Source organism: Rhodococcus sp. BP22 (assembly GCF_014281965.1).
Lineage (GTDB): Bacteria > Actinomycetota > Actinomycetes > Mycobacteriales > Mycobacteriaceae > Rhodococcoides.
On record NZ_JACFTB010000004.1, the window covers coordinates 57,672 to 115,342 of the forward strand.

General features: G+C 62.1%; 48 protein-coding genes, 2 tRNA genes and 2 pseudogenes (2 of these 52 cut by a window edge). 39 read left to right on the forward strand and 13 right to left on the reverse strand.

Annotated features, from left to right (window positions below; translation table 11 throughout):
- A protein-coding gene (locus H2510_RS09865) for a mechanosensitive ion channel family protein (RefSeq protein ID WP_186628469.1) crosses the window boundary here: on the reverse strand, positions 1–860 show its 5' portion. It extends 19 nt beyond the left edge of the window; only the first 860 of its 879 coding nucleotides appear in the window; its start codon is at positions 858–860; the stop codon falls past the left edge of the window.
- Positions 861–1,147: 287 nt separating this feature from the next.
- On the opposite strand from H2510_RS09865, the gene H2510_RS09870 reads away from it, so the two are divergent.
- The 3 genes from H2510_RS09870 to H2510_RS09880 all read left to right on the forward strand — a co-directional run bounded on the left by H2510_RS09870 (position 1,148) and on the right by H2510_RS09880 (position 2,602).
- The gene (locus H2510_RS09870) at positions 1,148–1,810 is read left to right on the forward strand and encodes an HNH endonuclease (RefSeq protein ID WP_186628193.1); all 663 of its coding nucleotides are present in this window, start codon (positions 1,148–1,150) and stop codon (positions 1,808–1,810) included.
- A 62-nt stretch (positions 1,811–1,872) separates the two neighbouring features.
- Complete coding sequence (locus tag H2510_RS09875) at positions 1,873–2,124, forward strand: hypothetical protein (protein WP_088944734.1); 252 nt, start codon at positions 1,873–1,875, stop codon at positions 2,122–2,124.
- Positions 2,111–2,602 carry a DUF5130 family protein gene (locus H2510_RS09880; RefSeq protein ID WP_186628194.1) on the forward strand — a complete coding sequence of 164 codons (492 nt, stop codon included), beginning with the start codon at positions 2,111–2,113 and terminating at the stop codon, positions 2,600–2,602. The genes H2510_RS09875 and H2510_RS09880 overlap by 14 nt, the downstream gene beginning before the upstream one ends.
- Positions 2,603–2,702: 100 nt before the next feature.
- On the opposite strand, the gene pepN is transcribed toward H2510_RS09880, so the two are convergent.
- Positions 2,703–5,276: an aminopeptidase N gene (pepN, locus tag H2510_RS09885; RefSeq protein ID WP_186628195.1), complete on the reverse strand. Its 2,574-nt coding sequence runs from the start codon at positions 5,274–5,276 to the stop codon at positions 2,703–2,705.
- Between the two features lie 154 nt (positions 5,277–5,430).
- Here pepN and H2510_RS09890 point away from each other — a divergent pair, with 154 nt between their 5' ends.
- Positions 5,431–6,048 (forward strand): DsbA family protein, encoded by a 618-nt coding sequence (locus H2510_RS09890; RefSeq protein ID WP_186628196.1) that lies wholly within the window; start codon positions 5,431–5,433, stop codon positions 6,046–6,048.
- A gap of 53 nt (positions 6,049–6,101) precedes the next feature.
- Here H2510_RS09890 and H2510_RS09895 read toward each other — a convergent pair whose 3' ends face one another.
- A complete protein-coding gene (locus tag H2510_RS09895; RefSeq protein WP_186628197.1) occupies positions 6,102–6,773 on the reverse strand; it encodes a DUF429 domain-containing protein in 672 nt (223 codons plus the stop codon).
- Positions 6,774–6,795: 22 nt separating this feature from the next.
- Here H2510_RS09895 and H2510_RS09900 point away from each other — a divergent pair, with 22 nt between their 5' ends.
- The 3 genes from H2510_RS09900 to H2510_RS09910 all read left to right on the forward strand — a co-directional run bounded on the left by H2510_RS09900 (position 6,796) and on the right by H2510_RS09910 (position 8,957).
- A complete protein-coding gene (locus tag H2510_RS09900) occupies positions 6,796–7,299 on the forward strand; it encodes a ribose-5-phosphate isomerase (protein ID WP_186628198.1) in 504 nt (167 codons plus the stop codon).
- Between the two features lie 2 nt (positions 7,300–7,301).
- Complete coding sequence (locus tag H2510_RS09905) at positions 7,302–8,099, forward strand: Fpg/Nei family DNA glycosylase (protein WP_186628199.1); 798 nt, start codon at positions 7,302–7,304, stop codon at positions 8,097–8,099.
- Between the two features lie 105 nt (positions 8,100–8,204).
- Entirely contained in the window at positions 8,205–8,957 is a 753-nt protein-coding gene (locus tag H2510_RS09910; protein WP_186628200.1) for a maleylpyruvate isomerase N-terminal domain-containing protein, read from the forward strand.
- 66 nt (positions 8,958–9,023) lie between these two features.
- Here the strand turns inward: H2510_RS09910 and H2510_RS09915 are convergent.
- Positions 9,024–9,097: transfer RNA gene (locus H2510_RS09915), tRNA-Gly, on the reverse strand.
- 224 nt (positions 9,098–9,321) lie between these two features.
- Between H2510_RS09915 and H2510_RS09920 the strand changes: the two genes are divergently transcribed.
- The 5 genes from H2510_RS09920 to clpX all read left to right on the forward strand — a co-directional run bounded on the left by H2510_RS09920 (position 9,322) and on the right by clpX (position 13,921).
- Positions 9,322–9,395 (forward strand) — tRNA-Pro (locus tag H2510_RS09920).
- 145 nt (positions 9,396–9,540) lie between these two features.
- On the forward strand, positions 9,541–10,917 hold the full coding sequence (tig, locus tag H2510_RS09925) for a trigger factor (protein WP_186628201.1): 1,377 nt from the start codon (positions 9,541–9,543) through the stop codon (positions 10,915–10,917).
- Positions 10,918–10,998: 81 nt separating this feature from the next.
- The gene (locus tag H2510_RS09930) at positions 10,999–11,649 is read left to right on the forward strand and encodes an ATP-dependent Clp protease proteolytic subunit (protein ID WP_084344654.1); all 651 of its coding nucleotides are present in this window, start codon (positions 10,999–11,001) and stop codon (positions 11,647–11,649) included.
- A 48-nt stretch (positions 11,650–11,697) separates the two neighbouring features.
- Positions 11,698–12,339: an ATP-dependent Clp protease proteolytic subunit gene (locus H2510_RS09935; RefSeq protein ID WP_084344656.1), complete on the forward strand. Its 642-nt coding sequence runs from the start codon at positions 11,698–11,700 to the stop codon at positions 12,337–12,339.
- 301 nt (positions 12,340–12,640) lie between these two features.
- On the forward strand, positions 12,641–13,921 hold the full coding sequence (gene clpX / locus H2510_RS09940; RefSeq protein WP_084344834.1) for an ATP-dependent Clp protease ATP-binding subunit ClpX: 1,281 nt from the start codon (positions 12,641–12,643) through the stop codon (positions 13,919–13,921).
- A gap of 75 nt (positions 13,922–13,996) precedes the next feature.
- On the opposite strand, the gene fdhD is transcribed toward clpX, so the two are convergent.
- The gene (gene fdhD, locus H2510_RS09945) at positions 13,997–14,821 is read right to left on the reverse strand and encodes a formate dehydrogenase accessory sulfurtransferase FdhD (RefSeq protein ID WP_186628202.1); all 825 of its coding nucleotides are present in this window, start codon (positions 14,819–14,821) and stop codon (positions 13,997–13,999) included.
- A 65-nt stretch (positions 14,822–14,886) separates the two neighbouring features.
- A complete protein-coding gene (malQ, locus tag H2510_RS09950; protein WP_186628203.1) occupies positions 14,887–17,019 on the reverse strand; it encodes a 4-alpha-glucanotransferase in 2,133 nt (710 codons plus the stop codon).
- Between the two features lie 294 nt (positions 17,020–17,313).
- Between malQ and H2510_RS09955 the strand changes: the two genes are divergently transcribed.
- The 12 genes from H2510_RS09955 (at position 17,314) to proB (ending at position 33,209) form a co-directional block, all read left to right on the forward strand.
- Complete coding sequence (locus tag H2510_RS09955; RefSeq protein ID WP_136171826.1) at positions 17,314–17,736, forward strand: ATP-binding protein; 423 nt, start codon at positions 17,314–17,316, stop codon at positions 17,734–17,736.
- Entirely contained in the window at positions 17,736–18,521 is a 786-nt protein-coding gene (locus H2510_RS09960; protein WP_084344662.1) for a SigB/SigF/SigG family RNA polymerase sigma factor, read from the forward strand. The genes H2510_RS09955 and H2510_RS09960 overlap by 1 nt, the downstream gene beginning before the upstream one ends.
- Positions 18,522–18,652: 131 nt before the next feature.
- Entirely contained in the window at positions 18,653–20,578 is a 1,926-nt protein-coding gene (locus tag H2510_RS09965; RefSeq protein ID WP_186628470.1) for an alpha/beta fold hydrolase, read from the forward strand.
- Between the two features lie 69 nt (positions 20,579–20,647).
- Positions 20,648–23,353 (forward strand): valine--tRNA ligase, encoded by a 2,706-nt coding sequence (locus H2510_RS09970; protein WP_186628204.1) that lies wholly within the window; start codon positions 20,648–20,650, stop codon positions 23,351–23,353.
- Between the two features lie 41 nt (positions 23,354–23,394).
- Positions 23,395–24,774, forward strand: coding sequence for a folylpolyglutamate synthase/dihydrofolate synthase family protein (locus H2510_RS09975; protein ID WP_222438605.1), 1,380 nt, complete (start codon positions 23,395–23,397; stop codon positions 24,772–24,774).
- Positions 24,771–25,175, forward strand: coding sequence for a DUF4233 domain-containing protein (locus tag H2510_RS09980; RefSeq protein WP_136171829.1), 405 nt, complete (start codon positions 24,771–24,773; stop codon positions 25,173–25,175). The genes H2510_RS09975 and H2510_RS09980 overlap by 4 nt, the downstream gene beginning before the upstream one ends.
- A gap of 83 nt (positions 25,176–25,258) precedes the next feature.
- Positions 25,259–25,672: a nucleoside-diphosphate kinase gene (gene ndk / locus H2510_RS09985; RefSeq protein ID WP_084344669.1), complete on the forward strand. Its 414-nt coding sequence runs from the start codon at positions 25,259–25,261 to the stop codon at positions 25,670–25,672.
- Between the two features lie 509 nt (positions 25,673–26,181).
- The gene (locus tag H2510_RS09990; RefSeq protein WP_186628206.1) at positions 26,182–29,565 is read left to right on the forward strand and encodes a translation initiation factor IF-2 N-terminal domain-containing protein; all 3,384 of its coding nucleotides are present in this window, start codon (positions 26,182–26,184) and stop codon (positions 29,563–29,565) included.
- A gap of 231 nt (positions 29,566–29,796) precedes the next feature.
- Entirely contained in the window at positions 29,797–30,108 is a 312-nt protein-coding gene (rplU, locus tag H2510_RS09995; RefSeq protein ID WP_075839359.1) for a 50S ribosomal protein L21, read from the forward strand.
- A 60-nt stretch (positions 30,109–30,168) separates the two neighbouring features.
- Positions 30,169–30,432, forward strand: a complete 264-nt coding sequence (rpmA, locus tag H2510_RS10000) for a 50S ribosomal protein L27 (protein ID WP_186628207.1) — start codon at positions 30,169–30,171, stop codon at positions 30,430–30,432.
- Between the two features lie 181 nt (positions 30,433–30,613).
- Complete coding sequence (gene obgE / locus H2510_RS10005; protein WP_186628208.1) at positions 30,614–32,062, forward strand: GTPase ObgE; 1,449 nt, start codon at positions 30,614–30,616, stop codon at positions 32,060–32,062.
- A gap of 40 nt (positions 32,063–32,102) precedes the next feature.
- On the forward strand, positions 32,103–33,209 hold the full coding sequence (proB, locus tag H2510_RS10010) for a glutamate 5-kinase (RefSeq protein WP_088944842.1): 1,107 nt from the start codon (positions 32,103–32,105) through the stop codon (positions 33,207–33,209).
- Here the strand turns inward: proB and H2510_RS10015 are convergent, their stop codons facing one another.
- The 5 genes and pseudogenes from H2510_RS10015 to H2510_RS10030 all read right to left on the reverse strand — a co-directional run bounded on the left by H2510_RS10015 (position 33,210) and on the right by H2510_RS10030 (position 38,772).
- Positions 33,210–34,073 carry an NAD-dependent protein deacetylase gene (locus H2510_RS10015; RefSeq protein ID WP_186628209.1) on the reverse strand — a complete coding sequence of 288 codons (864 nt, stop codon included), beginning with the start codon at positions 34,071–34,073 and terminating at the stop codon, positions 33,210–33,212.
- A gap of 118 nt (positions 34,074–34,191) precedes the next feature.
- The gene (locus tag H2510_RS10020; protein ID WP_088944750.1) at positions 34,192–34,590 is read right to left on the reverse strand and encodes an ectoine synthase; all 399 of its coding nucleotides are present in this window, start codon (positions 34,588–34,590) and stop codon (positions 34,192–34,194) included.
- A 45-nt stretch (positions 34,591–34,635) separates the two neighbouring features.
- Positions 34,636–35,910: a diaminobutyrate--2-oxoglutarate transaminase gene (gene ectB, locus H2510_RS10025; RefSeq protein WP_261392871.1), complete on the reverse strand. Its 1,275-nt coding sequence runs from the start codon at positions 35,908–35,910 to the stop codon at positions 34,636–34,638.
- Between the two features lie 48 nt (positions 35,911–35,958).
- Positions 35,959–36,531, reverse strand: a pseudogene (gene ectA / locus H2510_RS20780) (diaminobutyrate acetyltransferase); the annotation flags it as partial.
- Between the two features lie 135 nt (positions 36,532–36,666).
- Entirely contained in the window at positions 36,667–38,772 is a 2,106-nt protein-coding gene (locus tag H2510_RS10030; RefSeq protein WP_186628210.1) for an ATP-dependent DNA helicase RecQ, read from the reverse strand.
- A gap of 135 nt (positions 38,773–38,907) precedes the next feature.
- On the opposite strand from H2510_RS10030, the gene crcB (H2510_RS10035) reads away from it, so the two are divergent.
- The gene (gene crcB / locus H2510_RS10035) at positions 38,908–39,342 is read left to right on the forward strand and encodes a fluoride efflux transporter CrcB (RefSeq protein WP_186628472.1); all 435 of its coding nucleotides are present in this window, start codon (positions 38,908–38,910) and stop codon (positions 39,340–39,342) included.
- The gene (gene crcB, locus H2510_RS10040; RefSeq protein WP_186628211.1) at positions 39,339–39,710 is read left to right on the forward strand and encodes a fluoride efflux transporter CrcB; all 372 of its coding nucleotides are present in this window, start codon (positions 39,339–39,341) and stop codon (positions 39,708–39,710) included. Before crcB (H2510_RS10035) ends, crcB (H2510_RS10040) begins: the two co-directional genes overlap by 4 nt.
- A gap of 79 nt (positions 39,711–39,789) precedes the next feature.
- On the opposite strand, the gene H2510_RS10045 is transcribed toward crcB (H2510_RS10040), so the two are convergent.
- Together H2510_RS10045 and H2510_RS10050 are read right to left on the reverse strand one after the other, a co-directional pair.
- Entirely contained in the window at positions 39,790–40,686 is an 897-nt protein-coding gene (locus H2510_RS10045; protein WP_186628212.1) for a LysR family transcriptional regulator, read from the reverse strand.
- Positions 40,683–41,558, reverse strand: a complete 876-nt coding sequence (locus tag H2510_RS10050; RefSeq protein ID WP_186628213.1) for a ribokinase — start codon at positions 41,556–41,558, stop codon at positions 40,683–40,685. Before H2510_RS10050 ends, H2510_RS10045 begins: the two co-directional genes overlap by 4 nt.
- 93 nt (positions 41,559–41,651) lie before the next feature.
- On the opposite strand from H2510_RS10050, the gene H2510_RS10055 reads away from it, so the two are divergent.
- The 13 genes and pseudogenes from H2510_RS10055 to H2510_RS10115 all read left to right on the forward strand — a co-directional run.
- Positions 41,652–42,110, forward strand: a complete 459-nt coding sequence (locus H2510_RS10055; protein WP_186628214.1) for a metalloregulator ArsR/SmtB family transcription factor — start codon at positions 41,652–41,654, stop codon at positions 42,108–42,110.
- The gene (locus tag H2510_RS10060; protein ID WP_186628215.1) at positions 42,107–43,135 is read left to right on the forward strand and encodes a cation diffusion facilitator family transporter; all 1,029 of its coding nucleotides are present in this window, start codon (positions 42,107–42,109) and stop codon (positions 43,133–43,135) included. The genes H2510_RS10055 and H2510_RS10060 overlap by 4 nt, the downstream gene beginning before the upstream one ends.
- 139 nt (positions 43,136–43,274) lie before the next feature.
- Positions 43,275–43,634 (forward strand): annotated as a pseudogene (locus tag H2510_RS10065) (sensor histidine kinase); the annotation flags it as partial.
- Positions 43,635–43,765: 131 nt separating this feature from the next.
- A complete protein-coding gene (locus H2510_RS10070; RefSeq protein WP_186628216.1) occupies positions 43,766–45,028 on the forward strand; it encodes an aspartate aminotransferase family protein in 1,263 nt (420 codons plus the stop codon).
- Positions 45,025–47,934, forward strand: a complete 2,910-nt coding sequence (locus H2510_RS10075) for an FAD-binding and (Fe-S)-binding domain-containing protein (RefSeq protein WP_186628217.1) — start codon at positions 45,025–45,027, stop codon at positions 47,932–47,934. The genes H2510_RS10070 and H2510_RS10075 overlap by 4 nt, the downstream gene beginning before the upstream one ends.
- A gap of 2 nt (positions 47,935–47,936) precedes the next feature.
- Positions 47,937–49,397 carry an NAD-dependent succinate-semialdehyde dehydrogenase gene (locus H2510_RS10080; RefSeq protein WP_186628218.1) on the forward strand — a complete coding sequence of 487 codons (1,461 nt, stop codon included), beginning with the start codon at positions 47,937–47,939 and terminating at the stop codon, positions 49,395–49,397.
- Between the two features lie 15 nt (positions 49,398–49,412).
- Positions 49,413–50,138 (forward strand): GntR family transcriptional regulator, encoded by a 726-nt coding sequence (locus tag H2510_RS10085; protein WP_254900641.1) that lies wholly within the window; start codon positions 49,413–49,415, stop codon positions 50,136–50,138.
- Between the two features lie 251 nt (positions 50,139–50,389).
- Positions 50,390–51,604, forward strand: coding sequence for a M24 family metallopeptidase (locus H2510_RS10090; protein WP_397517350.1), 1,215 nt, complete (start codon positions 50,390–50,392; stop codon positions 51,602–51,604).
- A gap of 3 nt (positions 51,605–51,607) precedes the next feature.
- Entirely contained in the window at positions 51,608–52,879 is a 1,272-nt protein-coding gene (locus tag H2510_RS10095; RefSeq protein WP_186628220.1) for a PLP-dependent aminotransferase family protein, read from the forward strand.
- Positions 52,876–54,099, forward strand: a complete 1,224-nt coding sequence (locus H2510_RS10100) for a M20 family metallopeptidase (protein WP_186628221.1) — start codon at positions 52,876–52,878, stop codon at positions 54,097–54,099. Before H2510_RS10095 ends, H2510_RS10100 begins: the two co-directional genes overlap by 4 nt.
- A 98-nt stretch (positions 54,100–54,197) precedes the next feature.
- The gene (locus H2510_RS10105; protein WP_315901317.1) at positions 54,198–55,649 is read left to right on the forward strand and encodes an MFS transporter; all 1,452 of its coding nucleotides are present in this window, start codon (positions 54,198–54,200) and stop codon (positions 55,647–55,649) included.
- On the forward strand, positions 55,646–56,608 hold the full coding sequence (locus H2510_RS10110) for a D-2-hydroxyacid dehydrogenase (protein ID WP_186628222.1): 963 nt from the start codon (positions 55,646–55,648) through the stop codon (positions 56,606–56,608). The genes H2510_RS10105 and H2510_RS10110 overlap by 4 nt, the downstream gene beginning before the upstream one ends.
- A 95-nt stretch (positions 56,609–56,703) precedes the next feature.
- On the forward strand, positions 56,704–57,671 hold the 5' portion of the coding sequence (locus H2510_RS10115; RefSeq protein WP_088944759.1) for a glutamate-5-semialdehyde dehydrogenase. It continues 316 nt past the right edge of the window; the window shows 968 of its 1,284 coding nt (coding positions 1–968); it begins with the start codon at positions 56,704–56,706; the stop codon falls past the right edge of the window.

The window sequence follows — 57,671 nt, forward strand, 5'->3', positions numbered from 1 at the left end:
TGCATGCCGCCCTGCCGCCCTTGTGGGTACGGGGCTTTCACGCCCGCGTCGTCGAATGCCTGCAGGATTTCTCGATGGACTCGCCGTTGAACCGCCCACTGACGACCGGGACGGGTTTTGACGGTGATTCGAATGGTCACCGTGTCCGCGCTCACCGCGTTCACCCCGAGCATCTCGGGCGCACCGAGCAAGTCGTCCTCGAAATCACCGGATGCAACGACGGCCAGCGTCGCCCTTTCGGCGACTGCGCACGCCTCGGTCAAGTTCGCAGTGTGCGCGACGGGGAGGTCGAGGACAGCGACCGCGAAACCTTGACTCATGTTCCCCACCCGCAGGACCTCACCGTTTCGGCAGTACCAGACGGTGCCGTTGATATCGCGGACGGTGGTCACACGCAGTCCGACACTCTCGACGGTTCCGGTCGCTTCACCGAGATCGACGATGTCACCGACACCGTACTGATCTTCGAGGAGCATGAAGATTCCCGACAGAAAGTCTCGGACCAGGTTCTGCGCGCCGAAGCCGAGGGCAACTCCGACGATTCCCGCCGAGGCTATGAACGGTGTGACGTTGATGCCGATAACGTCGAGCGCCGACAGAACGAACCACGCCAGAATGACGACGGACACGCCGGACTTGAGAACCGACCCGATCGTCTTGGCTCGTTGCCTACGGCGCTCGGCCAGAATCGAACTCTTGAGCGTGTTCGGAGCCCTCTCTCGCAGCGGACGTAGCAGCAACGGGCCCCTGCCCGATTCGCTGGCGGTGCGGTGAGTGAACCGATCGATCAGCTTGTGCAGCACGATCCGAAGCACGATGGCGAGCACCAGATATCCGAGGACCTGCAGGGGCCTGTGCATCAGCCAATCGCGGCTTGTCTCGGTCAATTCGACTGCTCGCAAGTCGATCGCGGACGCTGCGATGTCAGGGCGTGGAAGAGAATTGATTACAGACACCCGAAGAGTCTACGGACGTTGTGAGATCTCGCCACCGTGCAGCGAACAGGCTCCGACTCCCCTCGAAATTCACCTCGAGGCCACGTTGTTCGTGGCCAAAAGGGGTGTCCATGCCGCTCGATTCGTGTTCCACTGTCTCTCGTGTTCCACGCAAGCCATGCGCGGGCGCTGACTCTCCCTGGAGAACACACATGAAGAAGAAGCAACATCGTCACCGACAACTCCAGCCCAGCGATGACCACCACCCCGCAGACCAGCGGGAACGGGCATCCGGGGCGCCTGAATTGCAGTTGGTTCCATCCGAAGAAAGAGATGTGGGCGAGGACAGCCTTCCCGCCTGGGTCAAGCGCCGAGTTCTCCTTCTCAATGCCACATTCGAGCCGCTCACCGCGCTGCCGATGCGCCGAGCCGTGGTTCTTCTCGTCTGTGACAAAGCAGACGTCATCCATGACGATCCAACTGGACCGTTCATCAGATCTGCCGATTTTTCTGTGCAGGTGCCCTCCGTCATCCGCCTACGGACATATGTCCGAGTGCCGTATCGAGCCCGCGTGCCGATGACGCGGGCCGCGCTGATGCATCGTGATCGCTTCCGATGCGCGTATTGCGGAGCCAAGGCCGAGACCGTCGACCACGTGATTCCTCGCAGCCGCGGGGGAGAACACTCCTGGGAGAATTGCGTCGCGTGCTGCGCGCCGTGCAACCACCGCAAGGCCGACAAAATGCTCGGTGAGCTGGGGTGGACACTCCGAGCGCAACTCGTTCCGCCCAAGGGGCCGCACTGGCGATTGTTGGCAGGAAACAAGGAACTCGACCCGGCGTGGCTCGCCTACTTGGGCGAGGGCGCGGCCTGACTCTCGACACCGATGGAACCCGGCGTCGACCTGCAGGGAAAAGTCGACTACCGTCTTGTCCTGTGAGCATTCTGGAGACTCTGCTGATATTCGGGGTGATTCCGATCGCGATTGTCGGAATCGTCGGCGCGTTGTCTTTCCTGGCGAAAAGGCAGCCCGGCTTGGACATCACGCCCTACCGCCTGTCCGACACGTGGGTAAATGGCTCAGTGCTGTGGAGCGCAACGGACGAGGTGACGCCACACGGCGGTCACGGCTCGCACGCCGTCGCTACAGCTGACTCGATCGGAGGTTCGGCAAGTGGCAAGTGGTGAATTGACTCGTACGGATGTCGCTGTCACGGATGGCAGTGTCGAGAACCTGCCCTACGGTTCGGCACGGACGTCCAGCGGCCGCATTTCTGCGGTCCACCATTTCGGTGACCCGAACCCGAACCAGCTTCCCTTCACAACGCAGGACCTCGTCGCAATCGACGACGCGCTGACCGAGGCCACTCGCGCAACCCAGATCCGCTTCAACATCTACATCGGAGACCTGGGTGAGGATGTGGCCGCAGGCGCGGACGCAGTGTTCCCAAGGACCCCCGATGCTGTTCGGTCACTGCTCATCGCAGTCGATCCCATCCGCAAGGCCATCGAGATCCGTACCGGTCGTCGCGTATCGGATCGCGCCACCGATCGGGTCGCACAGCTCGGGATCACCGCAGCGATCGGCCCCTTTCGCGAAGGCAACCTCATCGACGGACTCGTCAGCTCGGTACGTGTCATGAGTGCAGCCATCGTCAGTCCGTAAGTATCGAGCAGGCCGGCTCGACTTTTCCGCCTCCAAGCAAATGTGCCGTTCGATCGAATCATTCGATCGAACGGCACATTTGTTCGTTGTCAGAGCCTCACTACTGGGCGTCGAACTCCCGCGCGGCGAGTGAACGCACGATCCCTGCGCGTCCCTCGATCACCAACCGGTGGAGGGCAGGTGGCAGGTCCCCGCCCAAGAATCGATCCGCTGCCGCGACAGATTCGGCACTGATCGACCACGACGGGTACAGCCCGATGACCACCGTCTGGGCAACCTCGCTCGACCGTCGTGCCCACACATCACTGATCGCTCCGAAGTAGCGGTCCACGTACGGCGCGAGCAATTCCGACTGATCGGGCCCGGCGAAACCGCCGATGATCGAGCGCGCGGTGATGTTCGGGACCGAGTCATCGTCGACAACTGTTGCCCATGCCTGTTCTTTGACTGCGCTGTCGGGCCGAACAGTGCGGGCTGCAGCGGCTGATCGGGCGCCCGCTGCGGTGTTGTCACGTGCCGCCTCGGCATCGATGACCGGGGATTCGAGACCGTTGTTGTCGATGGCCCCAGCGGCGGCCAGAGCAAAAATCAGGCGCCAGCGGAGGTCGGTGTCGATGTCCAGGCCATCGAGCCCTTGCCCGCTCACATCGCCGTCGAGAAGTGCCTGCACGAGAACGACGTGGCGCTCGGACAGCGAAGAACCCGTCAGTGAGTTGACGAACGCCAGCTGGTGATCGGAACCGGCGTCAGCAGCGCGGGCGAGTTCGAGTACCAAGTCGGCGAATTCCGGCTGACCATGTTCCTTCGCCCACGCTGGGTCCGCGTAGCTGTTGATCGCTGTCTGGGCTTGCAACAGCAACCGCTGCACGACGCCGACCTCGGTCTCGGCGGAAATGCCGCGCTGGACGAGTGCGAAGAAGTCGCGAGCCTTCAGTTCGGCCGAGCGTGTCATCTCCCACGCTGCCGACCACGCCAAGGTCCGGGGGAGTGGTTCGGAGATATCGCCGATGCGCGCGATCAGTGTCGCCAAGGAATCGGAATCGAGTCGCACCGAGCAGTACGTGAGGTCGTCGTCGTTGACGAGAACGATCTTGCCCCGTGACACGCCGATCAGGCTCGGGACATCGGTGCGTTCGGCCGCATCCAAATCGAGCTCGACGCGGTCGGTTCGGACCAGCTTTCCGTCGACGTCGTCGTAGATCCCTACCGCGATGCGGTGGATTCGGCGCTCGCCGGCACCGGGAGCGGCACCGCTCTGCACGACTGCGAATCGAGTGAAATTGCCGTCGTCATCGACGTCGAAGTCGGGGCTCAGCGTGTTCAGTCCGGTGGTACGCAGCCACTGGTTGCCCCAGTCCGACAAGTCTCGGCCCGAGGATTTCTCGAGCGCAGCCAGAAGGTCGGCGAACGTGGCGTTTGCGAATGCGTGGTCGACGAAGTAGCTGCGGAGACCGGCGAGAAATTCCTCCTTGCCCACGTAGGCAACCAGCTGCTTGAGGACGCTTGCGCCCTTGGCGTAGGTGATGCCGTCGAAATTGACCTCGACCGCGGCGAGGTCGGGGATATCCGCTGCGATCGGATGTGTGGACGGCAACTGGTCCTGGCGGTACGCCCACGCCTTCTCGACGTTGGCGAACGTCGTCCATGCATTCGTGTACTCGGTCGCCTCGGTCTGGCACAACACCGATGCGAAGGTCGCGAAGGATTCGTTGAGCCAAAGGTCATCCCACCACGTCATGGTCACGAGGTCGCCGAACCACATGTGAGCCATCTCGTGCAGGATCGTCTCCGAGCGACGCTCATAGGAGTAGCGCGTGACCTTGGAACGGAAGACGTAGTCCTCCAGGAATGTCACCGCACCTGCGTTCTCCATCGCGCCGGCGTTGAATTCCGGGACGAACAGCTGGTCGTACTTGCCGAACGCATACGGAGTGCCGAAGTTCGCGTGATAGAAGCCGAAACCCTGCTTGGTCTCGGTGAACAGTCGCTCGACGTCCAGGTGCTCCGCAAGCGACGCACGGCAGTAGAGACCGAGTGGAATGGTGCCGTGCTCATCGCTGTAGGTGTCGGTCCACTCGGCGTACGGCCCGGCGATCAGGGCGACGAGATACGTGCTCAACAGCGGCGTCGTCTCGAACGAGTGCTTGCCCGCAGAAGGTTCCGATGCGTGCGGAGCGTTGGAGATGACCTTCCAACTCTCGGGAGCAGTGACCTCGAGATCGAAGGTGGCTTTCAAGTCCGGCTGATCGAAGCACGCGAACATTCGTTTGGCGTCCGCTGTCTCGAATTGCGAATACAGGTAGATCGAACCGTCGGAAGGGTCGACGAACCGGTGCAATCCTTCGCCGGTGTGCGAATAGACACAGTCGGCTTCGAGAACCAACACATTTTTCTCGGCGAGATCCGTCAACGCAATTCCGGTCTCCTCGTCGTAACCGGTGACATCGAGTGCCGATCCATTGAGCGTCGCCGACCTTATCCGGTCTGCCACGATGTCGACGAAGGTCGAGGCACCCGCCGTGGCGGTGAAGGTGATGGTCGTGGTCGACAGAAACGTCTTCTCGCTGGGATTGCCCGACCCGTCGGTCAGATCCAGCACTATCGAATACGCGGAACTGCCGACCACGGTGGAGCGTTCGGCAGCTTGGTCGCGAGTCAGGTTGGGAGCAACCACAGAATTGACACCTTCTCGAGTAGGAATGAGTAGTGCCACCATCCCATCACGCCGAGGGTCCGGCATGCTGGTGCAGACTTCGGCGGAATTCGTGGCAGGCCGCCGCGGTTTGACCGTAGGCAATTCGTGAATCGAAAATACGAGGGAGCGTCACGTGACCGATAGTGCTCAGAAGGACACCGCGGATTTCTGGTTCGACCCACTGTGCCCGTGGTGCTGGATCACCTCACGGTGGATCCTCGAGGTCCAGAAAGTCCGCGATATCGACGCCAATTTCCACGTGATGAGCTTGGCCGTCCTTAACGAGGGCAGGGATCTGCCCGACGATTACGTCGAGATGATGAAGACGGCATGGGCCCCTGTTCGCGTTGCTATTGCTGCCGCTCGCGCCGAGGGCGATCAGATTCTCTTGCCTCTCTACACCGCGATGGGCACACGGATTCACAACGAGGGCAACAAGAACTTCCCCGAGGTCATCGAGCAGTCCCTCGCGGAGCTCGGACTGCCTGCGGAGTTGGCTACTGCGGCGGACAGTACCGACTACGACGACGACCTGCGCACCAGCCATCACGCTGGAATGGACAAGGTGGGGCCCGACGTCGGCACGCCCACCATCCACGTCAACGGCGTCGCATTCTTCGGGCCGGTCCTCTCACGAGTTCCGCGCGGCGAAGAGGCAGGCAAGCTGTGGGACGCTTCGGTGATCTTTGCTTCGTACCCACACTTCTTCGAGCTCAAGAGAACCCGTAACGAGGATCCTCAGTTCGACTAGTCGAACGTGGCCACTGGCGGCTCGGCCGTCAGTGGCACCGGGACGCGGTCGGGTCAGTAAACGATGCGATCCGGGCCGGTCGCAGCCCCGAAAACCTGATGTACCCCCCGGCTGTATCGCCACGCCGACCACGTGGCTGCGGCCGCGTCCAACGCGTCGTCGAGCGCGGGGCCTGGCGCTAGTTCGGCGAGACCCACGGCAAGGTTGTGTGGGTCGATCCAGGTCGACAGTGCCGCCATTCGTTGACCTGCACCGCGTCCGGACTTCTTCGACGCGAAATCAGTCGTCGTCGCCATCGCACGGAACGAACATTCGGGATGAACCTCCACGACGCGATCGGGATCGAACTCTGCTGCCCGCCACGCCCGCACCGAGGGCATCAGGTGCCAAGTCTGCTTACTGATCGCCTTGCCCGTGATCCGACGCGAGATGTCGCATGCCTCGCGGTAGTCCTCGGCGTCGAGCACCTCTGATACCGGCGTGTAGAAAATCGACGACCGCGCCGGGCCCAGAAATGCTTTCGCCGCGAGCTCACTGATCCGATACGACTCTTCCGGCATCGACAGCGGCATATCCACCGCGACCACCGAGCATCCGGCAGTCGAGTCGAGCACAGCATCGACGCTGCCCGCGACACTCCAGGTGACGACAGCGCCGTCGAAAATCGCGACAACCCATTCACCCTTGGCTCCGTCCACTCCGGCAACCGTTTTTCCAGCGCTCACTCCCACCTGTCAGACTCTAGGCATGCGCGTATACCTGGGGGCAGACCATGCCGGTCTCGAGTTCAAGAATCAGATCATCGAACATCTCACCGCGAGCGGGCACGATCCCGTCGATTGCGGTGCGTTCGAATACGACGCCGTGGACGACTACCCGGCGTTCTGTATCGACGCCGCTCGCCGCGTAGTCGCCGACCCGGGGAGCCGCGGTCTTGTCCTCGGCGGTTCGGGTAACGGGGAGCAGATCGCAGCCAACAAGGTGCCGGGCGCACGATGCGCATTGGCGTGGAGCGTCGAGACCGCGAAACTGGCGCGCGAGCACAACGATGCGCAGCTCATCGGTATTGGTGGGCGCATGCACACACTTCCCGAGGCCCTGGCAATCGTCGACGCTTTCCTTGCGACACCGTTCTCCGGTGAAGAACGTCACCAGCGCCGCATCGACATCTTGTCCGAGTACGAGCGCAGCGGTGTAGCTCCGGCGGTACCAGGGGGCGAAGCCCTCGGCGCCGATGTGAAGCCTGCGTAACTGTGCCCGAAGGGCACACGCTGCACCGACTGGCTCGGTTGCATCAACGACGGTTCGGCGGGGCGCCGGTCGAGGTGTGCAGTCCTCAGGGACGGTTCACCTCGGGCGCCGCGCTGATCGACGGCCTTGTTCTCCGCAAGGCCGAGGCGTGGGGCAAACACCTTCTTCACCGATACGACTCCGACTTGATCGTGCACATTCATCTCGGCCTGTACGGGAAGTTCACCGAACAGGCCGTGCCGCTGGATGACCCGGTCGGGGCCGTGCGCTTACGGATGGTGGGGGAGCAGTACGGAACAGACCTCCGGGGCCCGACCGCGTGCGAGATATACACCGAGCAGCAAGTCGACGCCCTCAAGGCGCGGCTCGGACCGGACCCCATCCGAAAAGACGCCGACCCCGAACGTGCGTGGGCACGAATTTCGAAGTCGCGCACACCTATCGGCACCCTGCTCATGGATCAGAAGGTCCTGGCGGGAGTGGGCAATGTCTATCGTGCCGAGATTCTTTTTCGCCACGAGATCAATCCGATGCGTCCAGGCAAGGACCTCGACCATTCCGAATGGGACGCGCTGTGGCTCGACCTCGTCGACCTGATGAACATCGGTGTCCGACGCGGGAAGATCATCACCATCCGGCCGGAAGACGACCACGGCGACGTCGGATACGACGCGAGAAGGCCGCGCTCGTACGTCTATCGCCAATCTGGGCGTCCGTGCCGTGTTTGTGGGACCGAGATCCTCCATTCGGTGATGCAGGCGAGAAACCTGTTCTGGTGCCCGGTCTGTCAGGCGAGTTAGAAACCACCTCGATCGCCACCTTCGTCGTCCGGGCAAATCGGACGAGTGCCGGCTATGTGGCGGATACCCGCGCGAAAGTGCCCTGTGCCAGGGAGAATCGCCGCTATGACTTCAGCCCCGCAGTTCGAACTTCTGACCCGTGAGTGCGGGCGCATGGCGTCGCTGACCCATGACGACCTTGCGTTGCCGATTCTGTCGATGCCCGGTTGGACCGTGGAGAAGCTGATCCGCCATGTCAGCTTCGTACACCGCATGGCGGTTGCTGCACTCGAAACGCCTGCATCCGAAGGAATGGCGAAAGTTGTTGGAGCCGTTGCCAAGCCGGAGCGTGGACCGCAAGTTCTCGATGACTATCGAGAGTCCGCCGCGTGCATGCTCGCGGCGTATCGGGCAGTCGATCCAGCACAGGAGGTTGCGTCGTGGGCCGGGGTCGCTTCGGCGGACTACTGGATCAGGAGGCAACTGCACGAGGTGACCGTGCATAGATTCGATGCCCAGGATGCGATTCACGAGTGCGGGGGCCCAGAACCCGAAGCGGCCGACCCGGTCGGTGCTGCGGACGCCATAGTCGAGTGGGCCGAGCAGTTTCTTACGAGGTTTCCCATCGAGAAGGTTCCTGCCGTGGCGGGACGAACAGTCCATTTACACACCGACGACGGTACCGATGCCGAGTTGTTCCTCGATTTCACCGGAGACGAGGTCGCAGTGTGTCGCCAACACCGGAAAGGTGATGTGGCGCTGCGTGGTTCTGCGCAGAACCTGATGCTCACTCTCTGGCGTCGGCGACCGTTGGACGGCCTCGACATCGTCGGCGATCGTGCTGTGGCGCAGGCGCTGTACGACGGAATACGGATCTGAAGGGGATTGCGCAGGATATAGACACAAAAAAGCCCGGTCCATGAAGATCAGGACCGGGCTTTTTGCTGGAGCCGATGACGAGAATCGAACTCGCGTAGCCTGTTTGGAAGACAGGGGCTCTACCATTGAGCTACATCGGCATGCGAGCGGCTCGATGGGATCGCCATCTGCGCCGCTTGCGTTATGAGACTCTACCGAACCTCGGTTCGAGATTACAAATTGGCTGGATCGGCTACCTGTGGACGCAGTAACGGTGGCCCGTCGACGACCCCGAATAGTGCATACTGTTCAATGGATCCTGCACCTGCTGTTCCAAGGTCCATGCAATTGCTGTTCAATGGTGCCTGTAGGTTTGTTCGGTAGACGGGGTGTGGCGCAGCTTGGTAGCGCATCCGCTTTGGGAGCGGAGGGTCGCAGGTTCAATTCCTGTCACCCCGACAAGAGAAGCCGGATCCAGTGCGGATCCGGCTTCGATCAAGGAATCACCGCCGGGTCGCCCGCTAGTCGGTGGACCAGACATACGGTGATCCAGGCAGACGATGATCCAGACAGCAAGGTAAGACCACCAAAAGGAGCATGTCCCGTGAAGAGCACCGTCGAGCAGCTCAGCCCGACGCGAGTCCGTATCAACGTTGAGGTGCCCTTCGAGGAGCTCAAGCCTGATTTCGACCGCGCCTACAAGGCTCTCGCTCAGCAGATCCGCCTGCCGGGGTTCCGCCCGGGCAAGGCTCCCGCGAAGCTGCTCGAAGCTCGCGTCGGACGAGGGGCAGTGTTGGAGCAGGTCGTCAACGACGCCCTTCCCACTCGCTACTCCGAAGCCGTCTCCGCGGAGAACATCAAGGTCATCGGACAGCCCGATATCGAGATCACCAAGATCGAAGACGGCGAACAGCTCACTTTCACCGCCGAGGTCGACATCCGTCCCGAGATCGCCTTGCCGGACTACTCGACCATCGATATCACGGTCGATCCCCTCGAAATCACTGACGAAGCGGTAGATGAGCAGCTGTTGTCGCTGCGCCAGCGCTTCGGCACGTTGACCGGTGTGACTCGTCCCGTGCAGTCCGGAGACTTCGTCTCCATCGACCTCTCGGCCACAGTCGACGGTGAAACCGTCGAAGAGGCTTCGGCCAGCGGCTTGTCCCACGAGGTCGGTTCGGGCCAGCTCATCGAAGGCTTGGACGATGCCATCGTCGGAGTCTCGGTAGACGAGTCCAAGGATTTCACTTCCACGCTCGTTGCAGGCGAATTCGCCGGCAAGGAAGCAGTTGTCTCCGTCAAGGTCGTCTCCGTCAAGGAGCGCGAACTTCCGGAGGCCGACGACGAGTTCGCACAGCTCGCCAGCGAGTTCGACACCCTCGAAGAGCTGATTGCCGACCTGAAGACTCGAGTAGAACGAGTGAAGAAGGTCGAGCAGGCCGGCCAGATCCGCGACAAGGTGCTGGAGACGCTTCTCGAGACCCTCGAGATCCCGGCTCCGGAAGCCGTCGTCAAGGCTGAAGTCGACTCCCAGCTCCACGAGGCCATCCACGGACTCGACCACGACGAAGCCAAGCTTGCCGAGATGTTGGAGGCACAGGGCTCGAGCCGTGAAGAGTTCGACAAGGACGTCAAGGAAGCCGCCGAGAAGTCGGTGCGCACGCAGTTGCTCCTCGATGCGATTGCCGAAGCAGAACAGACTCAGGTCGGTCAGGACGAGCTCACCGAGCGAATCATCTTCCAGGCGCAGCGCTACGGCATCTCGCCTGAGGAGTTCATCCAGCAGGTGCAGCAGGCAAATCAGCTCGGCGCCATCTTCGCCGACGTACGTCGCGGCAAGGCTTTGGCCTCGGTTGTCGACCGTGTCAACGTGACCGACACGGCTGGCGCGACCGTGGACACCGCAGAGCTTTTCGGTAGTCCCGCGGACGAGGAAGAGCCTGCAGCAGGCGATTCTGCCGAGGGTGAACAAGACAAGTAACGCTTACAGCGAACGACGGCGGTTCCGGGACTCCGGAGCCGCCTTCTTTCGTTAGTGTCTGTATCAGGAACCAACGATCGTATGGAAAAGGCAGGTACCGTGACTGTTCAGAATTCGGCGGCTTCGCGTCAGCAGAGTCCCGTCATGACTTCGGCCTCCTCCGGCCTTAATCTCAGCGACTCCGTGTACGAGCGTCTGCTTCGCGAGCGCATCATCTTCCTCGGTACTCAGGTCGACGATGACATCGCCAACAAGCTGTGTGCTCAGATTCTCCTTCTGTCCGCTGAGGACGCCACCCGCGACATATCTCTTTACATCAACTCTCCCGGTGGCTCCGTCACCGCGGGCATGGCGATCTTCGACACCATGGAATTCGCCGAGTGCGACGTAGCTACCTACGGAATGGGTTTGGCTGCGTCCATGGGGCAGTTCCTGTTGTCGGCAGGCGCCAAGGGAAAGCGCTACGCACTCCCGCACGCCCGGATCATGATGCACCAGCCCTCAGCCGGTATCGGCGGTAGTGCCAGTGACATTGCCATCATGGCCGAGCAGTTCGCGCACACCAAGCGTGAAATGGCCGAGCTGATCGCGCTGCACACCGGCCAGACCGTTGAGCAGATCACCGAAGACTCCGATCGTGACCGCTGGTTCACCGCCCAGGCGGCAAAGGAGTACGGGTTCGTCGATCATGTCGTCAGCCGAGCTCGGCAGGCCGGCGGAATCGGCGACTAGATCCGCCCGGACCGGCGATCCCTCGATCACTTACATCTTGGAGAAACGATGACAAACCTGTTCGATCCCAATCAGATGCCGTCCTCGCGGTACATCTTGCCTTCTTTCGTCGAGCACTCCAGCTACGGCATGAAGGAATCCAACCCGTACAACAAGTTGTTCGAGGAGCGCATCATCTTCCTCGGCGTCCAGGTCGACGACGCGTCGGCCAACGACGTCATGGCCCAGCTGCTCGTATTGGAAGGTCTCGATCCCGATCGTGACATCACGATGTACATCAACTCGCCCGGTGGTTCGTTCACCTCGCTGATGGCCATCTACGACACCATGCAGTACGTCCGCGCGGACGTGGCGACGGTCTGCCTCGGACAGGCAGCATCGGCGGCAGCTGTGTTGCTCGCCGCTGGTACACCGGGAAAGCGTGCCGCTCTGCCGAATGCGCGTGTGCTGATTCACCAGCCATCGAGTGGTGGAATTCAGGGCCAGGTCTCGGACCTCGAGATTCAGGCTGCGGAAATCGAGCGCATGCGTCGTCTCATGGAGACCACACTCGGCCGGCACACCGGCAAGGATCCCGACGTCATCCGCAAGGACACCGATCGTGACAAGATTCTGACCGCCGCGCAGGCCAAGGATTACGGAATCATCGACACGGTCTTCGAATACCGGAAGTTGTCGGCACAGAAGTAGTACCAGCAGATATTTCGCGAAACCTCTGGTTGTCGGGCGTAGGCCAAGCTCTTTTACGTCCGACAACCCTGGGTCAGCACGAACGGTCACACGCTTCGACAGTCTTCGACCAGCAAGAAGTTCGGGTCGGAAGAAGTTGGACAGCGAATCACCGGAAACATCTCACCCATGGTCGTCGAACACGGGTACGGTCGCTTCAAGGCACGAACGAGTTGTGGATCGAGAAGCTGCCGACGACTGGACCGACATCGTGAGGGTGTCTACCGGGCCGGACGCGAACAAGGAAGTAGGAACCTCGAATATGGCACGCATCGGTGACGGCGGCGATCTGTTGAAGTGCTCCTTCTGCGGTAAGAGCCAGAAGCAGGTGAAGAAGCTCATCGCAGGGCCTGGGGTGTACATCTGCGACGAGTGCATCGACCTGTGCAACGAGATCATCGAGGAAGAGCTCGCGGAGTCGAGCGAGGTCAAACTCGACGATCTGCCGAAGCCAGCCGAGATTCGGGACTTTCTCGAGAACTACGTGATCGGTCAGGACACTGCCAAGCGCACGCTGGCCGTGGCCGTCTACAACCACTACAAGCGCATCCAGGCCGGGGACAAAACCCGCGATTCGCGGGGTGAGACCGTCGAATTGGCCAAGTCCAATATCTTGATGCTCGGACCCACCGGATGCGGCAAGACCTACTTGGCGCAGACACTCGCGAAGATGCTCAACGTGCCGTTCGCAATAGCGGACGCCACAGCCCTGACCGAGGCCGGCTATGTGGGTGAGGATGTCGAGAACATCCTCCTCAAGCTGATTCAGGCTGCAGATTACGATGTGAAGCGAGCCGAGACCGGCATCATCTATATCGACGAGGTCGACAAGATCGCGCGCAAGAGCGAGAATCCGTCGATCACTCGTGATGTGTCCGGTGAGGGTGTGCAGCAGGCGCTCCTGAAGATCCTCGAAGGAACCCAGGCGAGTGTGCCTCCGCAGGGTGGTCGCAAGCATCCACACCAGGAATTCATTCAGATCGACACGACCAACGTGTTGTTCATCGTTGCCGGTGCTTTCGCAGGCCTCGAGAAGATCGTCTCGGACCGGATCGGTAAGCGTGGTCTCGGATTCGGTGCCGAGGTTCGGTCGAAGGCCGAACTCGACACCCAAGACAACTTTGCCGAGGTCATGCCGGAGGACCTGATCAAGTTCGGCTTGATCCCCGAATTCATCGGGCGTCTCCCGGTTGTCGCCTCGGTGACCAATCTGGACAAGGAATCTCTCGTCACCATCCTGTCTGAGCCGAAGAATGCGCTGGTCAAGCAGTACAGCCGGCTATTCGAGATGGACAACGTCGAGTTGGAGTTCACACAGGACGCACTCGAAGCTATTGCTGATCAGGCAATCCTGAGAGGGACAGGAGCCCGTGGATTGCGCGCCATTCTCGAAGAGGTGCTCAACCCAGTGATGTTCGACATTCCGAGCCGCGACGACGTCGCAAAGGTCGTCGTGACTTCGGAGACCGTCAACGACAATGTGTTGCCTACAATCGTTCCACGCAAGCCGGAGCGCCCTGAGCGCCGCGAAAAGTCCGCATAGTTCGTACATGCACGAAGTCGAGCCCCGATCACATAGATCGGGGCTCGACTCGTCTTCAACTCGGCCAGTGGAAATTCAACGCAGGATGCGCTCGGTATGGGAGTACAGATTCATGCTCTCGCCGCGAAGGAATCCAACGACGGTCAGCCCGGATTCTTCCGCGAGATCGACAGCGAGCGAAGAAGGCGCCGACACTGCAGCAAGAATCGGGACGCCGGCCATGACTGCCTTCTGCGCCAATTCGAACGACGCCCGAGCGCTCACCATCAAGATGTGGCCCCGCAGCGGTATCAGTCCTTCACCGATCGCCCATCCGAGTACTTTGTCGACGGCATTGTGCCGACCCACGTCCTCACGAACAACGAGGACCCGGCCGTCGCTGTCGCACAATGCTGCGCCGTGCAGGCCACCAGTGGTGTCGAAGATCTTCTGAGCTCGACGCAAACTGTCGGGCAGGAGCGCCAACACCTCGGACTCGACGCGAACGGCATCGTCGACAGGGGAGTACTTGGTCTTCGAACGGACGGCGTCGAGTGAGCCTTTTCCGCACACACCGCACGAAGAAGTCGTGTAGAAATTTCTTTCCACACCAGGGGCAGGCGGTGCGACGCCCTCTGCCAGTTCGATGTCGAGCACGTTGTACGTGTTCTGTCCGGTGTCGTCGACGCCGTCGCAGTAACGCGCGACCCGGATGTCGTCACGGCTGCTGATGACACCTTCCGTCAGCAGGAAACCATGAACGAGGTCCACGTCATGCCCGGGCGTTCGCATGGTGACGGCCAGTGCGGCGCCGTTCACACGGATCTCCAAGGGCTCCTCTACGACGAGGGTGTCCGGGCGAGAGGTCTCGACCCGACCTCGCAGTCGAACCACCGGCCTGCGGGTAGTGATGCGTCCCATCGGTCAAGCACTTTTCGTGAGATGGTTCATTCCTCGATTGTGCCCTCCCGGCGGCGGACCTCGGTCTACCCCCGTCTGAGCGCGGCTACCAGCGCCAGCATTCGTGGATGATCGACGAGGTCGTCGACCCAGACGGCCTTGCCGTTGTGGTCGGCCAGTGGAACGCGCCAATTCTCGTACTGAGTCTCGTCGGTGCCGGGCTGGTTCTGAATTCTGTTCTCGCCCACTGCATCGACGAGGGCGACTCCCAGCAGGAGCGAAGGGGTCCGGACGATAAGCCGATACAACGCTTCGATCGACTCTTGCTCGGAGGCACCTGCGGCGAGCAACCCTCGCTCACGGGCGAGATCGAGCACTGCCTCCCGGCTTGCGGTGTCCTGCTCGATCTCGGCGTCGAGATCTCGTTCGAGCAGTCCCAGCCGATCACGGAGCGCGATATGTTCGCCTCTGAGATACCCGAGGGTGGGTGGGAGATCATGCGTGGTGACCGACGTCAGGCACAACGCGCGGTAATTCTCCGGAGCAATCGGTGCGCCATGGTCGTTCTCGAACCACAGAATCGAGGTACCGAAGAGTCCGCGTTGCCCCAGATACTCCTGCACACGTGGTTCGAACACCCCTAAGTCCTCGCCGACGACCACAGCGCCGGCACGCTCGGCCTCGAGCACGAGGATTCCGATCAAAGCCTCGTAGTCGTAGTGGACGTATGCCCCTTCGCCTGGGGTTTTCGAGCCCTCGGGAATCCACCAGAGTCGGAAGAGCCCGAGAATGTGGTCGACGCGTACGCCGCCGGCATGACGAAGCACCGTTCTCAGCATGTCGCGATATGGCGCATATCCCAGTTCGCGGAGTCTGTCGGGGTTCCACGGCGGCTGGTTCCAGTTCTGGCCTTGCTGATTGAAGTTGTCAGGTGGCGCCCCGACGGTGACGCCGGTGGTCAGCGCATCTCCCAAAGTCCAGGCGTCGGCTCCCTGTCGATGTACCCCGACGGCCAGATCGTGCATGATCCCGATGTCCATACCGGACGCAACGGCGACGCGCTGCGCGCGGCCGAGTTGTTCGTCGCAGATCCACTGCAGCCATTTGTGGAAGTCGATACGTTCGGCGAGTTTCCTGCGCTGATCGGTAGCGAAGTCGGTGTGCGGATGCGCCGCCGTGCTCGACCAGACAGGGGAATCGGGCCGATAATTCTCAGCCAAGGCGCACCACAGGGCGAAGTCGTCGAGACCCTGTCCTTCCCGCGCGAGGAACGCCTCGAAGTCGTTCTTCCGTGCCGCGGAACGCTCGACGCGGTGAATACGCTTCAAGGCACGAAGTTTCGCGCGGAAGGATGGATCGCGGTCGATGCTGCGGGTGCGCTTGTTCGCCTTGACGAAACTGCGGGCCGACTCGCGAACCTTGGCGTACTGATCACGGCTCAGGTACGCAGTTTCCGCAATGTCCTCTACCCGGATGTACATGGGATCGAAGAAGCGCCTCGTCGTCGGGAGATAGGGGGATGCCTCCACCGGTGGGGCGGGACGCTGGGCATGCATCGGGTTGACAAGGAGATAGTCGAACCCATGGGTTCCACCTGCTACGGCAGCCAGATCGGCGAGGTCGGCATAGTCACCGACGCCCCAGGAGCGGTTCGAGCGAATGGAGTACAACTGCGTCAGCAGACCCGTTCGCTGTGTGCCTGTCAACGAATCGTTGGTCGAGAGTCTCTTCGGAGTCACCGCAATCGGGCACTGCGCCGTCGTTGCATGTTCGGAATCAGGCGTACTCACCGCAGTCAGCGTGTGCCAGCCGAGAGCAATGTCGCCGGGAATCTCGAAAGTGGCGCGGCCGACTAGGGCACCGTCGATCTCGCGTGGTTCGACCCAGATCTGGATCTGCTGCAGCGGAACCAGATCTCCGGTTTCCGTCGTGATCGTTACGGTGACGGGATCGCCATGGGGCACATGAATTTCCACGTGTTGCGGCTCACCGAAGATCGTCACGACGACCGGTGGGACCATGCGGCGCCACGGTGCCTCGTCGAGATCGACGAGGGACTGGGCAACGTCCGCCTCGTTCTCGGCGGCTATGCCTCGTGCTCGGAGTATCTGCTGCAGCGTCTGCTCGGATACATCGTGCTCGGTCTGATCCCAGCCTCGATAGGAAGTCGAGATGCCGGATCTTTCGGCGAGTTCGGCCAACTGCGCTGTGTAGTCCACAGCTTGATCGTGCCAGTATCGACAGCTCACGTCATCTGCTGACACCGCAACCGCCGCTCGACGCATGAGACGGAGCGCCGACCCGGTGCGCCCCGCCGTCGGGTTGGTCGTCGTTCAGCGTCCAGGTCTGTGTCGCCGTGGTCCCGAAATCGACCGGCGTGGGAAATGAAGCAACTCGCAAGGATTGAACTCGGAGGACCCGGGTACTCTGACTCCGGCCGATGCAGTTGCGTTCCTAAGGGGCCACATGACTTCGACCGACACAAACTTTTGGACGACTGATAGGGAGAGCGGATGACTGGCGTCGGCAAGATCGAAGAGCTGGAGCGAAACTCTGGCGCGCCGGTCGAGCTGCGCGTAGTCGCGGACGCCGAGCAATTGCCGGTAGTACGTGCGGTTGCCGAAACGCTTGCGGTCCTTGGTGATTTCACCCTCGACGACATCGCCGACATCAAGTTGGTAGTCGACGAGGTGTGCTCGGAACTGATCGCTGGGGCGCTACCCGGTGCAGAGCTCACCTGTGCATTCACCGTGAGTGACGTCGGCATTCGGATTTCTTCGAGTTCGGTCCTGGTTGCCGATCAGGTGCCGAAGTCCGATAGTTTCGGCTGGCACGTTCTACAGACATTGACCGATTCGATCGCGATGAGCGAGCAGTCCACACCAGATGGAACGTCCGTGTCGGTGGACGTGGTCAAGCGGAGGAGCAACACCTAGTGCCTGCGCCGTACGAAAAGACCGCGCGGCGTCAGTCCGACGACTACAGCGAAGTAGTCCCACTCATCCAAGAGATGCAGTTGTTGGACAAGGACTCACCGCAGCGGCAGGTTCTTCGTGACCGCATCATCACTCGGTGCCTTCCTCTCGCGGAGCACATTGCGCGACGCTTCGGTGGCCGCGGAGAAGCTCACGAAGATCTACTCCAGGTCGCCAGGCTCGGTCTCGTCAATGCCGTCGACCGGTTCGACATCGAACGCGGATCCGACTTCGTTTCCTTCGCGGTCCCGACCATCATGGGTGAGGCGCGTCGGTATTTCCGAGACGCTGGTTGGTCGGTCCGTGTCCCGCGGCGGATGAAAGAGCTCAACTCCATGATCTCCGGCGCGGTGGGTTCGCTGTCTCAGAAGCTGGGCCGCGCGCCGACGGCGAGTGAGATAGCGGCGGAGTTGGGCATCGATGTCAAGGAAGCGTCGCAGGCTCTGCTTGCTCGCAGCGCTTATCAGACGGTGTCGGTCGACTCGGTAGTGAGCGAGGATCGCTTGCCGCTGATGGATACCCTCGGTGACTACGACCCCGAACTCGAGAAGATGGAAAGCTACCTCACCGTGCGACCGGCGCTCGAGAAGTTGCCTGAACGTGAGCGGCAGATCGTCGTTCTGCGATTCTTCGGTTCGATGACGCAGACACAGATTGCCGACCGCATGGGCATTTCGCAGATGCACGTGTCGAGAATCCTGTCGAGAACTCTGACCCAACTGCGAGAGGAACTCGGGCCGAGCTGATCTCGAACCGGCTCCGCGCCGTAACATCGGGCGACAATGTCTTCAGCCCGAGGAGTGCCCAGGTGCCACCCGCAGTAACCACAGTGTTCGACGACCTGGATCGATACGTGGCGGTGCCGCGGGCGTCGGATATGGCGATGTCCGTGGACGGATCGAGAGTCGTCGTCGTGGTTTCTCGGCTCGACGCCGGCAAGGCGACCTATGTCGGTGCTCTCTGGGAAGTCGACGTCGAAGGTTCGGCACCCGCCCGCCGCTTGACGTGGAGTGAACACGGCGAAAGCGGTCCCGCTTTCACCGCTGACGGGGACCTCTACTTTCTGCGTCGATCGTCACAGGACGACGAGTCGGCAGCGGTGTGGTGCTTGCCTGCTGGTGTCGGTGAGGCCCACGTTGTCTCGAAGCGAGGCGCCGGCTATTCCGGGCTGAAAACTGCGACCCATTCTCCACGTTTCGTGGCGATGTCCGATGTCATGCCCTCTGGCGTGACCGAAGAGGTGGACGAGCGGCTTCGTCTGCTGCGTAAGGACAAGAAGGTCGGCGCAATTCTGCATACCGGCTACCCCGTTCGTCATTGGGATCACGACCTCGGACCGGCGACCCCTCATCTCTATGTCGGTGACGGTGATGGCGACGCCCGTCGGGTCACCGCGAACGCCGAAGGAGCCCTTCACGAAGCGTCCTACAGCATCAGCGCCGACGGTTCGTTCGTCGTCTCGACCTGGACGATTCGAGGCGCCCTGGCAACCTCGCGCACTGTGCTGGTCCGAGTCGACCTCGACACCGGAACGCGCACCACGATCGTCGACGACGACGGTGCCGATCTCGGCTCGCCGTCGATCTCACCGGACGGTTCACGAGTGGCCTTCATCCGTGAATCGTTGTCGACGCCCGAACAGGCGCCTCGAATGACATTGCAACAGTACGTGTTCGAAGATCGAACGGTGTCCGATCTGGCTCCTGAATGGGATCGGTGGCCGTCGAATCCGGTGTGGTTGTCCGACGGCACCGGAGTGTTGGTGGTCGCCGACGACCGCGGTCGTGCCCCGGTATTCCTGGTGCGCGACGGCGTGGCCAACCCGGTGACCGCTACCGATTCCGCGTACAGCCACCTCCACGTGGCGTCGAGCGGGGTGGTCTTCGCATTGGAGGCGTCGTACCGGCAACCCCTGCATCCGGTTCGGATCGACATCGAGTCGGGTGTCGTGCATCCGTTGGCACTCGCGGAGCCGTTACCGGCGCTGCCTGGGACACTGACCGAGGTCGAGACCGTGAGCGAGGACGGCCGGCAAGTTCGAGCGTGGCTTGCCCTACCGGCCGATGCGTCGGAGACGGCACAGGCACCTCTTCTGCTCTGGGTGCACGGTGGTCCGCTGTCTTCGTGGAACACGTGGTCGTGGCGTTGGAATCCCTGGGTGATGGTCGCGCGGGGGTATGCGGTGTTGTTGCCGGACCCAGCGCTGTCCACCGGCTACGGCCAGAGTTTCGTAGATCGTGGCTGGGGGCGGTGGGGCAAGGAACCGTTCACCGATCTGATGGCCGTGACCGATGCTGCTGTCGCGCTCGAAGAGGTCGACGGCACACGCACGGCAGCGATGGGCGGATCGTTCGGCGGATACATGGCGAATTGGATCGCCGGCCACACCGACCGTTTCGATGCGATCGTCACCCACGCCGGCCTGTGGGCGCTCGATCAGTTCGGCCCCACCACCGACGCCGCGTACTACTGGCAGCGCGAGATGTCACCAGAGATGGCCTTCGAGAACTCACCGCATCTGTACGTGGCAGACATCGACACGCCGATGCTGGTCATTCACGGAGACAAGGACTATCGCGTACCTATCGGTGAAGGTCTTCGACTGTGGTTCGAGCTGCTCAGTGAATCCGGACTTCCCACCGATGACGAAGGAAAGACCGACCATCGGCTGCTGTACTTTCCGTCCGAGAATCACTGGGTCCTCGCTCCACAGCACGCCAAGATCTGGTACGAGGTCGTGCTGGCCTTTCTTTCCGAACACGTACTCGGAATCGAGACGGAGATTCCCGAAATATTGGGGTGACCGGGCACTGGCGGTGGGGCCGGTAGTGGGCCTGTCGGTATCGAATCGGCTGACAACTAGAATCGACCGGTGACCAGTTCAGTGCCAGAGAACCCAGCCAACCCCGCCGACGCCCAGGACCGCAGCGTGGGTAGCGACCTAACCGGCTTGCCGAAGAGCTGGGACCCGAGCGAGGTAGAGGCCGAGCTGTATCAGGGCTGGGTCGACGCCGGCTACTTCGAAGCCGACGCCACGAGCGACAAGCCTCCGTATTCGATCGTGCTTCCCCCTCCGAACGTGACGGGAAGTCTGCACATGGGTCACGCGCTCGATCACACGTTGATGGACGCGTTGAGCCGTCGTAAGCGCATGCTCGGATTCGAAGTCCTCTGGCTACCGGGGATGGACCATGCGGGTATCGCGACGCAGACCGTGGTGGAGAAGCAGCTCGCGGCCGAGGGAAAGACCAAAGAAGACTTCGGCCGGGAACTCTTCATCGACAAGGTGTGGGACTGGAAGCGTGAGTCGGGCGGCACCATCGGCGGCCAGATGCGCCGCATCGGTGACGGCGTCGACTGGTCTCGCGAGCGCTTCACGATGGACGACGGCCTCTCGAAGGCGGTTCAGACCATCTTCAAGCGCATGTTCGACGACGGCTTGATCTACCGGGCTGAGCGACTGGTCAACTGGTCGCCCGTGCTGCAGACAGCCATTTCCGATATCGAAGTCAAGTTCGAGGACGTCGAAGGCGAGCTCGTTTCGCTGCGCTACGGCTCATTGAACGACGACGAGCCCCACGTCATCGTCGCGACCACCCGTGTCGAGACGATGCTCGGCGACACGGCGGTTGCCGTACACCCGGACGACGCCCGCTACCAGCATCTGCTCGGAACGACCCTCGAGCACCCGTTCACTGGCAGACAGATCCCGATCATCGCCGACGACTACGTCGATCCCGAATTCGGTACGGGCGCGGTCAAGATCACCCCTGCCCATGATCCCAACGACTTCGAGATGGGTCTGCGGCACAACCTGCCCATGCCCACGATCATGGACAAGGCAGGTCGGATCGCCGACACCGGAACCGAGTTCGACGGCATGGACAGGTTCGAGGCCCGCGTCAAGGTTCGTGAGGCGCTGGCCGAGCAGGGACGCGTCGTTGCGGAAAAACGTCCTTACTTGCACAGCGTCGGACACTCCGAACGCAGCGGTGAGTCGATCGAGCCGCGACTGTCGTTGCAGTGGTGGGTCAAGGTAGATGGGCTCGCAGCCGCCGCAGGCGATGCAATTCGCAACGGCGACACGACTATCCATCCGGCGAGTCAGGAGCCCCGCTGGTTCGCGTGGGTCGACAACATGCACGACTGGTGCATTTCGCGTCAGCTGTGGTGGGGTCACCGCATACCTATCTGGTACGGCCCGAACGGTGAGACGGTGTGCCTCGGCGCCGACGAAACGCCGCCCGAGGGTTGGGTGCAGGATCCCGACGTCCTCGACACGTGGTTCTCGTCCGGGTTGTGGCCGTTCTCCACTATGGGTTGGCCCGATGCGACCGATGAGCTCGCCAAGTTCTACCCCACCAGCGTGCTGGTCACCGGCTACGACATTCTGTTCTTCTGGGTCGCCCGCATGATGATGTTCGGCACCTACGTCGCATCCGATCCGGCACTGGGTTCGGGGGAGGCCGGCAGTAAGGTGCCGTTCAAGGACATCTTCCTGCATGGGCTCGTACGTGATCAGTTCGGCAAGAAGATGTCGAAGTCCAGAGGAAACGGCATCGATCCACTCGACTGGGTCGACCGCTTCGGGGCAGATGCGTTGCGTTTCACCCTCGCTCGCGGTGCAAACCCGGGTGCTGACCTGTCGGTCGGTGAGGATCACGCGCAGTCCTCACGAAACTTCGCCAACAAGCTGTTCAATGCGACCAAGTTCGCCCTGATGAACGGCGCTGCGCCCGCACCACTTCCGGCGCGAGCGGAACTGACGGACGCCGACCGGTGGATTCTCGATCGCCTCGACGAAGTACGCGCCGAGGTCGACGTCGCATTCGAGCGCTACGAGTTCAGCAAAGCCTGCGAGGGGTTGTACCACTTCGCGTGGGACGAAGTATGCGACTGGTATTTGGAGATCGCCAAAGTGCAGTTCGGCGATCCCGCACAGGCTGATTCGACTCGCACCGTGCTCGGCAACGTGCTCGATGCGCTGCTGAGGCTCTTGCATCCGGTCATCCCATTCGTCACCGAAACGCTGTGGAAGGTATTGACCGGCGGCGAGTCGATCGTCATCGCGTCGTGGCCCACCCCTTCCGGAGACGTCGCGGATGTGGTTGCTGCACAGCGTGTTGCAGATATGCAAAAGCTCGTGACCGAGGTTCGACGCTTCCGTAGCGATCAAGGTCTCAAGCCGTCGCAGAAGGTCGGCGCGAGGCTCGTCGGGATCACCGACGCCGATCTGTCCAATCAGGTTCATGCCACTCGTGCTCTTGCACGACTGATCGAACCTGCCGAAAATTTCACCGTTACGGCCTCCGTGGAGGTTCGACTGACGAAGGCGACGGTGACGGTCGAACTCGACACTTCGGGAACCGTCGACCTCGTTGCCGAGCGCGCGCGATTGGTCAAGGACCTCGCCGCGTCCGAGAAGGAACTGACACAGACAACGAGCAAACTGAGCAACGAGGCGTTTCTCGCCAAAGCCCCTGACGCCGTCGTCGACAAGATCAAGAGCCGACAGCAGATCGCAATCGAAGAGATTGCGCGAATAACTGCCCGGCTGGAAACGGTGGGGCAGTTGTGACCGAATCCTATTCAGCTCCTTCCCGACCCAGTCCGGTGGACATGGCCGAACTGGCGCTTGTCGAGGCGGAACTGGACAAGCGGTGGCCGGAGACGAAGATCGAGCCGTCGACTGCACGGATCGCGGCACTGATGGACCTTCTGGGGTCACCGCAGAAGGCGTACCCGTCGATTCACGTTGCCGGTACCAACGGTAAAACGTCGGTGACCCGCATGATCGATGCCTTGCTGACGCATTTTCATCGCCGAACCGGCCGGACCACCAGTCCGCATCTGCAATTGGCGACCGAACGGATCAGCATCGACGGCATCCCGATCTCGCCCCGGCTGTACGTGGACACCTACAACGAAATCGCCCCGTTCGTAGAGATGGTCGACGCGCAGTCCGAGGCCGCAGGCGGACCACGGATGAGCAAGTTCGAGGTCACCACCGCCATGGCGTTCGCGGCATTCGCGGAGGCGCCGATCGAGGTCGCCGTTGTGGAGGTCGGTCTCGGTGGTAGATGGGACGCCACCAACGTCGTAGACGGTGAAGTAGCCGTGATCACCCCGATCGATATCGACCACGTCGAGTTCCTCGGGGGCGATCTCGGTGGTATCGCCAAGGAAAAAGCCGGAATCATCAAGAAAGCACCGGAGCGACTCGTTCCGCGAGACACCGTCGCCATCCTGGCCGAGCAGAAACCCGAAGTTGCCGAGGTGCTGTTGCGCGCCGCGGTGGAAGCCGATGCCGCCGTCGCCAGGCAAGGTTCGGAATTCAGGGTGCTCGCGCGTCGGATCGCCGTGGGCGGTCAACAACTCGAGTTGCAAGGTCTCGGCGGCGTGTACACCGATATCTTCCTACCACTGCACGGAGAGCATCAGGCGACGAACGCGTCCTTGGCGCTCGCCGCGGTCGAGGCGTTCTTCGGCGCGGGCTCCGATCATCAACTCGACGTGGACATCGTTCGAGCGGCCTTCGCATCCATCGTCAACCCTGGCAGGCTCGAACGCGTGCGCAACGCTCCAACAGTGTTTCTCGACGCGGCACACAACCCACACGGGGCCAGAGCGCTTGCTGCTGCTCTCACCGACGAATTCGACTTCCGGAAACTGGTCGGAGTCGTCAGTGTCATGGGGGACAAGGACGTCGAGGCCATGTTGACGGTGCTCGAGCCGGTGTTCGACGAAATCGTCGTCACGCACAACGGATCACCACGAGCGATGGACGTCGAGGAACTCGCAGGCCTGGCCGTCGCGAAGTTCGGCGACGAGCGCGTGGTCGTCGCCCCGACGCTCGCCGACGCGCTCGAGACCGCCATCGGGCTCGCCGAGGAAGTTGCAGATCCTGGTGAGGCGGTCTCGGGTGCCGGGGTGATCGTCACCGGATCGGTAGTCACCGCAGGAGCAGCTCGAACATTGTTCGGAAAGGAGCCCGTATGAGTGAGACAGGGGAGGGCGGTAGCGAGTTCAAGCCGCCGGCAACCGACCCGTGGAAAGGCTTCCGCGGAGTAATGGCAGGGACCCTCGTTCTCGAGGCCATCGTTGTTTTGCTCGCGTTACCCGTCGTGTCGACAGTCGGGGGCGGCCTCGGCTGGTTCTCTACGTTGTACCTGGTGGGGATGGCCGTAGCGTTCATCCTTGCCGCAGGTATGCAAGGACGACCGCAGGCAATGCAGATCAACCTCGCGCTTCAGGTGTTCGTTCTGCTCGGTGGGTTCATCCACCTGTCGATCGCAATCGTGGGAGTGGTGTTCCTCGCGGTGTGGATATATCTGCTGTACCTGCGGCGGGACATCACTCGACGGATCGAACGCGGCATGCTCAGAGGTCAACGGGACTGAGACCTCGGGTCCGGGGGGTTATAGGCACACCATGGTGGGTCTGAGCGTAGGTCCTCGGAGTCCGTCCACTACTGTCTACGTTCGTGACCGAGCGCACCCTTGTACTGATCAAGCCAGATGGAGTTGCCCGCCGCTACGTAGGCGAGATTCTCGGCCGAATCGAGAAGAAGGGATTGAGTATCGCAGCACTGGAACTCAAATCCGTTTCTCTCGAGCTGGCCGGCGCGCACTACGCCGAACATAAAGACAGGCCGTTCTTCCCAGCGCTACTCGAGTTCATCACCTCTGGACCGGTCGTCGCAGCAGTCTTGGAAGGACCGAGAGCCATCGCTGCCTTCCGTCAGATCGGGGGAGGCACCGACCCGGTCGAGAAGGCGGTTCCAGGAACCATTCGCGGCGATCTTGCCCTCGACGGTCAGCAGAACCTCGTGCACGGATCGGACTCCGTCGAGTCCGCCGAGCGTGAGATCGCGTTGTGGTTTCCAAGCCTTTCCTGATTCTCGACACACTGATTCGGGTTCGCCCGCCATGCCGCCGACTACAAGATCGGAGCGGCGTGGCGGGTTCGCTTCACCCGGTGTGGGATACTCGTGAAGGTTGCTTTCACAACACACGCTTCACCTCGAAAAGTTTTTCCTGTAAAAAATTTTGCCGTTACCAGTTTTGTGCAACACCGAACACGAGCGTCACGCCAGTGCCGTTCTCGTGAAAGTGACCGGATGACACCCGCAGTGCGATGCCCGTCATCGCTGCCGAACACGTAGGAAGACCTCCCACGTGCCGGCATGCTTGATGATCAGGCGCTCGGACTCGGGACACCATAGCCATCCAGCCAGGCACCGTGCATCCGTACGCCGACCACTCGCTGTGGACGGTGCACTCCGTGCGGAGCGCGACTTACGATCTGGCGTCAAACCGACGTCAGCACACTAGGATTGCTCTCGCGTGGCCGCGTCGCACCAGCTTCGACTCAGGTGGACGCGCCCGGGGGCCCGAGGAGACTTACGTGGCCGACCAAGCCCCGCCCGAAGATGTACAGAATTCGAACTCAGGAAGTTCGGTCGATGACGAATCGTCATCCAGCCGAAGTCCGGCGTTCCCCGAGCGCCTCCGAGTGCATGCACTCGCGAAGATTCTCGGCGTCACCAGTAAACAGGTACTCGCCAAACTAGGTGAGCTCGGAATAGAGGCGCGCAGCGCACAGTCCAGCCTTGGACGCGACGTCGCCGAGACGGTGTATTCCTCGTTCTCACCTGCGACCGAGGCGCCGGCGGCACCAGTCGAAACGGCCGCCCCGATCGTGGTCGAGCCTGTGCCTGCTGTCGAAGTTCCGGCCGTGGACAGTCCTCCCGCACGCCCTGCGTTCGCGATTCCGGTGTTCCTCCAGCCGGAAGCGATAGTCGAGGCTCCCAAGCGTCGACGAAGCCGGAAAGCAGCAGGTCCTGCCGCTGAGCCCGCGTCGACGCCCGTCGTCGAAGAGTCATCGGGTCTCGTCGCCGATCCGGTCATCGAGCCGGACAAGGCTCCCGTTCGCGGTAAGCCCGTTGTCGAAGCCGCCCCGGATGTAGCTGCTGACACAACCGAACTATCGGACACAGTCGACAGCTCGGACACCTCCGAGGACGCCGACAACTCGGACGACAACGAAGATCAGTCGCAGCCGAGGCGGCGTCGGCGCGGTCGCCGTGGTCGTGGCCGCGGACGTGGGGAACAGTCTGCGGACGGCAGTTCGGACGACGATTCGGACGATGCCACCGAAGGTGACGACGATTCGAGTGAGGACGCAGCGTCGTCATCCTCGGACACGCGTTCGTCCGAATCCGAAACTCCCGTATCCGGCTCGGCTGAATCCGACACCACTGAATCCGACACCACTGAATCCGACGTAGCAGACTCCGAGAGTGCCGATTCCGACACCTCGGAAAGCGATTCCGAGAACGAGGACAAGCCTGCAGGCGAGCGTCGTTCACGTCGCCGTAGTCGTAGTCGTTCGAACGCCAAATCCAGCGATACCGACGATGCCCAGAAACAGGCTTCGGATACGGAATCGGAAGAGTCTGTAGATTCGCCGGTCGACTCCGCCGACGACAACGACAACGACGACGAGGATTCGTCCGACGGCTCGAGTCGTCGACGCCGCAGACGTCGTCGTCGCCGCAGCAGCACCGGTGACGCCTCGTCCGAGTCCACCGAGACCGAGGACGACCCACCGAACACCGTCGTGCACGAGCGCGAGCCGCGGAACAAGTCCCGCAGCAAGGACGAGGTCCAGGGGATCACCGGCTCGACCCGACTCGAAGCGAAGCGTCAGCGCCGTCGCGACGGACGTGACGCCGGACGCCGACGGCCACCGATTCTCACCGAGTCGGAGTTCCTGGCACGTCGTGAGTCGGTCGACCGCGTCATGGTCGTCCGTGAAAAGTCGTTCCCCGACAACGGCGTGACCACACAGGTCGCCGTTCTCGAAGACGGCGTATTGGTCGAGCACTTCGTCACCAGTAGCGCGTCCGCATCGATGGTCGGCAACGTCTACCTCGGCCGCGTGCAGAACGTGCTGCCGAGCATGGAAGCTGCATTCATCGATATCGGCCGTGGCCGTAACGGTGTCCTGTACGCCGGAGAGGTCAACTGGGACGCAGCAGGCCTCGGTGGCAACTCTCGCAAAATCGAACAGGCGCTCAAGCCGGGTGACCAGGTCTTGGTGCAGGTGAGCAAGGATCCGGTCGGGCACAAGGGTGCACGTCTGACGACTCAGCTCTCGCTGGCAGGCCGCTACCTGGTCTACGTACCCGGTGGCAGCTCGACAGGTATCAGCCGCAAGTTGCCCGACACCGAGCGGAAGCGGCTGAAGGAAATTCTTCGCGACATCGTTCCTCCCGAGGCCGGGGTGATCATCCGTACCGCAGCCGAAGGAGTCAGTGAAGACGAACTCGCGCGTGACGTGATCCGTCTGCAGACACAATGGGCGACCATCGAAGAAGCGTCGGCCAAGGCGGAAACAGGTAAGGGTTCGCAACCGCAGGCACTGTACGAAGAGCCGGATCTGCTGGTCAAGGTTATTCGTGACCTGTTCAATGAGGACTTCGTCAAACTTGTCATCGAAGGTGACAAGGCCTGGGACACGACGTCGTCGTACATCGAGACGGTAGCGGCGGACATGCTGCACAAGCTCGAGCGCCACATCGCCGAGCCCGGTCGACCAGACGTGTTCGAAGCGCACCGGGTCGACGAGCAGCTGGCCAAGGCACTCGATCGTAAGGTCTGGCTGCCGTCCGGAGGCACGCTCGTCATCGATCGCACCGAGGCGATGACCGTGGTCGACGTCAACACCGGCAAGTTCACCGGTGCAGGCGGCAACCTCGAGGAGACGGTGACGCGGAACAACCTCGAGGCCGCCGAAGAGATCGTTCGACAAATGCGCCTACGCGACATCGGCGGAATGATCGTCGTCGACTTCATCGATATGGTGCTCGAATCCAACCGCGACCTGGTGTTGCGCCGTCTCACCGAGTCCCTCGGTCGTGACCGGACGCGCCATCAGGTGTCCGAGGTGACTTCACTCGGGCTCGTTCAGATGACGCGTAAGAAGATGGGCACCGGTCTCATCGAAGCGTTCTCGACCACGTGTGAACACTGCCAGGGCCGGGGGATCATGGTTCATCCGTACCCGGTCGAGGCGAAGACCGATGACGGCTCGCGGTCCTCTTCACCGCGCTCCGATTCGAGTACGCCGCGCAAACGCCGCGGTCGCGACAAGTCCGACAACGACAAGTCCGACAATGTGGCTGACGCTACGAACAGTCCTGCACCGAAGAGTCAGTCCGACGCACAAGAGCACACACCGGACCCATCGGTGAAGCGTGCACACCCCGTGGCCCTCGCCATGGCTACACATCACGACGACGTTGTCGACGATGTCACTCCGGCCGAGGTGCTCGACGCGCACTCGGAGTCGAGTACGTCCTCGGAGCCGAAGATCATCGATGCCGCCGAGATGGCTCGTGTTCGAGGCCGGGATACTCAGGCAGCATCGACCGAATCAGTAGCAACCGAGATACGGCCGGACGTGACGGTCACGGAGAATGCTGTCGAAAAGGCAGCGGACACAGCTGTTGCCGAGGAGTCGCCGGAACCGGTCGTCAAGGCGCGTCGTGGTCGCCGTGTTGCTCGCAAGGCAGCAGCACCGACGGCCGAGACTCCCGACGCAGCTGCCGTATTCGTGATTCCGGCTACACACGAGGAGCCGGCAGCGCCGCCGGAGCCTGCAGTGACGGCGGTAGTCGAACCGGTGTCCAGTGCTCCCACCACGGACGAGGTGCCCGTGAAAAAGGCTCGCCGACGTCGTGCAGCAGCACGCCCGGCAGGGCCGCCGGTGGACGCAGATATGTGAGTCGACGGGCAGTTTGACCATGACTGCCCGTCTGCCGTAACCTGACAAGGTCGCTGCCGGTGACAATTTTCTGCTGTGCCTCGACGGCTTTTCGTTCGAGTGCGGCGGCGGACCCACCCGGTAGTAAGTAACACCGCACGAAATACCGCAAGAATCACATGCACGATCCAGACCAGTCGTGTTGCCATGGGCAATGCGAGCAAGTTCGAAGAAGCAAGGGGTAGCCCTCCGATGGCAACGTACGCGATCGTCAAGACCGGCGGAAAGCAGTACAAGGTCGCTGTTGGTGACCTCGTCAAGGTCGAGAAGATCGAGGGAGCGCCCGGCACTGCTGTCTCGCTTGCTCCGGTCCTCGTCGTAGACGGATCCGATCTGACCACCGATGCCGACAAGCTGGCGAAGATCTCGGTAACCGGTGAGGTCGTCGAGCACACCAAGGGTCCGAAGATCCGCATCCACAAGTTCAAGAACAAGACCGGCTACCACAAGCGTCAGGGACACAGGCAGAAGCTCACTGTCCTGAAGGTCACCGGCATCAAGTAACCAGGTCTGTTCAGTACTGACTTTTCAGCGCTGACATTCACCCCGAGGAGGGTATGCAACATGGCACATAAGAAGGGTGCATCAAGCTCCCGTAACGGTCGCGATTCGAATGCGCAGCGCCTCGGCGTCAAGCGTTTCGGCGGCCAGACCGTCAGCGCAGGCGAGATCCTGGTTCGTCAGCGCGGCACGCACTTCCACCCCGGCGTCAACGTCGGCCGTGGTGGCGACGACACGCTGTTCGCTCTGTCCGCAGGCTCAGTCGAATTCGGCGCCAAGCGTGGACGTAAGACCGTGAACATCGTTCCGGTCGCAGTAGAGGCCTAGTCTCCACTGCACAATCTGCGTCGGATGGTTTTCGTAAGGTTTACGCCGCGAAAGTCTCGACGCGCTCAAGCTCGACGATGAGGGTGGACCAGGGTGAAAATGCCCGGTCCGCCCTTATCGTATTTGTGGGCATCGAAATATTTCGGTCGCATTCTCGACCGAGGAAGGATCGAAGGCAGTCATGTCACGATTCATCGACCGCGTGGTGCTGCACGTCAGCGCCGGTAAAGGCGGCAACGGCTGCTCTTCGGTTCACCGCGAGAAGTTCAAACCGCTCGGTGGTCCAGACGGTGGAAACGGTGGGCAGGGCGGCGGCGTGATCTTCGTCGTCGACAGCAATGTCCACACGCTGTTGGACTTCCACTTCAATTCTCATGCCAAAGCCAGCAATGGAACTCAGGGCATGGGCGGCAACCGCGAAGGTTCGAACGGTGAGGATCTGATCCTCAAGGTGCCCGACGGAACTGTGGTGCTCGACAAGGACGGTCGCATCCTGGCCGACATGATCGGCGAGGGCACTCGATATGCTGCTGCGCCCGGTGGTCGCGGTGGGTTGGGCAACGCTGCGCTCGCCTCAAAGGCGCGTCGTGCACCTGGATTCGCGCTGCTCGGCGAAGAAGGCATCGAGCGCGATGTGGTGCTCGAACTCAAGTCGGTCGCCGACATCGGTCTCGTCGGGTTCCCGTCGGCGGGCAAATCCTCGCTGGTGTCGGTGCTCTCTGCCGCGAAGCCGAAGATCGCCGACTACCCGTTCACCACGTTGGTTCCGAACCTCGGTGTCGTCTCCAGCGGTGATACCACGTACACGGTGGCCGACGTTCCCGGATTGATTCCCGGTGCGAGCGAAGGCAAGGGCCTCGGTCTCGAATTCCTCCGACATCTCGAGCGCACCGCCGTTCTGGCGCACGTTGTCGACTGCGCGACCCTGGATCCGGGTCGGGATCCCGTCTCGGACGTCGATGCCCTCGAAGCGGAGTTGGCGGCCTACAAGCCGGCGATGTTGGGCGATGCGAGCCTGGGTGACCTGGCCGATCGACCGCGCATCGTCGTGCTCAACAAAGCTGATATCCCCGAGGCCGCCGAGCTCGCCGAGATGGTGACGCCGGAGTTCGAGGCGCGTGGATGGCCTGTCTACACCATCTCGACGGTCACCCGTGAAGGCCTCAAGCCGTTGATCTTCGCGCTGGCCAAAATGGTCGAGGACTACCGAGTTGCGCACCCTCCGGCCGAGAAGCGCCGACCGGTGCTACGTCCCGTCGCACGCAACGAAGAGGGTTTCCAGGTCATCAAGGATCCCGATGTCGAGGGTGGGTTCATCGTTCTGGGCACGCGCCCGGAGCGTTGGGTGCGCCAGACACAGTTCAGCAACGACGAAGCAGTAGGTTACCTTGCTGACCGTCTCGCACGCCTCGGTGTCGAGGACGCGCTGATCAAGAAGGGCGCCCAGCCGGGTGCATCCGTGACCATCGGTGATGTCTCCTTCGATTGGGAGCCACAGACACCGGCGGGTGTGGAGATCACCATGACCGGTCGTGGCACCGACGCGAGGCTCGATCAGGTGGAGCGAATCGGTGCAGATGAGCGCAAACACGCACGTCGAGCCCGCCGCGGACTCGACCTCGAAGAGTGAAGTGTAGGTTCCGGTGAATTCTGAATCCTCTTCGGTTGCAATGGATTCGACTGGGGCCAGGACTGCTGTGGCCAGTGCCAAACGAGTAGTCGTGAAAATCGGCTCCTCGGCACTGACTTCACTGGTCGGCGGACTCGACGTCGACAGGCTCGATCGATTGGCCGACGCTGTCGAAGCACGAATGCGTGCCGGCTCCGATGTCGTGGTGGTGTCCTCCGGTGCGATCGGCGCCGGACTCGCGCCACTGGGTCTGACGACCCGGCCTCGCGATCTCGCGACGAAGCAGGCCGCAGCGAGCGTCGGCCAGCTTGCTCTTGCGCACGCTTGGGGTACCTCGTTCGCCAGATACGGACGAACGGTCGGCCAGGTGTTGCTCACTGCCGAGGACATTGCGCGTCGAACGAATCATCGCAACGCCCAGCGCACGCTCGATCGGTTGCGTGTGCTCGGCGCAGTGGCCGTGATCAACGAGAACGACACGGTCGCGACCACGGAAATCCGCTTCGGTGACAACGACCGCCTCGCCGCGCTCGTTGCTCACCTCGTCGGTGCCGACGCGCTGGTCCTGTTGTCCGACGTCGACGGTCTCTACGACGGCGACCCGCGCAAAGGTGACGCCACCCTGATCCGGGAGGTCGCGAGCCCGGAAGATCTCGATGGAGTCGTCGCCGGTTCCGGCGGTGCGCTCGGGACCGGTGGAATGGCGTCCAAGCTGTCCGCTGCCCGATTGGCGGCCGATGCAGGCGTTCCGGTCCTTCTGGCGGCCGCCGCCGACGCAGCGGAAGCCTTGACGACGGCTGCGGTGGGCACAGCCTTCACTGCACGTCCCACTCGCCTGTCCTCGCGCAAGTTCTGGGTGCGTCATGCTGCGGATGCACGAGGCGATCTATACCTCGACGCAGGTGCCGTACACGCGGTCGCGACGAAGCGGCGGTCGTTGCTGTCCGCGGGAATCACCGCCGTCGAGGGTCGGTTCTACGGCGGCGACGTCGTGTCGCTGATCGGCCCGGATGGCGAACTGGTGGCCAGGGGAGTGGTGGCGTACGACGCGTCGGAGCTGACCGGAATGCTCGGTAGGTCCAGTTGCGATCTCACTCCCGAGTTACAGCGTCCAGTGGTGCATGCCGACGATCTGGTGCCGGTCTGATCATTCGTGTGACGGCAGTGCGTCCACGAGTGCGGTGAGCGTCTCCGAGCATCCGGCATTGCTTGTCAGAGTGGCGAATTCGTCGCCCCGGGTGATTCCGCGATTGACGATCACGATGGGAATCTCGGCCTTCGCCGCGCGTCGGACGAAGCGCAGTCCAGACATGACAGTCAGAGACGAGCCGACAACCAGAAGTGCATCGGCCTGATCGACGAGGTCGAAAGCGTCGGCGACTCTTGGCTTGGGCACACTCTCCCCGAAGTAGACGATGTCCGGTTTGAGAATGCCGGCGCAATACTCGCAGTCGACCATTCGGAAATGTGCGGTGCTGGTGATGATCGCATCGGCGTCGGGGGCAATCTCGACGCCCTCGGCCGGCGCGACGCTGTCGAGGAACCCCGGGTTCTCGCGCTCGAGGCGTTGTCCCAGAGTGAAGCGGGAAACCAGTCGCTCGCAGTTCAGACATCGTACTCGCGCGTACACGCCGTGGAGGTCGATGACCCGTCGGCTACCTGCTTTGGTGTGCAACATGTCGACGTTTTGGGTGATTATCCCGGAAACAAGCCCTCGGCGCTCGAGCTGGGCCAGCGCGCGGTGGCCGTCGTTCGGTCTTGCTGCATCCATATGCCGCCAACCGACATGGTTCCGTGCCCAGTAGTGGCGCCTGAACTCGTGATCGCCGGTGAACTGCTGATAGGTCATCGGATTGCGAGGTGGTGAGTTCCGCCCCCGGTAGTCCGGGATACCTGAATCGGTGGACATGCCGGCTCCGGAGACGACCGCGATGGATCTTCCTGACAACAGGTCGACAATCTGGTCGAATCGGGTTGTCGCTGCGGTAGCTGAACGAGCGGGGGCAGGCACGTCCCCAGGGTAGCGCGCACGTGGACGTAGGGGATCGACGCAGGCAGCAGGAAGCCCCGCTCGACCGAAGTCGAGCGGGGCGGAACTACCCGGAGCCCGTCTTATCTGGACACCTTGTCTACGTGGGAACCTCTATGAGGGGGTACACACCGTTCTCGTCATGGGTTTCGTTCCCCACTACGGGAGGGTTGAACACGCACAACATGCGCATCTGCGTACGCGGCTCGACGGTGTGCCGCTCGTTGCCGTTCAGCAGGTACATCGATCCTGCACCGAGTTCGTAGGTTTCACCGGTTTCACGATCGGTGAGGGTGCCTTCGCCTTCGATGAGCCACACAGCCTCGACGTGATTGGCATAGTGAAAGTTGTTCACCGTCCCGGCCTTGATGGTCGTTTCGTGGAACGAGAATCCGACCCTGTCACCGCCGAGGATGATGCGCTTACTGCGCCACTGTCCATCCTCGCTCTCGATGTCTCGATCAGTTCCGGTGATTTCCTGGGTGGTACGTACGATCATGTGGTGTAGCTCCCTTCAGCAAACATTCGACACGTGAGAAGTGTTCTACGAGCAGACTTTTGCTGTCGCAGCTTCGAGGATGTCGAGTCCGCGATCGAGCTCTTCGATCGTGGTGGTCAGCGGCGGAAGAAGTTTGACAACCTCGTCCTTCGGGCCGGCAGTTTCCACCAGCAGGTGCTCGTCGTAAGCAAGCTTGGCGACCTTGCCTGCTTGTTCTGCATCTTCGAATACGAGAGCCTGAACCATGCCGCGACCGCGAGTGGAAACGCCGTCGTACTTGGCGCACAGCGCGATGAAGCGATCACGAATGTGCTCGCCCTTCGCGAGGATCTCCTTCTCGAACTTGTCGTCGGACCAGTAATGGTCGATGGCGACCTTCGAGGTCACGAAGCCGGGATTGAATCCGCGGAAGGTGCCGTTGTGCTCGCCTGGGCCCCAGACATCGAGTTCTGGCTTGAACAGTGTCAGCGCCATCGGCATGCCGTAGCCGCCGATCGACTTCGACAGGGTGACGATGTCCGGCGTGATGCCCGAGTCCTCGAAGGAGAAGAACTGGCCTGTGCGGCCGCAACCCATCTGGACGTCGTCGACGATCAGCAAGATGTCGCGTCGCGAGCAGAGCTCGGCCAGCGCACGCAACCATTCCGGTCGCGCAACGTTGATGCCGCCTTCGCCCTGGATGGTCTCTACGATGACCGCTGCCGGGCGGTTGAATCCACTGCCCGAGTCGTCGAGAACGCGCTCGAACCACTGGAAATCCTCGGTTACTCCACCGAAGTAGTTGTCGTATGGCATCGGCGTGCTGTGCACCAGTGGGATTCCGGCTCCGGCGCGCTTCATCGAGTTTCCGGTGACAGCGAGCGCACCGAGCGTCATGCCGTGAAAAGCGTTGGTGAAGTTGATGATCGACTCACGACCAGTGACCTTGCGTGCCAACTTCAGTGCAGCTTCGACGGCGTTCGTGCCGGTCGGGCCGGGAAACTGAACCTTGTAATCGAGGCCACGCGGTTCGAGGATGTTCTTCTTGAACGACTCGAGGAACTCACGCTTGGCCACCGTGGACATATCGAGGCCGTGCGTGATGCCGTCGCTGGTGATGTAGTCGACCAACGCATCCTGCATGATCTGATTGTTGTGACCGTAGTTCAGAGCGCCTGCGCCGCCGAAGAAGTCGAGGTAGTCGCGCCCGTTCTCGTCGGTCAGCGTCGAATTCTTGGCAGTTTTGAAGACTGCGGGCCACTGGCGGCTGTAGCTACGAACGCCGGACTCGATGGTTTCGAACACGTCCGGCTTTTCGGTGGTCTCGGTCTTGTCTGTCATGTACTGCGTGTTCCTTTCGCTGGCGCGCACGGCGGCCGGCCCTACTGTGTAGAGCTCCTCTGCTTCGTGGCTATCAGGAAAATCATCGGGCGCGAACAGGTCTGTTTTTCTAATGTCGGTCCCTCGTGTTCGAGCGAGGGCCGTGAACAGTGCGATCGACGCTTCGTTGTCCGGGCTGATCGTTGTTTCCAGGTGTGTGATTCCCTGTGGGGTAAGGCGATCGAGAAGTTCGTTCAGCATCCGGCCGGCAAGGCCCTTACCCCGTTGATCAGCATCGACTGCGACCTGCCACACGAAGAATGTTGTGGGAGAATCCTGTCGGGTGTAGCCGGTGACGAATCCCACTGCGCGAGAGTCGACGTCGGATACGACCGAGGTTGCTGCAAAGTCTCGGCACCACAAAACGTATGAATAGCTCGAGTTGAGATCGAGCACCTTTGAATCTCTTGCGATTTCCCAGAGCCGGACTCCGTCGGAGATCTTTGGCTTACGAAACTTCACTGCGTCCGGCGCAGTGACTGTGGTTGCTCTCAGCTGTGCGGGTTTCATAGCAAATGCAAACGTAACAAGGTGCCCTTGGCATTTCATGTGCCTGGCGGAATTGGTGTGGAAAACACGCATCCTTTCGCAGGTGGCAGCGTGAATGTGATACTAGTCACAAACTGAGCTTGTTGCCGTAACAACTGGTCGAGGAGGGTGCGATAACTCGGCCTATTCCGTCCGATGCCAAGTGCGGCCTTACCGATATCAATGCTGCTACTTCGGAGTTGCCAGAGCGAACGGGAGCACCGCATCTGCACCTGCGCCGCGGAGGGCGGAGCTAGCGCAAGTAAAAGTCCAGCCCGTATCGGTAACCAAGTCCACCAGGAGGATCGGTCCGGAGACCCCGTTCAGGTCCGGAACGAGCCAGGAATCGACGAGTCCGGCCACTCGGAATGCCGAATTCGCGGCCGTCACGCGCGGATGGTCCGGCCGGCGGGTGAGCGTTCCGAGATCGTCGAGCCGTCCGATGCGGGCCAATTCGCCGGCGATCGAACGAACCAGCATCGGATGCGTCGACGATTCCAGCGCGATCACCGAGGTCGGTCTCTTCGCCCAGTCCCACGAGGCCAACACCGCGATGCAAGCCTGAACGAGGGCGTCGGGGGCTGGACCGTCGGGTGCATCGAGTGCTGCTCGCAGGCGCCCACCCCAACCCAGGTCGGTGAGGCGGCCCAGGACCCGGCCGGGTTCAGGGCCGTCGGTGATCTTGCCGGAGCGGGAGACTCCGAGTTTCTTCATCCCGCTGGGCCACTGCTTTCGCGGAGGCAGGTCGAGTCCCGGGCGGTCGAGACGTTCACGCGCGGACTCGACGGCGGCTGCGTCCACCTGAGGCGAGTAAGCCTTTCCTGTGCAGTTGTCGCATCGGCCACACGGATTCGGCTCGGCGCCGAGGCCTGGATCGTCCAACTGTCTCCGCAGGAATTCCATCCGGCACCCATCGGTGCGCTGATAGTCGATCATTGCCTGCTGCTCCGCGTCCCTGGCTTGCTCGAGGCGCTCGTAACGCGGTGCATCGTAGGCCCATGACTGACCGGTCGAGATCCATCCGCCTCGCACTCGCTGAACGGCACCATCGACGTCGAGGACCTTCAGGACCATCTCGAGTCGGCTCCGGTTGAGATCCACCAACGGCTCCAATGCCGGGGTCGACTGCGGCTTGACGGGGTCGAGAGCGTCGATGACCTGCCGTACGACGTGTTCTCGCGGGAAGGCTACGGATGCGAAATAGCTCCAGATCTGCTTGTCCTCGTGGCCTGGAAGGAGGATGACTTCGGCGCGGTCGGTGGCGCGACCCGCACGGCCGACCTGCTGGTAGTACGAGATGGGGGATGAAGGAGCGCCCATGTGGACGACGAATCCCAGATCCGGTTTGTCGAAGCCCATGCCCAGCGCAGACGTGGCTACGAGGGCCTTGACCTCGTTGTTCAGTAGGTCCGATTCCAACGATTCGCGTTCGGTGGTGTCGGTCTGGCCGGTATACGCGGACACGGCGAAGCCCTGGTCAGACAGCAAGCTCGCGAGGTCGCGTGCTGCCGACACCGTCAGGGCATAGATGATTCCCGACCCAGGGAGTTCGGCCAGGTGAGCTGCGAGCCACGCGGCGCGCTCGGTGGAGTTCTCGATCTGGACCACCGACAGGTGGAGCGACTCGCGTTCGAGTCCGCCGCGGAGAACGAGGGTGTCCCCGCCACCGACACCAAGTTGTGCGGCGACATCGGCGACCACGCGGTCATTTGCAGTGGCCGTGGTGGCCAAGACCGGAATCCCCTCGCGCAGTTCGGATATGAGCGTTCGAATGCGTCGGTAATCGGGACGGAAGTCATGTCCCCAGTCGGAAACACAGTGCGCTTCGTCTACGACGACGAGGCCCGCGTCTGCTGCCAGCGAGGGCAGTACCTGGTCTCGGAAGTCCGGGTTGTTGAGCCGTTCCGGGCTGACGAGCAGCACGTCGAGCCTGCCCGCAGCGACATCGGCATGGACGTCTTCCCACTCGGTCATGTTCCCGGAGTTGATGGTTGCGGCCCGCACACCGGCGCGCTCGGCGGAAGCTACCTGGTTCCGCATCAGTGCCAACAACGGTGACACGATGACGGTGGGTCCGAGTCCCTGAGCGCGGAGCAGTTTTGCGGCGATGAAGTAGACCGCCGACTTTCCCCATCCGGTGCGTTGCACCACCAGCGCGCGGCGGCGGTGAACAACGAGCGCCTCGATTGCCGTCCACTGATCCTCGCGAAGACTGGCAGCGGGCCCGGCCAGCTCCCGAAGGAGCCGCTCCGCATCTGCGCGCAGGTCTACCGTCGACGGTTCGGTGGTGGTCATCGGTTCATCGTGCCGCACGTGTCCGACAGTTTCACCGCCCGCACGGCGATTACGCTTCATCGAACACACGAGGAGGTGCTCTTGTTCGACAAAGATCTGCCGTTCGATCCAGATGTGGACGACGACGCGGCGCAGATGACCGCGCCTGCGAGGCCCCTGCATCTTCGGCCGAGTGCACTCGCCCTCGTCTTCATCGGTGGAGTGATCGGCACCGCGATGCGCTATGGAATCGAGATCGCGATCCCTCAGGTGATCCGAGGCTGGCCCATTGCCACGTTTTCGATCAACCTTCTCGGTGCATTCGTGCTCGGTGTTCTGCTCGAGAACACGGCGCGACGCGGTGCTGATGCCGGTGTCAGGCAACGGATTCGCCTGTTCGCAGGCACCGGGTTCTGCGGTGCTTTCACCACATACAGCACGTTTGCGCTCGAAGCGGTACTACTCACAAGAGACGGCCACCTTTCGACAGCGCTTGTGTACGGAATATCGACGGTATTCCTCGGAGCACTCGCGGCGTGGGCGGGGATCGTCGTAGGCGCTTCGATCCATTTCGATCGGTCGGCGAGATGATCGTTCTGCTGATGGCGCTGGCAGGCGCGCTCGGAGCAGTCTGCCGATTCGTTGTCGATTCCTTCGTCAAATCCAAGGTGCAGGGAACACTGTTCCCGTGGGCGACAGTCGGCATCAACATTTCCGGATCCCTGCTCGTCGGATTTCTTGCCGGACTTGTCGTGTTCGCGCAAGGGTCGACCGATCTGCAGACGATCATCGGCACCGGGTTCTGCGGCGGATATACCACCTTCAGCACGGCGAGCTTCGAAACTGTCCGACTCGTGCAGGTCGGTAGACGTTCGCTCGCGCTGGCCACAGCGGTCGGAACCCTGGCGGGTTCGATCGGAGCCTGCGCCGCAGGGTTCGTGCTGGCAGGCATCGTCTGAGAAAGGACCGAGCGATCCTCGGCCAGTAGACGTATCGTCGCCGGAGGTTGCGGCACAGTTCGATCGTCTCCGACGTCCGTCAGGTCAGCGGCGAGGTGGCGATGTCCAGAAAGTCTCGGCGTGGGCCACGAAGAGGTTCACGCAGATCCCACACCGCGCACAGTTCCCGCGGCATCGTCACGGCGTCGACGTCGATGCGTGTCAATCGGCCGTCGCGAAGGTCGGCTGCGACCGCCAACGAAGACAGGACCGTCGGTGCGTTCGCAGTCACCACCGCCGATTTGATCGCGGTGACCGAGTTGAGTTCCAGCAGCGGCGGAACCGTCGGGTGCACGGTGCTCTCGTAAGTGGTACGGGAACCGGATCCGAGCTCGCGTTGGACGAGGGCTGTTGCAGCCAGTTCGTCGACGGTGACCGAGCCTCGTGACACCCACGGGTGCTGCGGTGGGACGACGACGACGAGTTCGTCGGTTGCCACGACGCGAATTCCGAGGCCGTCCGGGATCTGCGGTCCTTCGACGAATCCGATGTCGGCTCGACCCGCGAGGACCTGACGGGCAACCTCGGCCGAGTTCATCAACCGCATCTGCGTTCGTACGTCGGGAAACCGAGCCCGCATCATGACGATCCAGCCCGGCAACAGATGCTCTGCGACCGTCATGCTCGCGGCCACGGTGAGGCTCGCATTTTCCTCCCGCAGGAGGGATTGGACACCCGTCGCGAACTTTTCGGCGGCGCCGAGAACGTTCCCTGCCCACTCGAGAACAGCGACACCTTCGGGAGTGAGCACCACGCCGCTGCTGGTGCGGTCGAACACGCGGAGACCGATGTCGCGCTCGGCTGCTCGAATTCGTGCGCTGACCGCTTGCTGACTCAATCCGTGTTCCCGTCCGGCCGCGCTCATGCTGCCCAGCCGTGCGACCGAGACCATCACGTCGAGCGCGGCGAGATCGGGGACCCGTGGGGACAGTGTCATCGTCGGGCTGCATCCGCGATGAGCGCGTCGATATCCGCTCGCGATCCCGAAGACGCTCCGGTGCCACGACGCGTAGCAGCCAATGCCCCTGCTGCACAGGCCCATCGGACTGATTCTTCGGGACCCTGCAGCCAGCGGGCAGCCAAAGCCCCGGTGAAGGCATCTCCGGCACCGGTGGTGTCGATGGCGTCGACCCGTGGCGCTCGAGCGTCGAACGTCGACGCCGGTCCGCGGTACCGAGCGCCGTTGGCGCCGAGCGTGGTGACGACGTGCGCAATGCGATCGAGAACACTGTCGCCGACTGCGTCGGCTTCGGACTCGTTGACGATCAGGACGTCCACGACGTCGACGAGGGCCTCCGGGAGTGGTCGAACGGGGGAGGGGTTCAGCATGACCACAGTGTCGTGAGCTCGGGCGTGAATCGCACCGGCCACGACCGTGTCGAGGGGAATCTCCAACTGGCACAGCAGGATATCCGCGGCGGCGATGATATCGAGTTCATGATCGGTCAAGGTGGACATCGTGGCGTTGGCGCCCGGGACGACGACGATCGAGTTCTCCCCGTGACGGTCGACGGTCACAGCTGCGATTCCGCTCGGACCATCGGTGCGTCGGAGTCCGGACGCGTCGACGCCGGCTTCGATGACACTTCGTTCGAGGTCGGCAGCGAATGTGTCGTCACCTACCGCCCCGAGGAATGCTGCGTCGGCGCCTGCCCGTGCCGCCGCGATGGCCTGATTCGCTCCCTTTCCTCCCTGCGCGGTGTCGAAGGAGTCACCCAGGACGGTTTCGCCGGGCTCGGGTAGGCGTCGAGTCGTTGTCGTCAGGTCCATGTTGATACTGCCCAGGACAACGATGCGCGGAGTCGTCATTCAATGACGATATGCGGCTTCGTTACTCCTTGGGCACGTGCGTCTGCTCATTGGGAGGTGTGAAGCACCGAAGTGCTGCGCTATTATCTACGCATGAATGCAGATAACGGAGGGTGTCGCCGCCGTTTGATGGACGACGAGGTCGGGTTGGTGGTCGAGGTGTTTCGGATGATGGCCGACGCGACGCGGGTGCAGATCCTATGGGCGCTGATCGATCGTGAATTGTCGGTCAACGAACTGGCCGATCACGTCGGCAAGCCCGCGCCCTCGGTGTCGCAGCACCTGTCGAAACTGCGAATGGCTCGTTTGGTTCGTACTCGACGGGAGGGCACACAGGTGATCTATCGCCTGGAAAACGAGCACGTTCGAGAACTCGTCACCGATGCTGTATTCAACGCCGAACATGCCGGGCCCGGCATTCCCGGGCATCATCGCGCGAGAGCAGGCCTACGTGAGTTGCACCCATCGCGCCGGGTCGATACGAACCGCGGTGCGGGGTCGATCTCCGAGAGCTCCGGCGTCGACGGCCACATCGTGGGGGAGAGTCGATGACGCACGATCGAAACTCCGACGACGTAGCCGGTCACGGTCACGGTCACGGTCACGGTCACGAAAGTTCCGGCACTTTCCGCTCGATCGTCCGTGAAATTTTTGCACCGCACAGCCACGATGCCGCCGACAGTATCGACGATGTGCTCGAATCCAGCACGACCGGCATTCGCGCCGTCAAAATCAGCCTGATTGCGCTGGGGGCTACCGCGATTGCGCAGTTGGTCATCGTTGCAGTATCCGGATCAGTAGCACTTCTCGCAGACACGATTCACAACTTTTCCGACGCGCTGACCGCGATCCCGTTGTGGATTGCCTTCGCCCTGGGCCGTCGGGCGGCGACGCGCCGGTACACCTATGGTTACGGCCGCGCCGAGGACCTAGCCGGTTTGTTCGTTGTCGCAATGATCGCGTTGTCCGCTCTGATCGCCGGTATCGAGGCAGTGCGGAGACTGATGGACCCGATTCCTGTCCAGCACCTCGGCTGGGTGGCGGCAGCAGGTGTTGTCGGATTCGTCGGCAATGAACTTGTCGCGCTCTATCGCATCCGAGTCGGCCGCCAGATCGGCTCCGCAGCACTGGTCGCCGATGGATTACACGCCCGCACCGACGGTTTCACATCCTTGGCTGTGGTCATCGGCGCCGGCGGTGTAGCACTGGGCTTCCCGCTCGCCGATCCCATCGTGGGTCTGATCATCACCGCGGCGATCCTTGTTGTTCTTCGCTCGGCAGCGCGAGATGTCTTCCGCCGCTTGATGGATGGCGTCGAGCCGGACTTCGTCGTGGCCGCCGAGAGGGCGTTGGCTCAGGAGAGCGGGGTCGTTGCCGTGCGCAGCGTCAAGATGCGATGGATCGGACATCGATTGCACGCTGACGCCGAACTTGACATCGACCCCTCCACCAGTCTCGTCGATGCGCACCTGCTGGCCCATCGCGCTGAACACACCCTGACCCACACTGTTCCGAAATTGAGCACTGCTCTCATTCACGCATATCCCGCCCGCGAGCCCAGGGGACCGTACGGGTAGGTGTGCGGGTAACGCTGCTGCGCCCTCTTTGGTCGCATACGCTACTCGGCGCGCCGTGAGACCGTGAGCCGTTGGCTGTTGGTCGTTCGCTGGGTCGTCCGCTCTTGACAATTGTGTCTGGTTCGGTTGCTAGTCGCTGCTGTGGGTCGATCCGGTGAGGCTCGGGCAGGTGCTCGGCAATCTACTCGACAACGCACTGCGCCACACACCACCGCATGGACGGGTCACTCCGACCGCCGGCGGCGGGAATGAATCTGTCACGATCGAGGTGGCCGACACCGGAGACGGCATCTCCCCCGAACACCTCCCGCACCTGTTCGAACGCTTCTACCGAGTGGATGCCGCACGTGATCGCGAGCACGGCGGATCGGGTATCGGCCTCGCGATCGCCAAGGCCCTCGTGAAGGCGCAGAGCGGGCACATCACTGCTGGCAGCAATGGTCCGGGAACAGGAAGCACCTTCACCATCACATTGCCCACGGGGCGAGATCGGCTTTGAGAGCGACGCATTCTCGAGTCGATTGTCTGAAGTTGCGCTGTCGAAAAGTGGGTGCCGAAAAATCATCTCGGTCGTTTCGGCATCGACTGTAGATTGTTGACAATCCGCAGGGCGGTGGCCACGATAGACCTATGGCCGCGCCGCGCACACACCTCAGTCCTGCACTCAAGCAAGCCACTCCGGTTGTGGTGGACCACGCACTCGGTAGTTGGATCTACGGCACCGACGGAAAACGGTATCTGGACTTCACCACGGGAATCGGTGTCACCAGCACCGGGCATTGTCATCCGCGCGTCGTCGAAGCGGCACGTGATCAAGTAGGCAAGATCATCCACGCGCAATACACCACCGTCATGCACAAGCCGTTGCTCGAACTCACCGACAAACTCGGAGAGTTTCTGCCTGCCGGACTCGACAGTGTTTTCTACGCCAACTCCGGCTCCGAGGCCGTCGAGGCCGCGATTCGATTGGCGCGCATGGCAACCGGTCGACCGAACATCATCGCATTTCATGGCGGATTTCATGGACGCACCGTTGCTGCGGCATCGCTCACCACCGCCGGTACCAAGTTCCGGTCCGGATTCTCTCCGATCATGGGCGGGGTGCACATCGCACCGTTTCCACATGCCTTCCGTTACGGCTGGGACATGGACACCGCTATCGCTTTCGCTTTGCAAGAACTCGACTACCTTCTTGCAACCATTTCGAGCCCGGCAGACACCGCTGGATTCATCATCGAACCGGTGCTCGGCGACGGTGGCTACCTACCCACTCCACCCGCGTTCCTCGAAGGTCTGCGTCGCCGCGCCGACGAGCACGGGATTGTCTTCATCGTCGACGAGGTCCAGGCCGGTGTCGGACGGACCGGAAAATTCTGGGGCCACGAGCATTCCACTGCTACCCCCGACATCGTGATCACGGCCAAGGGCCTGGCTTCTGGATTCCCGATCTCGGCGATCGCGGCGTCGACCGAACTCATGTCCAAGGCGTGGCCGGGATCGCAGGGTGGTACCTACGGCGGAAACGCTGTCGCCGCTGCTGCCGCGGTGGCCACGCTCGACGTCGTCCGCGACGAAGGACTCGTCGAGAACGCGCGCCGACAGGGCGACGTGCTGCTCGACGGCCTGGTGGCACTGCAAGCGCAGTACTCGGCGATCGGCGACGCGCGCGGACTCGGTCTGATGCAGGCCCTCGAATTCGTCGACGAGAACGGCAAACCCGACGCCGCTGCTGCCGGCCGCGTCCAGCAGACCGCAATATCGGAAGGCCTGCTGTTGCTCACCTGCGGTGCGTTCGGCAATGTCGTGCGAGTCATTCCTGCACTCGTCGTCACCGACGACGAGGTGGCCGAGGGGCTCGGTGCCATCGCTCGAACGTTGAAGCGCGCACTGTGACGGTGATCGGCGGAGTCGGACCGGTCCTCGACGAACTGCGCAGGGCGGGGGTCGACGTCGATGTGACCTCGCGGCGCCTGGCCGAGTATTCGTACGACGCGTCGAACTACCGCGTGCCGCCGGTCGCCGTGGTGTTTCCTCGCAGTACCGCGGACGTGTGCGCGGTAGTGAAGTCGTGTGTGAAGGGCAACGTTCCGATCGTGAGCCGTGGCGGTGGAACATCGATGGCAGGCAATGCGATCGGCGCGGGTGTGGTCCTGGACTTCTCGCGGCACATGAATACCGTGCTCTCGGTCGACGCCGAATCCAAGTCGGCCGTGGTCGAGCCGGGGATCGTGCTTTCGGAACTCGCCGAGACCGTGTCGGGGGCGACCGGTGGCATATTGACCTATGCCCCCGACCCATCGAGCAAATCACGGGCAACCGTCGGCGGTGCGATCGGCAACGATGCCTGCGGCAATCATTCGGTGCGGTACGGCCGGACAGCAGACCACACGATCGCTCTCGACATCGTCACTGTCGACGGGGTGGTGCTGCGAGCGACGCGCTCCGGCGTCACGGCGGCCGATCCTCACGACGATGTCGCCGTCGCTGCAGCGGACAGGATCACCTCCGAGCTTCGTACTCTGGTGTCGGACAATCTGGCTGACTTTCGACTCGAACTCGGTCGGATTCCGCGCCAGGTCTCGGGGTTTCACCTGTCGACGTTGTTGCCGGAGAACGGCTTCGACGTGGCCCGTGCCCTCGTCGGCAGCGAAGGTACGTGCGCGATCGTCGTCGCCGCGACCGTCGCGCTCGTTCCTGTCCCGCCTGCTGCGTTGCTGTTGAGTTTGGGTTACGCCGATGTCGTCGAAGCAGCCGAGGACGTCATGACGATCCTCGAGTTCTCGCCGGCGGCAGTCGAAGGGATCGACGCGAAGATCGTCGAGACGATGCAGCACCGAAGGGGAACTGACTCAGTCCAAGGCTTGCCTTCGGGAAACGCTTGGCTCTACGTCGATCTCGATGGTGAGAACGTCGCCGAAGTCGAGGACAAGGCTGGGCGATTGCTCGAGCGCTTACGTGAGCTCGGCAGGTTGAAGGATGGGCGCATCGTCGCAGACCTCGCTGAACGAAAATCGCTGTGGCGGGTGCGGGAGGATGGTGCGGGTTTGTCGGCGCGTCTTGCCGGCGGTGGTGAATCCTGGCCCGGCTGGGAGGATTCCGCGGTTGCGCCCGAGAATTTGGCCGCATACCTCGCAGACTTCCGTGACCTTCTTGCCGCGCATTCGCTCACCGGGGTGATGTACGGACATTTCGGCGCCGGGTGCATGCACGTCCGTATCACTTTCGACCAACGCAGTGAGGCCGGACGAGCAGTGATGGCGACCTTCCTGCGTGAGGCAGCCGAACTGGTAGTCCGGCACGGCGGTTCGTTGTCGGGTGAACACGGAGACGGTCGGGCACGGTCGGAGCTGCTGCCGATCATGTACTCGACCTCGATGCTCGACGCGTTCGCGCGGTTCAAACGTATCTGGGATCCTGCGGGCGTTCTGAATCCGGGTAGCATCGTCGATCCGATGCCGATGATGGATGACCTTGCATTGCAGGGTGTTCCGAATCGTGAATGGAAGACGACCTTCGAGCTTCATCAGATCGGAACGAAGACGAACCTGGATCCGTTCGTGCACGCCACCCAGGCATGCGTCGGCGTCGGGCGCTGCCGATCCACCTCCGGTGGCGTCATGTGCCCGAGCTATCGAGCGAGCGGGGACGAGAAGGATTCGACCCGTGGGCGTGCCCGCGTCCTTCAGGACATGGTTCGCAGTAGCGCGACGGTCGCGGCAGGGTGGGCTTCGAAAGATGTCAAAGAATCACTCGACCTGTGTCTGTCCTGCAAGGCCTGTTCAACCGACTGCCCCGTCGGGGTGGACATGGCGACCTACAAGTCGGAGTTTCTCGATCATCACTACGCGGGGAAGTTGCGCCCGATGGCGCACTACTCGCTGGGCTGGTTGCCACGCTGGTTGAAAGTGACGTCCATCCTGGCGCCGGTACTCAACCGCGCAATGACTCCGCGAACCGGCATCATCGCTGCCGGAATCGGCGGTCTCACGACCAAGCGATCGCTGCCGCGGTTCGCCTCGCGACGGGAACTACGCACGCAGACAGCGGGATCAGTACCGGGAGGTGATGTCGTACTGCTCGTCGACTCCTTCACCAAGGGGTTTCGGCCGGACATCGTCGGTGCTGCGGTTCGCGTTCTCGCCGAGGGTAACCGGACAGTAGAGTGCAGGACCGACGTGTGCTGCGGGTTGACGTGGATTTCGACGGGGCAGCTGGCAACTGCCAAGAAGCAGTTGAGCAGAACCGTTGCCGCACTCGATGATGGAACCGATCGGCCGATCGTCGTCACCGAACCGAGCTGTGCGGCAACGCTTCGCAAGGATATGCCCGAGCTGGTGGGTACCGACGCGGCTCGACGGGTCGCCGCACGGGTGCAGAGTTTCGCCGGTGCGGTGATAGAGCAGGCCGCCGCGGGGTGGAGCCCGTCGGCCGACGTCCCCGATGCAGTCACCGTGCAGACCCACTGCCACGAATACGCGGTGTTCGGCGAAGCCACGCAGCGAAAGGCGCTTGCTGCCGCGGGGATCGGCAGCGTCGACGAGGCGACCGGCTGCTGCGGGGTGGCAGGCAACTTCGGCTTCGAACCGGATCACTACGACATGAGCATGAAAGTCGCAGAACAGGCCCTGGCACCCGCGGTACGACGCGCTGATCCGACAAGGCCGATCCTGACCGACGGCTTCAGCTGCCACATGCAGGTGCGCCAACTGACCGGCAATCAGAGCGCGACCGCCTCGATGCACCTGGCACAACTCCTCGATCCCGCACCTTCGACGCAGACCTCCAGGAAGGGACAGTAGCTATGACGTCCATGACGCGCCCGGCCATCACCTCGCCGACCCAGCTGTTCATCGGCGGGGCCTGGCGAACAGCGAACAGCGGGAGGAAGTTCGACGTCGTCGATCCTGCAACCGGCGAAGTGATCGCCGCCGTCGACGATGCCGACATCAGCGACGCCGAGGCTGCTATGGCGGCCGCCGTTGCAGCGCAGGAGTCCTGGGCGCAGACAGCGCCACGTGCGCGAAGCGAGATCCTTTCTCGTGCATTCCACTTGATCATCGCCAGGACCGAGGAATTGGCTGCCATCATCACCGCCGAGATGGGCAAGCCGCTCGCCGACGCCCGAGGCGAAGTCGCGTACGGCGCAGAGTTCTTTCGATGGTTCTCCGAAGAGGCAGTTCGCATCTCGGGCGACCACACGTTGACCGGCGATGGAAAGAACCGCATCATCGTCACCAGAGCCCCGGTCGGTCCTAGCATTCTGGTGACGCCGTGGAACTTTCCACTGGCCATGGGCACCCGAAAGATCGGCCCCGCGCTTGCCGCCGGATGCACGGTGGTGTTCAAGCCGGCCGAACAGACTCCGCTGACTGCGCTAGCGCTGACCGCCATCCTCGTCGAAGCAGGGGTTCCCGACGGCGTAGTCAACGTGGTCCCTACGACCGACGCCGCAGGAGTCGTCGGATCGTGGATGGCCAGCGGCTCGGCCCGGAAGATCAGCTTCACCGGCTCCACGGCCGTCGGGAAGATTTTGTTGGCGCAGGCAGCTCCGACCGTGATGCGGACGTCGATGGAACTCGGCGGGAACGCCCCGTTCATCGTCGCCGAGGACGCTGATCTCGACCGGGCCATCGACGGTGCGATGGTGGCCAAGATGCGCAACATGGGCGAGGCCTGCACTGCAGCCAACAGGTTCTTCGTCCACCGCTCGCTTGCCACGGACTTCGCTGCCAAGCTCGCTGCTCGCATGGGTGCCTTGACAGTTGGCGCCGGCAGTAGGGCGGGTGTGGAAGTGGGGCCGCTCATCGATCGCAGCGGCCGCGCCAAGGTGCAACGACTCGTCGACGATGCGCTCGCGCGCGGTGCTCGGGCGGTGGTGGGTGGGCAGGAAGATTCTGGGCCAGGCTATTTCTACCCTCCAACGGTGCTCGACGATGTCGACTCCCAGTCCGATCTCATGTCGACCGAGATCTTCGGACCCGTTGCCGCGATCGTTCCGTACGACACCGAGGACGAAGTGATCGCGCTTGCCAACGACACCGAATGGGGGCTTGTGGGTTACGTTTTCACGCAGGACATCGATCGCGCATTGCGTATGGGGGAGCGGCTCGAAGTGGGGATGGTCGGCATCAACACCGGTCTCGTATCGAACCCCGCTGCCCCGTTCGGCGGCGTCAAGCAGTCCGGACTCGGCCGTGAAGGCGGCAAAGTCGGTATCGACGAGTTCTTGGAATACAAATACTTCGCAATCCCGAGGTCCTAGCAGGAGGTTTTGCATATGTCAGGTTCCCGAAGACTGACCCCGATCGACGCCCGCAATACGTCGATGGTGATAGCCGATCAGATTCGCGATCGGATCATCGACGGATCCTACACGCCGGGCGAGCAGATCAACGAAGCCAATGTTGCTGCCGAGCTAGGGATTTCGCGTGGTCCGGTTCGCGAAGCGCTCCAGCGGCTGAATCAGGAAGGCCTGTTGATCAGCTACCGAAATCGCGGTGTGTTCGTTGTCGAACTCAGCGTCGACGACGTCGCCGAGATATACGAGGCCCGCGCGGCGATCGAAGTCGGTGCCGCATGGACGCTCGTCCACGGCGAGATCACCGTCCTGAAGGCGACGGCGGCTCAGTTGTCGGCAATCGTCGACCAGATGCAACCGTTCATCGACTCAGCGGATTGGTTCGGTCTGGCCGAGCGGGACCTGGCGTTCCACACGGCGATGGTTGCTGCGACGTCGAACAGTCGGATGTCGAGGATGTACGCCACATTGGCAGCGGAGGCGCGCATCTGTATGACCAACCTGGAGACGGCCTACTTCCGGCCCGAGGCGTTGGTCGAGGAGCATCAATTGTTGGTGGACCTACTCCTGGGTTCGGATTGGGCTGCACTCGAAGCCGGTCTGCACGAGCACATGGACACTGCGATTCAGGACCTGAGTCGGTCCATGCAGGCAGAGGCGGCCACTGATGGGCTCGGCGGCCGCGTCGGCGCCGCGGCCGACTGAGCTTGCGCGGGGTGGATTGCGTGCGACTGATCGAAACGAAGAAGTAACACGAGTTCTCTTGCAGCACCAGGACTCGTCCGCATAGCCTGATTGTTAACAATCTGCAAAATGCACGTGGGGTCTCAGGGCCTCCCGCGACGCCCCGAAAGGGGGTACGAGTGAACGAGTCCGGGCTCCCAGTCGAACCAAGCAATCCAGTCGAACCAGCAGTCACATTCACAAGCGCTGTCGGTTCACGCCATGCCCCCGGGCTGGCGGAGTATGCACATCTGCCGAACAGCACGCCCATCACGTTCACCGAAGACGAGTACTCCCACCGCCTGCGCGTGGTGAGAGAACGCATGGCGGCGCAGCATCTCACGGCCCTGATCGTCACGGACCCGTCGAATCTGTACTACCTGTTGGGTTACAACGCGCTCTCGTTCTACACACCGCAAGTTCTGTATGTGCCGCTCGAAGGAGCCCTGTACTTCTTCGCCAGGGAGATGGATGCCAACGGCGCATTCCGTACCTCCTGGCTGCCTCGGGAGCAGACGTTCGGGTACCCGGAAACATTCGTGCAGCGCAAGGAAACCCACCCGTTCGTGTGGGTGGCACAGAAGTTGCGCGAACTGGGAATGGTCAACAACTTCTCTCACGGCCTGGTGGGCTTGGAGATGGATTCCTACTACTTCAGCCCCAAAGCGTTCGAAGCCTTGGTGAAGTCTCTACCCGAGTATCAATTCACCGATTCGTTCGAGTTGATCAATTGGGTCCGCGTCGTGAAGAGCCCGGCCGAGATCGACCTCATGCGGGGTGCCGCCCAGGTGTGCGAGTCGGCGATGGGCGCGGCCTTCGAATCGATCGGCGTCGGGTTGCGGCAGTGCGACGCGGCGGCGGCGATCATGAATGCCCAGATCAAGGGCACAGTCGACTTCGGCGGCGACCATCCGGCGATCGTGCCGATGCTGCCTACCGGGGCAGGGGCGGACACTCCTCACCTCACCTGGTCGGATCAGGTGTTCGTCGAAGGCGAGACCACGGTGGTCGAACTTGCCGGGGTGTTCCGGCGTTACCACATCCCGATGGCCCGAACGATTGTTCTGGGTAAGCCGAGCAAGCGGCTGGACTACCTGGCCCGTGCCACCGGTGAGGCGCTGAACGAGGTCCTCGACACCGTCCGCCCCGGTGCCAGTACTACCGAACTGGCTCAGGTATGGAACGTCAGTCTTGCCAAGCATGGACTGCACAAGCCGTCGCGCATCGGGTACTCGATCGGCATCGCCTACGCACCCGACTGGGGCGAGCGGACAGTGAGCATCAGAACCGACGACGACACTGTCCTGACCGAGAACATGACGTTCCACATCATCGGAGGAATGTGGATGGACGACTACGGATACGAAGTATCCGAGGCCGTTCGTGTGACCGAACGCGGCGTGGAGACATTCACCGATTACCCGCGGCAACTACTGACGAAGGAGTGAGACATGATCGCCACCACCATTCCGTGGGCCCTGCGCACCGACAAGCTGGTGGGATCGGTAATCGACTCGTCGACATCGCTTCTCGCTGCTCAAAAGCACGACATCGTCCGGTTTGCGATGGGTTCTCCTGCTGCGGAAACCGTTCCAGCCGAACTGTTTTCGGAGATCGCCGCTACCGTTCTCACAGCCGACGCGATGGACTACGCCGCCACCGAGGGCGACCCGAGTCTACTCGATGCGCTCCTGGGATATCTCGATTCGGTCGGTGAACCCTCGTCTGCCGATCGCATCGTCATCACTTCCGGTGGTATGCAGGGTCTCGATCTTGCATGCAAGCTGTTCGTCGATCCCGGTGACCTCGTGATCGTCGAAAGTCCCACGTACACCAACGGGACCGCCACCGTCCTGAGCTACGGGGGCGACGTGCTCGAAGCACCGATGGATGCCGACGGCCTCGTGGTGGAGGCGCTGCCCGATCTGGTCGAGGCCGCAGGCCGGCTGCCCAAGATGATCTACGCCATTCCGAACTTTCAAAACCCTTCGGGCACAACGATGTCGCTGGCGCGAAGGAAGTCGCTGCTGGAATTGGCGCACAGGTGGGGCTCAGTGATTCTGGACGACGACCCTTATGGGCTGCTCCGATTCGAGGGCGAACACATCCCGAGCTTCCAATCTCTGAGCCCGAACGATCCACTCCTTTTCTCCGTGCGGACCTTCTCCAAGATGATCGCCCCCGGGCTTCGGGTCGGTTGGGTCGACGCGGCGCCCGAGGCGCGACAGCTGTTGATCAACGCCAAGCAGACGATGGACACGTGCACCAACCTTCCGGGGCAACGAATGATCGCCGAATTCATCCGACGTGGACACCTCGCGACGCATCTGCGTTCGTTGAGTGCGGTATATCGCCCACGCAAAATCGCAATGCAACGCAGTCTCGACAAGTATTTCGGTGATCGGATCTCGAGTACCGACCCGGAAGGCGGCTTCTTTCTCTGGGCGACGCTGAGAGGCGACGCCGCCGCGCTGTCCACACAGGCACTGTTCGAAGTCGCTCTTGCCGAAGGCGTTGCCTACATCCCCGGTCCGGCATTGTCGGTCGGCGGCAAATTCGAAGATTCCCTGCGGCTGTGTTTTGCATCCTCCTCGCCCGAGCGTATCGACGAGGGCGTCAAGCGGTTGTCAGCGGCAGTGGACAAATCCCTCTCGATTCGATCCCTCGATTCCGTGCCGCGGAACGCACATGCCGTTCGACGAAATGCCGATTCCACTCGATGACGGGGAGATCGAACAGTCAAGCCGAACTGGAGGCTCGGGTACTGGCTGCGATCGACGAAGGTGAGCTGGTGGCGCTGGCGTCGGCGCTGATCGATGCGGGGGGAGAAAACCCCGGTGGTACCGAGGAATCCGTAGCCAGAGTGCTGGTTGACACCTGTCGCCGGCTTGGGTTCGACATCGAGATCGACGACGTTGCACCGGGACGGCCGAACGTCGTGGTGTCGGTCGGGGGAAACGAAGAACCTGGTGTGTTGTTTCTCGGGCACTCCGATGTCGTACCGGCGGGAGGCGGATGGTCGAGAGATCCCTTCGCGGCCACAGTGCGCGACGGGCGACTGTACGGACGGGGCGCATGCGATATGAAGGGGGGACTGGCGGCCGTCGTAGTCGCTATGTCCGCCCTGAAGCGTTGCGGTGCAGTAGGTTCAGCACCCGTGTCGTTGGCGTGTCTGGTCGACGAGGAAGATACCGGACTGGGGATTCGATCCTTTGTGCGAACAACCATGCGCCGTAGCTATTCTCGGTGCATTGTCGCCGAACCTACGGATCTGATGACCATCGTCGGGTGTCGGGGTGCGGCGAATCTCGAGATCACCGTTCGGGGTCGTTCGGCTCACGCGGGGCGGCCGTCCAACGGGCGTAACGCAATCTCGGCGGCCGCGCGGATCATCGTGGTCATCGATTCGATGGGCGAGGAGTTACGCGTCGACGCCCATCCGGTGCTGGGAGCGGCAACGTTCAACGTAGGAACTGTCTCCGGCGGAACCGGTACCTCGATGGTTGCCGACTGTACTGTGATCACGGTGGACCGGCGGTTGCTGCCAGGAGAAGACGCCCATGTCGTGGCAGCACAGCTGCATCGACGTATTCTCGCCGCCGGGATCATCGGCGACGGGATCGAAGTGGCAGTGGACGTCTCGATGGAGATGCCAGGCTTTCTCACCAGCACGGACTCCGACATCGTTCAATCGGTTGTCACTGCAGTGGCCGATTCCGCCGGCCATCACGGCACCGATATCTGGACTGCGTCGTGCGACGGCGGTTTCATTGTGCGAGACATGGGTATTCCCGCCATCGTGCTGGGTCCGGGTGAGATCGAATTGCAGGCCCACCAGCCCGACGAGTCCGTGTCGGTGCGCCAATTGTGTGACAGCGCAGCGGCGTATGCACTGATTGCGTGCAGAAGTGTGGCGTTACCAGGTGTTATGGCGGCAACGTAGGGGTTGTAAGAAACCGAGACTTACGCGCAAGTAACGTGAATCGCTGCACAGGACCAACCCGACGCTCCATTTGTTCACAAAGCGAGAGGTATTGGACAGTGACACAGTCACCCAAAAGCCCGACTGTAGATGCAGTTGGTCACCCGATCACAGGGTATCCGCCGAACACCAAGGAACTGACCCCGAAAGAAACCAAGACTCTCCACCTCGCTATCGGTGGTTCTGCCCTGGGCAACGCCGTCGAGTGGTTCGACTACGCCGTGTACGGCTACTTGGCGGTGTACATCGCTGCGAATTTCTTCCCATCCGAGGATGGGGGAGCGAGCCTGCTCTCGACATTCGCAGTTCTGGCGGCATCGTTCATCATTCGGCCGATCGGTGGGATCGTACTCGGACCTCTAGGTGACCGAATCGGTCGTCAAAAGGTGCTCGTCCTGACCGTGACGATGATGTCCCTGGCGACGGCGGCTATCGGCATACTGCCGACCTTCGACAGCATCGGGATCTTCGCTCCGATTCTTTTGTTGGTATGCCGCCTGGTGCAGGGATTCTCGACCGGCGGTGAGTACGGTGGTGCGGCTGTCTTCATGGCGGAGTATGCGCCCGACAAGCGTCGCGGTTTCTTCGGCTCGTTTCTCGAATTCGGTACGCTGGCAGGCACTGTCGCAGGCGCAACGCTGTGCACCCTGTTGAACCTCGGTCTCGGAGACGACACCATGGAGGCTTGGGGTTGGCGTATTCCGTTCTTGTTGACTCTTCCTCTCGGCATGGTGGCGCTGTGGTTGCGTACCCGACTCGAAGATTCACCGGTATTCGCCGAGGCCAAGGCCGACGGCGAGACCATCTCGGAAGGCTCGCAGGGCGGTGCGATCGCCTCGCTGAAGTCCACGATGACCTACTGGCAACGGATCCTCATCCTCATGGGTTTCGTGCTGCTACTCAATATTGCGTACTACACGGTGCTCACCTTCCTGCCGTCCTACCTCGGTGACACGTTGGGGCACAGCACCACACAGTCGAATTTCACGCTTGTCGTCATCATGCTGATCTTGATGGCCATCATCAATCCGATCGGTGCCTTGTCCGATCGGGTCGGTCGAAAGCCGCTGTTGCTCACTGCTTGTGCTGGCTATTTCGTGTTCAGTGTTCCGCTGTTTCTGCTGATCATCAATACCGGCATCGTCGGCCAGACCGTGGGTCTGCTCGGGCTCGGAATTCTTCTCGTGATCATGTTGTCTTGCGTATCCTCGACGTTGCCGGCGCTTTTTCCGACACAGGTTCGCTACGGCGCCTTTGCAATCGGGTACAACGTGTCCACTTCACTCTTCGGTGGTACAGCTCCACTCATTCTGACATTCCTCATCGACCGGACCGGATCGAACCTGATCCCGGGCTGGTACATGATGCTGGCCGCGGCTATCGCATTCGTACCGATTCTTCTGATGCCGGAGACGGCCGGGCGTTCGCTTCGCGGCAATCAGCGTCCCGGTGACAACGACGCCGAGCTGGCCGCTCAGGGCATCGAACTGGTTGGATACAAATCGAAATGACAACCCGGCCCGTCGTCGTGATATTTCACGCCGACAATGTCCCCGAAGGCCTCGAGTCAGTAGCCGCTGTGGCCGACCTGCGCTATGCCACAGTGGACTCCCTAGGTGATGCGGTGTCCGGGGCGGACGTTCTGTTGCTGTGGGATTTTTTCTCGCCCGCCGTGCGGCAAGTGTGGGATCGGTTCGACAATCTGAAGTGGATCCACATAGCTGCCGCGGGCGTCGATTCCCTGATGTTCGACGATCTCGTGGCTTCGGATGTGGTGGTGACGAATTCGCGAGGAGTATTCGATCGCCCGATAGCGGAGTTCGTGCTCGCCCACATTCTGGGTTTTGCCAAGCATTCGTCCGAATCAGCCGAGCTGCAGCGACAGCGAGTCTGGAGGCATCGTGAGACCGAGCGCATCGATACTGCACACGCAATGATCGTCGGCACCGGTGCAATCGGGCGTGAAATTGCTCGGTTGTTGTCGGCGGTAGGTATGACGGTGTCGGGCGTGGGTAGAACGGCACGGGCAGGAGACGACGATTTCGGCGTCGTTCACGCCAGTTTCGACCTCGCCGACGTCGTGCACGACGTCGACTATCTCGTTCTGGTCGCCCCGCTGACCGAGGCAACCAGAGGACTCGTCGACGCGAGCGTTCTGGCTGCAGCGAAGCCGGGTGTGCGTGTTATCAACGTCGGTAGGGGCGAATTGCTCGACACCGATGCGCTGGTGAACTACATGCGTAGCGGACACGTGGCCGGTGCAGCGCTCGACGTCTTCGACAGCGAACCGCTGTCGGGGGACGATCCGCTGTGGACCACCGCGAACCTCGTCGTAACCCCGCACATGAGCGGGGATGCCACCGGGTGGCGGAGGCAACTGGCCGAAGTCTTCGTGTCCAACTTCCACCGGTATGCGAACGCGGAGGAACTTCAGAACGTCGTCGACAAGAAGTTGGGGTTCGTGCCGTAGCGCCGGGCCTGAGGATCCTCAGCGTCGCGCCGAGGAACTTCGGTTCACCGGACACCGCATCTTGCTGAAAGAAGTCGCTGGCTACTGTGTAGGGCATGACGGTCACACCTGTTTCGGCGAACGCGACCATCGGTGAACTCGATACGCGTGAGCAGGTCCACGCCGCGGCCCGACGCGCACGCGTGGCATCGAGGACATTGGCGCTGATGACGACCGCAGCCAAGGACGCTGCGCTGCTTGCCGCAGCGGATGCCCTGCTGGCTGCAGTCCCCGAGGTGCTGGCCGCGAATGCTGCCGATGTCGACGCCGCGCGCGCTGCCGGAACAGACGAAGGACTGCTCGACCGACTTCGACTCACCGACGCACGTATCGACGGCATCGCTGCCGGCCTACGGAAGGTCGCCGGGCTGCCGGACCCTATCGGCGGCGTCGTACGTGGTTCGACCTTGCCCAACGGACTCGAGATTCGCCAGGTACGGGTGCCCCTCGGCGTCGTCGGAATGGTCTACGAGGCCCGACCCAACGTCACGGTCGATGCGTTCGGACTTGCCTTCAAATCAGGAAATGCGGCGCTGCTGCGGGGATCTTCGTCTGCTGCCCGTTCCAATGCCGCACTGGTCCAGGTGTTGCAGAATTCGCTGGCAGTAAGCGGTCTTCCTGTCGACGCAGTGCAACTGCTTCCCAGCGCGGATCGCTCCTCCGTCACACATTTGATCCAGGCGCGAGGACTGGTCGATGTCGTGATCCCGCGCGGGGGTGCAGGTCTGATCTCGGCTGTGGTACGAGATGCAACGGTGCCGACGATCGAGACCGGAGTTGGTAACTGCCACATCTACATCCACTCCGCGGCCGACCTTCTCATGGCCGAGAAGATCGTTCTCAATTCGAAAACTCGACGCGTCAGCGTCTGCAATGCAGCAGAGACGATCCTGGTCGATGCGGCAATCGCCGAGACCGCCGTTCCACAGCTCCTACAGGCTTTCCAGAGCCATAGCGTCGTCGTGCACGGCGACCGACCCGGACTCGTGCCCGCCACCGAAAAGGACTGGTCCGAGGAATATCT

What these genes read in the sequence shown, in the direction of transcription:
- H2510_RS09870 (WP_186628193.1), top strand. Translation starts at nt 1,148, where the DNA reads ATGAAGAAGAAGCAACATCGTCACCGACAACTCCAGCCCAGCGATGAC.
- H2510_RS09900 (WP_186628198.1), top strand. Translation starts at nt 6,796, where the DNA reads ATGCGCGTATACCTGGGGGCAGACCATGCCGGTCTCGAGTTCAAGAAT.
- H2510_RS09910 (WP_186628200.1), top strand. Translation starts at nt 8,205, where the DNA reads ATGACTTCAGCCCCGCAGTTCGAACTTCTGACCCGTGAGTGCGGGCGC.
- H2510_RS09930 (WP_084344654.1), top strand. Translation starts at nt 10,999, where the DNA reads ATGGAAAAGGCAGGTACCGTGACTGTTCAGAATTCGGCGGCTTCGCGT.
- H2510_RS09935 (WP_084344656.1), top strand. Translation starts at nt 11,698, where the DNA reads ATGACAAACCTGTTCGATCCCAATCAGATGCCGTCCTCGCGGTACATC.
- clpX (WP_084344834.1), top strand. Translation starts at nt 12,641, where the DNA reads ATGGCACGCATCGGTGACGGCGGCGATCTGTTGAAGTGCTCCTTCTGC.
- fdhD (WP_186628202.1), bottom strand. Translation starts at nt 14,821, where the DNA reads ATGGGACGCATCACTACCCGCAGGCCGGTGGTTCGACTGCGAGGTCGG.
- H2510_RS09955 (WP_136171826.1), top strand. Translation starts at nt 17,314, where the DNA reads ATGACTGGCGTCGGCAAGATCGAAGAGCTGGAGCGAAACTCTGGCGCG.
- H2510_RS09965 (WP_186628470.1), top strand. Translation starts at nt 18,653, where the DNA reads ATGGCGATGTCCGTGGACGGATCGAGAGTCGTCGTCGTGGTTTCTCGG.
- H2510_RS09975 (WP_222438605.1), top strand. Translation starts at nt 23,395, where the DNA reads ATGGCCGAACTGGCGCTTGTCGAGGCGGAACTGGACAAGCGGTGGCCG.
- H2510_RS09980 (WP_136171829.1), top strand. Translation starts at nt 24,771, where the DNA reads ATGAGTGAGACAGGGGAGGGCGGTAGCGAGTTCAAGCCGCCGGCAACC.
- rplU (WP_075839359.1), top strand. Translation starts at nt 29,797, where the DNA reads ATGGCAACGTACGCGATCGTCAAGACCGGCGGAAAGCAGTACAAGGTC.
- rpmA (WP_186628207.1), top strand. Translation starts at nt 30,169, where the DNA reads ATGGCACATAAGAAGGGTGCATCAAGCTCCCGTAACGGTCGCGATTCG.
- obgE (WP_186628208.1), top strand. Translation starts at nt 30,614, where the DNA reads ATGTCACGATTCATCGACCGCGTGGTGCTGCACGTCAGCGCCGGTAAA.
- proB (WP_088944842.1), top strand. Translation starts at nt 32,103, where the DNA reads ATGGATTCGACTGGGGCCAGGACTGCTGTGGCCAGTGCCAAACGAGTA.
- H2510_RS10020 (WP_088944750.1), bottom strand. Translation starts at nt 34,590, where the DNA reads ATGATCGTACGTACCACCCAGGAAATCACCGGAACTGATCGAGACATC.
- ectB (WP_261392871.1), bottom strand. Translation starts at nt 35,910, where the DNA reads ATGACAGACAAGACCGAGACCACCGAAAAGCCGGACGTGTTCGAAACC.
- H2510_RS10030 (WP_186628210.1), bottom strand. Translation starts at nt 38,772, where the DNA reads ATGACCACCACCGAACCGTCGACGGTAGACCTGCGCGCAGATGCGGAG.
- crcB (WP_186628472.1), top strand. Translation starts at nt 38,908, where the DNA reads ATGACCGCGCCTGCGAGGCCCCTGCATCTTCGGCCGAGTGCACTCGCC.
- crcB (WP_186628211.1), top strand. Translation starts at nt 39,339, where the DNA reads ATGATCGTTCTGCTGATGGCGCTGGCAGGCGCGCTCGGAGCAGTCTGC.
- H2510_RS10045 (WP_186628212.1), bottom strand. Translation starts at nt 40,686, where the DNA reads ATGACACTGTCCCCACGGGTCCCCGATCTCGCCGCGCTCGACGTGATG.
- H2510_RS10050 (WP_186628213.1), bottom strand. Translation starts at nt 41,558, where the DNA reads ATGACGACTCCGCGCATCGTTGTCCTGGGCAGTATCAACATGGACCTG.
- H2510_RS10055 (WP_186628214.1), top strand. Translation starts at nt 41,652, where the DNA reads ATGAATGCAGATAACGGAGGGTGTCGCCGCCGTTTGATGGACGACGAG.
- H2510_RS10060 (WP_186628215.1), top strand. Translation starts at nt 42,107, where the DNA reads ATGACGCACGATCGAAACTCCGACGACGTAGCCGGTCACGGTCACGGT.
- H2510_RS10070 (WP_186628216.1), top strand. Translation starts at nt 43,766, where the DNA reads ATGGCCGCGCCGCGCACACACCTCAGTCCTGCACTCAAGCAAGCCACT.
- H2510_RS10080 (WP_186628218.1), top strand. Translation starts at nt 47,937, where the DNA reads ATGACGTCCATGACGCGCCCGGCCATCACCTCGCCGACCCAGCTGTTC.
- H2510_RS10085 (WP_254900641.1), top strand. Translation starts at nt 49,413, where the DNA reads ATGTCAGGTTCCCGAAGACTGACCCCGATCGACGCCCGCAATACGTCG.
- H2510_RS10095 (WP_186628220.1), top strand. Translation starts at nt 51,608, where the DNA reads ATGATCGCCACCACCATTCCGTGGGCCCTGCGCACCGACAAGCTGGTG.
- H2510_RS10100 (WP_186628221.1), top strand. Translation starts at nt 52,876, where the DNA reads ATGACGGGGAGATCGAACAGTCAAGCCGAACTGGAGGCTCGGGTACTG.
- H2510_RS10110 (WP_186628222.1), top strand. Translation starts at nt 55,646, where the DNA reads ATGACAACCCGGCCCGTCGTCGTGATATTTCACGCCGACAATGTCCCC.